The sequence below is a fragment of the Lacrimispora sp. genome (assembly GCF_047605665.1).
In the GTDB taxonomy this organism is placed as follows: domain Bacteria; phylum Bacillota; class Clostridia; order Lachnospirales; family Lachnospiraceae; genus Lacrimispora.
Genome location: NZ_JASGFH010000023.1, coordinates 1 through 55,173, shown reverse-complemented (window position 1 = coordinate 55,173; position 55,173 = coordinate 1). Strand labels below are relative to the sequence as shown.

Annotated in this window: 71 protein-coding genes (1 of these 71 only partly in view); 3 read left to right on the top strand and 68 right to left on the bottom strand. The window is 45.6% G+C overall.

Annotated elements, in window-relative coordinates:
• The 14 genes from QM657_RS17005 to rbsK form a co-directional block, all read right to left on the bottom strand.
• On the bottom strand, positions 1-565 hold the 5' portion of the coding sequence (locus QM657_RS17005) for a PTS system mannose/fructose/sorbose family transporter subunit IID (protein WP_415067888.1). Its footprint begins 245 nt before the window's first position; only the first 565 of its 810 coding nucleotides appear in the window; its start codon is at positions 563-565; its stop codon lies beyond the left edge, outside the window.
• Positions 565-1,353 carry a PTS mannose/fructose/sorbose/N-acetylgalactosamine transporter subunit IIC gene (locus tag QM657_RS17000; RefSeq protein WP_415067887.1) on the bottom strand — a complete coding sequence of 263 codons (789 nt, stop codon included), beginning with the start codon at positions 1,351-1,353 and terminating at the stop codon, positions 565-567. Before QM657_RS17000 ends, QM657_RS17005 begins: the two co-directional genes overlap by 1 nt.
• Before the next feature lies 1 nt (position 1,354).
• Positions 1,355-1,822: a PTS system mannose/fructose/N-acetylgalactosamine-transporter subunit IIB gene (locus QM657_RS16995; RefSeq protein WP_415067886.1), complete on the bottom strand. Its 468-nt coding sequence runs from the start codon at positions 1,820-1,822 to the stop codon at positions 1,355-1,357.
• Complete coding sequence (locus QM657_RS16990; protein WP_415067885.1) at positions 1,806-2,237, bottom strand: PTS sugar transporter subunit IIA; 432 nt, start codon at positions 2,235-2,237, stop codon at positions 1,806-1,808. The genes QM657_RS16995 and QM657_RS16990 overlap by 17 nt, the downstream gene beginning before the upstream one ends.
• Positions 2,238-2,407: 170 nt before the next feature.
• A complete protein-coding gene (locus tag QM657_RS16985) occupies positions 2,408-2,872 on the bottom strand; it encodes a GNAT family N-acetyltransferase (RefSeq protein ID WP_415067884.1) in 465 nt (154 codons plus the stop codon).
• Positions 2,873-3,071: 199 nt separating this feature from the next.
• A complete protein-coding gene (locus QM657_RS16980; RefSeq protein WP_415067883.1) occupies positions 3,072-3,803 on the bottom strand; it encodes a C40 family peptidase in 732 nt (243 codons plus the stop codon).
• 123 nt (positions 3,804-3,926) lie between these two features.
• Complete coding sequence (locus tag QM657_RS16975) at positions 3,927-4,616, bottom strand: C40 family peptidase (RefSeq protein WP_415067882.1); 690 nt, start codon at positions 4,614-4,616, stop codon at positions 3,927-3,929.
• A gap of 255 nt (positions 4,617-4,871) precedes the next feature.
• Positions 4,872-5,348 carry a DUF1700 domain-containing protein gene (locus QM657_RS16970; RefSeq protein ID WP_415067881.1) on the bottom strand — a complete coding sequence of 159 codons (477 nt, stop codon included), beginning with the start codon at positions 5,346-5,348 and terminating at the stop codon, positions 4,872-4,874.
• Positions 5,349-5,457: 109 nt separating this feature from the next.
• A complete protein-coding gene (locus tag QM657_RS16965; RefSeq protein ID WP_415067880.1) occupies positions 5,458-7,395 on the bottom strand; it encodes a fructose-1,6-bisphosphatase in 1,938 nt (645 codons plus the stop codon).
• A 245-nt stretch (positions 7,396-7,640) separates the two neighbouring features.
• On the bottom strand, positions 7,641-8,555 hold the full coding sequence (locus tag QM657_RS16960; RefSeq protein WP_415067879.1) for a D-ribose ABC transporter substrate-binding protein: 915 nt from the start codon (positions 8,553-8,555) through the stop codon (positions 7,641-7,643).
• Positions 8,556-8,578: 23 nt separating this feature from the next.
• Positions 8,579-9,520, bottom strand: a complete 942-nt coding sequence (locus QM657_RS16955) for an ABC transporter permease (protein ID WP_415067878.1) — start codon at positions 9,518-9,520, stop codon at positions 8,579-8,581.
• Entirely contained in the window at positions 9,520-11,007 is a 1,488-nt protein-coding gene (locus QM657_RS16950; RefSeq protein WP_415067877.1) for a sugar ABC transporter ATP-binding protein, read from the bottom strand. The genes QM657_RS16955 and QM657_RS16950 overlap by 1 nt, the downstream gene beginning before the upstream one ends.
• A 17-nt stretch (positions 11,008-11,024) precedes the next feature.
• The gene (gene rbsD, locus QM657_RS16945) at positions 11,025-11,444 is read right to left on the bottom strand and encodes a D-ribose pyranase (protein ID WP_415067876.1); all 420 of its coding nucleotides are present in this window, start codon (positions 11,442-11,444) and stop codon (positions 11,025-11,027) included.
• Between the two features lie 2 nt (positions 11,445-11,446).
• Entirely contained in the window at positions 11,447-12,379 is a 933-nt protein-coding gene (gene rbsK / locus QM657_RS16940; protein ID WP_415067875.1) for a ribokinase, read from the bottom strand.
• A 219-nt stretch (positions 12,380-12,598) separates the two neighbouring features.
• Between rbsK and QM657_RS16935 the strand changes: the two genes are divergently transcribed.
• Together QM657_RS16935 and QM657_RS16930 are read left to right on the top strand one after the other, a co-directional pair.
• Positions 12,599-13,600, top strand: a complete 1,002-nt coding sequence (locus tag QM657_RS16935; protein ID WP_415067874.1) for a LacI family DNA-binding transcriptional regulator — start codon at positions 12,599-12,601, stop codon at positions 13,598-13,600.
• Between the two features lie 501 nt (positions 13,601-14,101).
• On the top strand, positions 14,102-14,398 hold the full coding sequence (locus QM657_RS16930) for a hypothetical protein (RefSeq protein WP_415067873.1): 297 nt from the start codon (positions 14,102-14,104) through the stop codon (positions 14,396-14,398).
• Positions 14,399-14,486: 88 nt separating this feature from the next.
• Here QM657_RS16930 and QM657_RS16925 read toward each other — a convergent pair whose 3' ends face one another.
• The gene (locus QM657_RS16925; RefSeq protein ID WP_415067872.1) at positions 14,487-15,674 is read right to left on the bottom strand and encodes an iron-containing alcohol dehydrogenase; all 1,188 of its coding nucleotides are present in this window, start codon (positions 15,672-15,674) and stop codon (positions 14,487-14,489) included.
• Between the two features lie 160 nt (positions 15,675-15,834).
• Between QM657_RS16925 and QM657_RS16920 the strand changes: the two genes are divergently transcribed.
• The gene (locus QM657_RS16920; RefSeq protein ID WP_415067871.1) at positions 15,835-17,004 is read left to right on the top strand and encodes a M23 family metallopeptidase; all 1,170 of its coding nucleotides are present in this window, start codon (positions 15,835-15,837) and stop codon (positions 17,002-17,004) included.
• Between the two features lie 150 nt (positions 17,005-17,154).
• On the opposite strand, the gene QM657_RS16915 is transcribed toward QM657_RS16920, so the two are convergent.
• The 53 genes from QM657_RS16915 to QM657_RS16655 form a co-directional block, all read right to left on the bottom strand.
• Positions 17,155-17,415: a Txe/YoeB family addiction module toxin gene (locus QM657_RS16915; RefSeq protein WP_415067870.1), complete on the bottom strand. Its 261-nt coding sequence runs from the start codon at positions 17,413-17,415 to the stop codon at positions 17,155-17,157.
• The gene (locus QM657_RS16910) at positions 17,415-17,678 is read right to left on the bottom strand and encodes a type II toxin-antitoxin system RelB/DinJ family antitoxin (RefSeq protein WP_415067869.1); all 264 of its coding nucleotides are present in this window, start codon (positions 17,676-17,678) and stop codon (positions 17,415-17,417) included. The genes QM657_RS16915 and QM657_RS16910 overlap by 1 nt, the downstream gene beginning before the upstream one ends.
• Before the next feature lie 224 nt (positions 17,679-17,902).
• On the bottom strand, positions 17,903-19,138 hold the full coding sequence (locus tag QM657_RS16905; protein WP_415067868.1) for a DUF1015 domain-containing protein: 1,236 nt from the start codon (positions 19,136-19,138) through the stop codon (positions 17,903-17,905).
• Between the two features lie 10 nt (positions 19,139-19,148).
• Complete coding sequence (locus QM657_RS16900; RefSeq protein ID WP_415067867.1) at positions 19,149-20,312, bottom strand: phosphoglycerate dehydrogenase; 1,164 nt, start codon at positions 20,310-20,312, stop codon at positions 19,149-19,151.
• Positions 20,313-20,390: 78 nt separating this feature from the next.
• Positions 20,391-21,476, bottom strand: coding sequence for a 3-phosphoserine/phosphohydroxythreonine transaminase (serC, locus tag QM657_RS16895; RefSeq protein WP_415067866.1), 1,086 nt, complete (start codon positions 21,474-21,476; stop codon positions 20,391-20,393).
• A gap of 39 nt (positions 21,477-21,515) precedes the next feature.
• Positions 21,516-23,201: a biosynthetic-type acetolactate synthase large subunit gene (gene ilvB, locus QM657_RS16890; RefSeq protein ID WP_415067865.1), complete on the bottom strand. Its 1,686-nt coding sequence runs from the start codon at positions 23,199-23,201 to the stop codon at positions 21,516-21,518.
• A 20-nt stretch (positions 23,202-23,221) separates the two neighbouring features.
• Positions 23,222-24,883: a dihydroxy-acid dehydratase gene (ilvD, locus tag QM657_RS16885; protein WP_415067864.1), complete on the bottom strand. Its 1,662-nt coding sequence runs from the start codon at positions 24,881-24,883 to the stop codon at positions 23,222-23,224.
• A 22-nt stretch (positions 24,884-24,905) separates the two neighbouring features.
• A complete protein-coding gene (gene leuB / locus QM657_RS16880; RefSeq protein ID WP_415067863.1) occupies positions 24,906-25,991 on the bottom strand; it encodes a 3-isopropylmalate dehydrogenase in 1,086 nt (361 codons plus the stop codon).
• A 414-nt stretch (positions 25,992-26,405) separates the two neighbouring features.
• On the bottom strand, positions 26,406-27,272 hold the full coding sequence (locus QM657_RS16875; RefSeq protein WP_415067862.1) for a DNA glycosylase: 867 nt from the start codon (positions 27,270-27,272) through the stop codon (positions 26,406-26,408).
• Between the two features lie 28 nt (positions 27,273-27,300).
• A complete protein-coding gene (locus QM657_RS16870) occupies positions 27,301-27,927 on the bottom strand; it encodes an HAD family hydrolase (RefSeq protein WP_415067861.1) in 627 nt (208 codons plus the stop codon).
• A 1-nt stretch (position 27,928) separates the two neighbouring features.
• Positions 27,929-29,266, bottom strand: a complete 1,338-nt coding sequence (locus QM657_RS16865) for an MATE family efflux transporter (RefSeq protein ID WP_415067860.1) — start codon at positions 29,264-29,266, stop codon at positions 27,929-27,931.
• Positions 29,267-29,291: 25 nt separating this feature from the next.
• Positions 29,292-29,795, bottom strand: coding sequence for a GreA/GreB family elongation factor (locus QM657_RS16860; RefSeq protein WP_415067859.1), 504 nt, complete (start codon positions 29,793-29,795; stop codon positions 29,292-29,294).
• A gap of 25 nt (positions 29,796-29,820) precedes the next feature.
• Positions 29,821-31,062, bottom strand: a complete 1,242-nt coding sequence (locus QM657_RS16855; RefSeq protein ID WP_415067858.1) for a [Fe-Fe] hydrogenase large subunit C-terminal domain-containing protein — start codon at positions 31,060-31,062, stop codon at positions 29,821-29,823.
• A 354-nt stretch (positions 31,063-31,416) separates the two neighbouring features.
• Positions 31,417-31,809: a 30S ribosomal protein S9 gene (rpsI, locus tag QM657_RS16850; RefSeq protein ID WP_415067857.1), complete on the bottom strand. Its 393-nt coding sequence runs from the start codon at positions 31,807-31,809 to the stop codon at positions 31,417-31,419.
• Positions 31,810-31,837: 28 nt separating this feature from the next.
• Entirely contained in the window at positions 31,838-32,272 is a 435-nt protein-coding gene (rplM, locus tag QM657_RS16845) for a 50S ribosomal protein L13 (protein WP_415067856.1), read from the bottom strand.
• Between the two features lie 178 nt (positions 32,273-32,450).
• Positions 32,451-33,476: a tRNA pseudouridine(38-40) synthase TruA gene (gene truA, locus QM657_RS16840; RefSeq protein WP_415067855.1), complete on the bottom strand. Its 1,026-nt coding sequence runs from the start codon at positions 33,474-33,476 to the stop codon at positions 32,451-32,453.
• Between the two features lie 23 nt (positions 33,477-33,499).
• Positions 33,500-34,300 (bottom strand): energy-coupling factor transporter transmembrane component T family protein, encoded by an 801-nt coding sequence (locus QM657_RS16835; protein WP_415067854.1) that lies wholly within the window; start codon positions 34,298-34,300, stop codon positions 33,500-33,502.
• 49 nt (positions 34,301-34,349) lie between these two features.
• A complete protein-coding gene (locus tag QM657_RS16830; protein WP_415067853.1) occupies positions 34,350-35,204 on the bottom strand; it encodes an energy-coupling factor transporter ATPase in 855 nt (284 codons plus the stop codon).
• Entirely contained in the window at positions 35,194-36,099 is a 906-nt protein-coding gene (locus QM657_RS16825; protein ID WP_415067852.1) for an energy-coupling factor transporter ATPase, read from the bottom strand. Before QM657_RS16825 ends, QM657_RS16830 begins: the two co-directional genes overlap by 11 nt.
• A 153-nt stretch (positions 36,100-36,252) precedes the next feature.
• On the bottom strand, positions 36,253-37,266 hold the full coding sequence (locus QM657_RS16820; RefSeq protein WP_415067851.1) for an N-acetylmuramoyl-L-alanine amidase family protein: 1,014 nt from the start codon (positions 37,264-37,266) through the stop codon (positions 36,253-36,255).
• A 23-nt stretch (positions 37,267-37,289) separates the two neighbouring features.
• The gene (locus QM657_RS16815) at positions 37,290-38,516 is read right to left on the bottom strand and encodes an N-acetylmuramoyl-L-alanine amidase family protein (protein ID WP_415067850.1); all 1,227 of its coding nucleotides are present in this window, start codon (positions 38,514-38,516) and stop codon (positions 37,290-37,292) included.
• Positions 38,517-38,953: 437 nt separating this feature from the next.
• A complete protein-coding gene (locus tag QM657_RS16810; protein WP_415067849.1) occupies positions 38,954-39,490 on the bottom strand; it encodes a bL17 family ribosomal protein in 537 nt (178 codons plus the stop codon).
• An 87-nt stretch (positions 39,491-39,577) separates the two neighbouring features.
• Entirely contained in the window at positions 39,578-40,546 is a 969-nt protein-coding gene (locus tag QM657_RS16805) for a DNA-directed RNA polymerase subunit alpha (protein WP_333645613.1), read from the bottom strand.
• Between the two features lie 104 nt (positions 40,547-40,650).
• Positions 40,651-41,244 (bottom strand): 30S ribosomal protein S4, encoded by a 594-nt coding sequence (gene rpsD, locus QM657_RS16800; RefSeq protein WP_415067848.1) that lies wholly within the window; start codon positions 41,242-41,244, stop codon positions 40,651-40,653.
• Between the two features lie 17 nt (positions 41,245-41,261).
• Positions 41,262-41,663, bottom strand: coding sequence for a 30S ribosomal protein S11 (gene rpsK / locus QM657_RS16795; RefSeq protein ID WP_024834894.1), 402 nt, complete (start codon positions 41,661-41,663; stop codon positions 41,262-41,264).
• Between the two features lie 86 nt (positions 41,664-41,749).
• Positions 41,750-42,118 carry a 30S ribosomal protein S13 gene (gene rpsM / locus QM657_RS16790; RefSeq protein ID WP_415067847.1) on the bottom strand — a complete coding sequence of 123 codons (369 nt, stop codon included), beginning with the start codon at positions 42,116-42,118 and terminating at the stop codon, positions 41,750-41,752.
• 28 nt (positions 42,119-42,146) lie between these two features.
• Positions 42,147-42,260, bottom strand: coding sequence for a 50S ribosomal protein L36 (rpmJ, locus tag QM657_RS16785; protein ID WP_158377639.1), 114 nt, complete (start codon positions 42,258-42,260; stop codon positions 42,147-42,149).
• A 210-nt stretch (positions 42,261-42,470) separates the two neighbouring features.
• Entirely contained in the window at positions 42,471-42,689 is a 219-nt protein-coding gene (gene infA, locus QM657_RS16780; RefSeq protein WP_013274317.1) for a translation initiation factor IF-1, read from the bottom strand.
• A 5-nt stretch (positions 42,690-42,694) separates the two neighbouring features.
• Positions 42,695-42,976: a hypothetical protein gene (locus QM657_RS16775; protein ID WP_415067846.1), complete on the bottom strand. Its 282-nt coding sequence runs from the start codon at positions 42,974-42,976 to the stop codon at positions 42,695-42,697.
• 8 nt (positions 42,977-42,984) lie between these two features.
• Positions 42,985-43,749: a type I methionyl aminopeptidase gene (gene map, locus QM657_RS16770; RefSeq protein ID WP_415067845.1), complete on the bottom strand. Its 765-nt coding sequence runs from the start codon at positions 43,747-43,749 to the stop codon at positions 42,985-42,987.
• 3 nt (positions 43,750-43,752) lie between these two features.
• A complete protein-coding gene (locus QM657_RS16765) occupies positions 43,753-44,397 on the bottom strand; it encodes an adenylate kinase (RefSeq protein ID WP_415067844.1) in 645 nt (214 codons plus the stop codon).
• 80 nt (positions 44,398-44,477) lie between these two features.
• The gene (gene secY, locus QM657_RS16760) at positions 44,478-45,800 is read right to left on the bottom strand and encodes a preprotein translocase subunit SecY (protein WP_415067843.1); all 1,323 of its coding nucleotides are present in this window, start codon (positions 45,798-45,800) and stop codon (positions 44,478-44,480) included.
• Position 45,801: 1 nt separating this feature from the next.
• Complete coding sequence (gene rplO / locus QM657_RS16755; protein WP_415067842.1) at positions 45,802-46,242, bottom strand: 50S ribosomal protein L15; 441 nt, start codon at positions 46,240-46,242, stop codon at positions 45,802-45,804.
• 26 nt (positions 46,243-46,268) lie between these two features.
• Positions 46,269-46,451 carry a 50S ribosomal protein L30 gene (gene rpmD / locus QM657_RS16750; RefSeq protein ID WP_415067841.1) on the bottom strand — a complete coding sequence of 61 codons (183 nt, stop codon included), beginning with the start codon at positions 46,449-46,451 and terminating at the stop codon, positions 46,269-46,271.
• A 13-nt stretch (positions 46,452-46,464) separates the two neighbouring features.
• Positions 46,465-46,974, bottom strand: a complete 510-nt coding sequence (rpsE, locus tag QM657_RS16745; protein WP_415067840.1) for a 30S ribosomal protein S5 — start codon at positions 46,972-46,974, stop codon at positions 46,465-46,467.
• Positions 46,975-46,993: 19 nt separating this feature from the next.
• Complete coding sequence (gene rplR / locus QM657_RS16740) at positions 46,994-47,362, bottom strand: 50S ribosomal protein L18 (protein WP_415067839.1); 369 nt, start codon at positions 47,360-47,362, stop codon at positions 46,994-46,996.
• Between the two features lie 17 nt (positions 47,363-47,379).
• Positions 47,380-47,922 carry a 50S ribosomal protein L6 gene (rplF, locus tag QM657_RS16735; protein WP_415067838.1) on the bottom strand — a complete coding sequence of 181 codons (543 nt, stop codon included), beginning with the start codon at positions 47,920-47,922 and terminating at the stop codon, positions 47,380-47,382.
• Between the two features lie 73 nt (positions 47,923-47,995).
• A complete protein-coding gene (gene rpsH, locus QM657_RS16730; protein ID WP_333645600.1) occupies positions 47,996-48,397 on the bottom strand; it encodes a 30S ribosomal protein S8 in 402 nt (133 codons plus the stop codon).
• Positions 48,398-48,421: 24 nt separating this feature from the next.
• A complete protein-coding gene (locus QM657_RS16725) occupies positions 48,422-48,607 on the bottom strand; it encodes a type Z 30S ribosomal protein S14 (RefSeq protein ID WP_002566501.1) in 186 nt (61 codons plus the stop codon).
• 15 nt (positions 48,608-48,622) lie between these two features.
• Positions 48,623-49,162 carry a 50S ribosomal protein L5 gene (gene rplE / locus QM657_RS16720; protein ID WP_415067837.1) on the bottom strand — a complete coding sequence of 180 codons (540 nt, stop codon included), beginning with the start codon at positions 49,160-49,162 and terminating at the stop codon, positions 48,623-48,625.
• Positions 49,163-49,183: 21 nt separating this feature from the next.
• A complete protein-coding gene (gene rplX / locus QM657_RS16715) occupies positions 49,184-49,489 on the bottom strand; it encodes a 50S ribosomal protein L24 (protein WP_415067836.1) in 306 nt (101 codons plus the stop codon).
• A 14-nt stretch (positions 49,490-49,503) separates the two neighbouring features.
• The gene (rplN, locus tag QM657_RS16710) at positions 49,504-49,872 is read right to left on the bottom strand and encodes a 50S ribosomal protein L14 (protein ID WP_333645597.1); all 369 of its coding nucleotides are present in this window, start codon (positions 49,870-49,872) and stop codon (positions 49,504-49,506) included.
• A 26-nt stretch (positions 49,873-49,898) separates the two neighbouring features.
• A complete protein-coding gene (gene rpsQ / locus QM657_RS16705; RefSeq protein WP_415067835.1) occupies positions 49,899-50,153 on the bottom strand; it encodes a 30S ribosomal protein S17 in 255 nt (84 codons plus the stop codon).
• Between the two features lie 95 nt (positions 50,154-50,248).
• The gene (gene rpmC, locus QM657_RS16700) at positions 50,249-50,455 is read right to left on the bottom strand and encodes a 50S ribosomal protein L29 (protein ID WP_415067902.1); all 207 of its coding nucleotides are present in this window, start codon (positions 50,453-50,455) and stop codon (positions 50,249-50,251) included.
• Between the two features lie 2 nt (positions 50,456-50,457).
• Positions 50,458-50,883, bottom strand: coding sequence for a 50S ribosomal protein L16 (gene rplP / locus QM657_RS16695; protein ID WP_415067834.1), 426 nt, complete (start codon positions 50,881-50,883; stop codon positions 50,458-50,460).
• Positions 50,883-51,539 carry a 30S ribosomal protein S3 gene (gene rpsC / locus QM657_RS16690; RefSeq protein WP_415067833.1) on the bottom strand — a complete coding sequence of 219 codons (657 nt, stop codon included), beginning with the start codon at positions 51,537-51,539 and terminating at the stop codon, positions 50,883-50,885. Before rpsC ends, rplP begins: the two co-directional genes overlap by 1 nt.
• Before the next feature lie 11 nt (positions 51,540-51,550).
• The gene (gene rplV / locus QM657_RS16685; RefSeq protein WP_333645593.1) at positions 51,551-51,937 is read right to left on the bottom strand and encodes a 50S ribosomal protein L22; all 387 of its coding nucleotides are present in this window, start codon (positions 51,935-51,937) and stop codon (positions 51,551-51,553) included.
• 72 nt (positions 51,938-52,009) lie between these two features.
• Positions 52,010-52,291, bottom strand: coding sequence for a 30S ribosomal protein S19 (gene rpsS, locus QM657_RS16680; RefSeq protein WP_024834874.1), 282 nt, complete (start codon positions 52,289-52,291; stop codon positions 52,010-52,012).
• A gap of 19 nt (positions 52,292-52,310) precedes the next feature.
• Complete coding sequence (gene rplB, locus QM657_RS16675; RefSeq protein ID WP_415067901.1) at positions 52,311-53,159, bottom strand: 50S ribosomal protein L2; 849 nt, start codon at positions 53,157-53,159, stop codon at positions 52,311-52,313.
• A 74-nt stretch (positions 53,160-53,233) separates the two neighbouring features.
• Positions 53,234-53,533: a 50S ribosomal protein L23 gene (gene rplW, locus QM657_RS16670; protein WP_415067832.1), complete on the bottom strand. Its 300-nt coding sequence runs from the start codon at positions 53,531-53,533 to the stop codon at positions 53,234-53,236.
• Positions 53,533-54,153, bottom strand: a complete 621-nt coding sequence (rplD, locus tag QM657_RS16665; RefSeq protein WP_415067831.1) for a 50S ribosomal protein L4 — start codon at positions 54,151-54,153, stop codon at positions 53,533-53,535. The genes rplW and rplD overlap by 1 nt, the downstream gene beginning before the upstream one ends.
• A 29-nt stretch (positions 54,154-54,182) precedes the next feature.
• The gene (rplC, locus tag QM657_RS16660) at positions 54,183-54,818 is read right to left on the bottom strand and encodes a 50S ribosomal protein L3 (protein WP_415067830.1); all 636 of its coding nucleotides are present in this window, start codon (positions 54,816-54,818) and stop codon (positions 54,183-54,185) included.
• A 221-nt stretch (positions 54,819-55,039) separates the two neighbouring features.
• Positions 55,040-55,173, bottom strand: a 134-nt coding sequence (locus QM657_RS16655; protein WP_415067900.1) for a 30S ribosomal protein S10, incomplete at its 5' end; no start/stop codon positions are given.

Sequence of the window (55,173 nt, the reverse complement as noted above, 5' to 3'; positions counted from 1 at the left end):
TAAGGCCCACCACATTGGCGATGTTTGCCATTCGCTGCAGCACATTGGTTCCTGAGCCTGTGACCATCTCAAAGCCCTTTTGATATCCCCAATGGATTCCATAATATTTCGTAGCCACATTCACAACATTGTATAACAGGAACATCAGAATCGGCCCGATCACGCTGCCGTTTAATGCCAGAGCCGCACCGATGCTGCCGCAGATGGGAAGCCAGGTAAATTTCAGCACACTGTCTCCGATTCCTGCCAGAGGTCCCATAAGGCCTGTCTTAATAGCGACTACCGTATCCTTTTCTTCCTCTGTGGTGCTTTCCTCCACCGCCGCAGTCACGCCTAAAATCAGGGCATCAGAATTTACATGGCTGTTGAAGAACTTCAAGTGCCTGTTCATGGCCTCTACCCGCTCCTCCTTGGGTTTGTTGTGGTAAAGGCGTTTTAAAATGGGCGCAAAGCTTGTGAGAAAGCCGATTGCCTGCATGGATTCAAAGTTATTGGTCAGGTTTAAAAACTGCATATTAAAAAGCATTTTGTTCAAATCGGATTTTTTGATCTTATTATCTTCCATTATAAATCATATCCCCCTTCTTCCGTATTATCTGGCCCTGGAGCCGCTACCGCTGCTGACTTAGATACCTCCTTAGCCTGAGCGGCCATATCATAAAGGATTGCCATTGGCAGAGAAATCAAAGTGATTGCCAGTACGGATAAATCCATGTAAACAGCAAACGCGAACCCGCAGATCAAAAATGCCCAAAGCTCTGCTTTCTTAATCATCATCTGCATCAGCAGACCGATTCCCACTGCAGGAATGATCTTTCCTGCGGCATTTAATCCGTTTACCACTACCGCCGGCAGGGCATTAACCACCTGGTCTATGACTGCCGCTCCCAAAGAGATGGCTAAAAATGTAGGAACCGCACGAATCAGGAATACGATCACCATAGGAAGATAATTAATGCGGAATAATTTGTCGAAATCACCCTCAGCCGCCATGCGCTTTGCAATTGGGTTTAAAGCGATGATACCGGACCTGTACAGGACCAAAAGCTGCTGGGCCAGCAAAGAGGTGGGCACTGCCAGAGCCACTGCCGTTGCCACTCCGCCTGAGGAAATTCCAAGAGCGGTTCCGATGGCTGTTCCGGTTATCATATCAGGAGCAGAATAAGCTCCTACATTTCCAATTCCCATCCACATGACCTCCAGGGTTGCGCCGATCATAAGCCCTGTGGTCAAGTCTCCCATGATCAGGCCCACCACGGTGGCGATCAAGAGCGGTCTTCTTATCATTTGTGTTGCCATATCGTCAATGCTGCACAATCCAGCCCATACAGCAACGGCTAATGCTGCTCCCATATTAGATTACCCCCTCTAAATTAATTTTTTCATCATTGGGCACCATCTGAATCTCGATCTTCATTCCGGCTGCCAGCATTTCCTTAAATGCCGCCCGCTCCTCAGGGGTCACGGAAAGAGTTTTGGTGAGCTGTTCCCTTCCCTCCTGATAGCGCATGCCTCCGATGTTCAGCTCCTTAATTTCCACGCCGTCCTTTACCAGCTCATTTACGTCCATGCTGTTTGTAAACAGAAGCATGGTTCTTCTCTTGATGGGGTTGGTCTTTGTGATGTCCGCAAACTGCTTCACCCCAAAGGCGTGTACCTTGATTCCCTGAGGAGCCGCCATGGTCAGGATGTTTTTCTGTATGGCATCTCCTGCAACCTTGTCATTTACAACAATAATCTGTTCTACCTGATACTTATTCACCCATGTTGTTACCACCTGTCCATGGATCAGACGGTCATCAATTCTACAAAAGCAGATCATCTTCCTCTTCCTCCTTTAACTTGCCGTTGGTAAACAGTGACATTCCATTGCTGTAAGCATTTTCGATCACTCCTCTTATTTCTGAGAAGTCCCTTCCCCTGTTTAATGAAAATTCCAGGAGTACCGGCAGATTAAAACCGGAGCAGAGAATCACATTTTCCCGGCTTAACAGATTGCCTGCCAGATTCATGGGCGTTCCTCCCACAATATCCGCAAACACGACCAGCCCGTTTTCTGTGTCCAGCCTGTCCACCTTTTCAAAAAGCTCTGCCTTTAAAGCCTCCACGTTGTCCACAAGCTGAATCGCCATTGTATCGTAGTTATTCTGCTTTCCAATAACCAACTCCAGGCTCTCCATAGCCGCCTTTGCAAAAAGGCCGTGGCTCATGACCATCAGTGCAATTTCACCATTCATATTCCTTCTCCTTTCCCCATTGAACCGTTCATGAATTGTTCTATATGAGGATTCTATCTGTTTTTGCCTTTAACCTCCAGTTTTTATTTTTCACCTTTATTAGTGAACCGGGGAAAATAAAAAACCTGACATTGATATTTGTCAGGTCTTCATGATCAAAAATGCCCCGGTCACCCCGGCAGTTCCATCTCATCATTCATTTTTATAAATCCATACTTTTCGTATAGTGGACGTCCCATCCTCGTTGCTTCAAGAGATATGGCAGAAATACCTTTCTCTTTTGCTTCCGAAACAAGAAAATCTAATATTTTATAAGCAATACCCTTTCTTCTGTAATCAGGCTGTGTATACATATTCATGATATACGCCTTAGTGCCGGTTGGATTATGGAAGGTAGGCATCACGCGGAAGAAACTGATGCCTCCGGCTCCGGCAAATACATTTTCATCAAAGACCAGATAAGCGATATGGGTTTCATCGGACAATGCCTTTTTATAATAATCATAAGATTGTTTTTTTACTTCTGTCATGTCAACAGAGCCATCCAGGTTATTGGCAGCTCTTAAAACCTCTATTCTCGTTTCTGTTAACATCTCTAAATCATCCAGTGTTGCCCTTTTATATGATAATGCCATATTGTTTACCTCCTCACAAGCTGCAGAGATGAATGCCCATTTCATATATCTGAGTAAAATCCCCTGGTATAAGCCCTATTCTTTCAAAAATTATACTACACTTCTTATGATACTTCCACACAATTACTCAAAAGCCCCCCGGCAATCCCATGCCGGGGGGCTTATATCCTTTTTCAAAATCCGGTTGTCCGCTAATTCATTAATCGCCAATTACATTGACAATTTTTACAGGTCCCCTGTAGTTCCAGGGTGAAGTTTTAATTCCTGTGCTGTAGGTGGAAGCATGTACCACCTGGCCGTTGCCGATGTACATTGCCACGTGATTGATGGACCTTGCGCTTCCGTAAAAAATCAAATCGCCGGGACGCATCTGGTCTGCGCCGATCGCTCTTCCCTGGGTAGCCTGTCCTGAGGAAGAACGGTTTAAACTGATTCCGGCTCCGTGAAGCATCACGTATCTGACAAATCCAGAACAATCCGCTCCTGTATTAGGGTCATTTCCCCCGGCGGCATAACGTCCGCCTACAAACTGTAAAGCATAATTAACAATACTCTGTCTGAAATCGGCTGCTGCATCTTCCTGAGTCTTTACGTCTAAGGCAGCTAAGGTGGCTTCGTCGGTGGAAGAAACTGTTGCATTGCCCTCTACCGGAATGTAGCCATATGTATCACTCACTTTAACCTTTATGAATCCGTCACCCATATCCTCCACAACTTCAAAGGAAGTTCCCTTGGAGGCGGTCATCAAAGCTTCCTGACCTTCTTCATCCTTACTGACCGTAACACTGTCTGCATCAACTGTCACCATGTAGTTCCCATAACCAAGACCCGGACCTGATATTTCATCTGCTCTCACATCAGAAGGGGCTGCAAGTACCATTACTCCGCAAAAAGCCATAAGACCTAATGTCTTCCATGTATTGTTTATCATCGGGAATTTACTCCTATTTTCGCTTTCTGAAATATTACGTAAATGTTAAAATCATTACAGTTATTATACATTTATTTTATCTTTTCGTCAAGTATTATTTAAAATCACACCAATCGCCACGAATCAATTTAAAACGCTGACAAATTTCACCGGCTTGCGGTACATGACGTTGGTTACGATAATTCCTGTCTTTTCTGTGGAAGCGTGAACGACCCGGCCTTCTCCCATGTAAAGGGCCACATGATTGATGGAACCGTTTCTTCCATAAAATACCAGATCTCCCGGACGGGCCTGCTCATAGCTTACGGTCCGACCCTCTCCTGACTGGGCTCTGGAGCTGTGGCTTAAGCTGATGCCTGCAGATTTCAGCACGTATCTGGTGAATCCGGAACAGTCCACTCCTGTTTTGGGATTCACACCGCCGTATACGTAGCGGCCTCCCACAAACTGAAGGGCGTAATCCACGATCTCCCTGCGCTGCTTCACTGACTGGTCCACCTTTTCCTGGGTCTTTTCAATAAGGGTTGCACTGCTGCTTTGTATGTATCCTTCTCCCTGAGAAGTTCTGATCTTTAACCAGCCATCTTTTGAAGTCTCTGCCACTTCATAAGACTGGCCTTCCGTCACCTGAGTCAAAACCTGTCCCCCTGCAAGAGGTATGTCCCTGACAGACGCTGAAGAATCGATTCTGGCGTAAAGGGTTGTACTGGTTTCCACTGCAATTTCCGCAGCCCTTGTCTCCGCCGGAATTCCCAGAGTCAGACATGTGCAAATCCCCAGGACTCCCATGGCCTTCCACACTTTATTTATCATTATAAAAATCTCCTATTTTTACGTTTCTCTGTCAAATCTGTAAACATTTATTTCAAATGTTACATAAGTATTACATTTCAGAGTATACACTCTTTCCTTGGCTTTGTCAAGAAAGTTCCACATGTTTTTCTCTCAAAATGGCTGATTTACTGCGTTCACCGCGTATTTACCGTGTTTCAAAAGGAAATTTCAGGCACAGAAAAAAGGCAGTTATGGCTTTTTTCTGCCATAACTGCCTTTACAATTTTGTAATATTTACCGTTTCATTCCCCGTATGAACCAAAAGATGAGCAGCACCAGGAATATGGGTCCCATGAGCGGCATCAAAAGGCTGAAAATTCCGGTCACAATGCTGGCGACCAGAAAGAAGAAGAGGATAAACACCGCCACTCCCAGCACCTTCCAATACCATTTGTTCAAGTCAATATAATGGACACCGCGGTGGCGGGAGCTGTCAGGCTCCTCATAAACGTTCTCGCTCTGTCCGGAATAAGAATCGTAATAAGATTCCTTATCCGCACTGCTGCCGGCATTTCCTCCCACCTCTATGATCGTCTTGGCAATGAGCCTGGGGTCTCCGATGGAGGCGATTACCTCTTCCTCACCGGAGCCCAGCCTCACCTCCGTGCTGATATATTCATCATAATATCTGATATTTTCCTCGACCACGCTGCCAGACACTTCCCCTGTCAAAGCTGCCCTCAGCCGCTGTAAAAATTCCTGTCTGCTCATCCGAGCCTCCTTCAATTAAGTAAATAACTTTCATCATTGTACCATCCGGCAGGGACACGGTAAAGAAACCTTCTCTGAAAAAACTCTTAAAATTTCATAATGTGACAGACTACTCCACCTTTTCCTTTAAAATTCCTTCCCGGTAAGCTGTCACCAGCTCCTTTAAGTCCTCGATATGCACAGCCAGCTCTACTCCCTTGTCGGTATCAGCCACCATGATCCGTTTTTTCATATTTTCAACGACGGAAACACGGGGGGTGCTCTCCTTATTGGGATCAAAGGGTTTATGCTCTGCAAGGGCCAGATGATTGGAGTTGTAAATCAGGGTATAGCCTGCAATTCCTGTCTTTGCCTGGTAAGCCTTTGATAATCCTCCGTCAATGATAAACAGCTTACCCCCTGACTTGACCGGAGACTCCCCTTCCTTGATCTTAACGGGAACGTGGCCGTTAATAATGTGAGAGCCTTCTTTTGGAAGTCCGAATTCCTCCAGAATCTTATCGCAGTATTCTTCCTTCACGCTCAGCTTGTAATAAGGATTCATGGGCTCTTTGTGAGCCGCAGGGCTTTCTATGAAATAATGCTCAAAGGTGGTCATCTTTCCTTTTCCAAAGACCGGAGACTTGGCTCCGCACCATAAGTACCACATAAAGTCAATGGCTTCCTGCTTCTCCCTGGAACTCTCCGGCAGGAAATATGCATTTTGAACCATCTGGTCCACATAGTCCATAAGGGCCCTTCCGGAATAAGACTTGCTGCCCACCTGAATTTCGTCAAAGGAACCATCCTCTTTCATGGGAATGCAGCCATGGTAAAGGAGGTTGGAATTGTAGCATTTGTACATGCCGCCGTGAGAATAGAGGAAACGGACATGCTTATGGAGCAGTTCATTGTGCTTAAAGGAAAGCTGCAGGATATGAAGAAGCTCTTCCTCCTCCGGATTCAGCTTTAAAGGATCAGCCGGATCGACTGTGGGAAGGAACATATCAAGCATGGGATACTCCTTGCCCTCTGCCATTACCGTGCCCTTCTTAAAGTCAATGGATTCCATGAGAATCCTGTCATCCATCTCGTATTCCGGACGGCGTTTGATGATCTGTCCTTCCACCTTGAACTGGATGACGGCAATGGCCTTGTGCATCTTGGCAGCCAGTCCGGGGTCAACGGCATCGTAAATGTTCTCATCGAGAATCTTTGGAGAAAAACGGGTACAGGGGTCATCCCGGTAAACCCTGGCTGCAAACATGGACAGGGGCCGTAAATTGATGCCGTAGCCCTCTTCCAGCACATCAAAGCTGTTGTAGCTGATGGCGATCCGGAGCACATTGCAGATGCAGGCTAAATTTCCCGTGGCAGCGCCCATCCAGGATATGTCATGGTTGCCCCATTGGATGTCCACGTCATGAAATTGAAGCAGCTCATTCATGATGATATCCGCCCTGGGGCCTCTGTCAAAGATATCGCCGATGATGTGCAGGTTGTCAATAGTCAGATTCTGGATCAGCTCACATAAAGCGATGATGAACTTATCTCCAACCCGGATGTCGATGATGGACCGGATGATTTCACTATAGTATATACGCTTATTGTCATCATTATAATCCACATGAAGAAGCTCGTCGATGATGTAGGCAAATTCCTTGGGCATTTTCTTCCTCACCTTGGACCGGGTGTACTTGGAAGACACCACCTTGCAGATCTGCACCAGGCGGTAAATGGTCACCCTCTGCCAGTCATCGTCTGCCTGGCCGTCCATTCCCAACTGATTCATGACCCGCTCCGGGTAGTAGATTAAATTGGCTAATTCTACCTCTTCTTTCTCTGGTATGATGTGGCTGAATGTTTCTGTAATCTTCTCCCGGATAATACCGGAAGCGCTCTTCAAAAGATGTACAAATGCTTCGTATTCGCCATGCAGGTCACTGAAAAAATACTCCGTTCCCTTTGGAAGCCCCTGAATAGCGGTCAGATTGATAATTTCGCTGGAAGCAGCCTTAATAGTAGGATACTCTCTGGCCAGCAATTTCAGATATGACAGTTCTCTCATGATGAAACCCTCCCACTTCATGAAACACAATGATATATAGTAAGAATATCATAACATAAAACATACCAGTTTGAAACATATTGTCCTTGATTTAGAACAAAATTTTCCGGGGAGGCCTGATTACGGGATAGATTAAAATAAATACAGTGCATTCCATTTACATAAACTGATTTCTTTGGGAATCTTTTAATACAAAAAAATCCAGTCAGATATCTTATTCAGATAACCTGACTGGATTTAAATTATTATTTCTTAACCAGTGTAACTTCTACCGGTATGGACTTCTCAACAGTTTTGCCTTCCATGATTGTTGCAGCAGTTTCAATAGCTGTCTTTCCCATGAGTTCCGGCTGCTGTGCGACTGTCGCTGCCATTGTGCCGTCTTCTACTGCTTTTCTGGCATCATCTGTAGCGTCAAAGCCAACTACTATGATATCTTTTCCGGCTGATGCAATCGCTTCAATAGCACCTAATGCCATCTCATCATTGTGTGCAAACACGCCTTTTATATCACCATCAGCCTGAAGGATGTTTTCCATAACGGATAAGCCTTCTGCTCTGTTAAAATTGGCTGTCTGGCTGGAAACCACATTTAAATCCTTGTCTGCCACTTCGTGGAAGCCCTGTCCTCTGTCAATCGCAGCAGATGCTCCGGGAACGCCTTCCAGTTCAGCAACTTTTGCTCCGCTGCCAACCAGCTCTTTTAAATATTCTGCTGCCATTCTTGCACCGGCCACATTATCAGATGCAATCTGGCACTCTACTTCGGCTCCATTTACCGCGCGGTCAACTGCTATAACTTTAATGCCCTTTTTCGTAGCTGATTCTACAGCAGAAGCTACCGCATCAGAATCCACCGGATTGACAATCAGAACTTTGATATTTTTTGAAATTAAATCTTCGATATCGCTGATCTGCTTTGCGCTGTCATCTCCTGCATCTACGACTGTGAGTTCAATACCTTTCTCTTTGGCAGCAGCTTTTGCTCCGTCTGATAATGTCACAAAAAATGGGTTGTTAAGGGTTGAAACAGAAAATCCAACCGCCTGGCCGCCGCCTGCTTCTTTCTTCTCACCGCCGCCTGCGCCGCATCCAACTAACGCACTCACTCCTAAAGCCATAACCATTGCCAATGATGCTACCTTTTTGATTTTTTTCATTTTATATTTCCTCCTTTTAATTATTACCGTTTTCTGTCTGACAGAACAGCTGTCAGAATCACCAATCCCTTAATCACATCCTGGTAATACGAAGATACGCCAAGTATGTTGAGACTGTTGTTTAATACTGCTATTATGAGCACTCCGATAAATGTTCCATATATCTTTCCCCGGCCGCCGCTCATACTGGTTCCACCGAGAGCGACAGCCGCAATGGCATCCAGCTCATAACCGGAACCCAGCGTAGGCTGAGCGGAATTAAGACGGGATAAAAGAATAAGTCCTGACAATGCGGCCATTACACCGGATATAACGTAAGCTGTAACCTTTGTTTTACGGATGTTAACACCAGCCAGTTCGGCTGCTTTCCAGTTGCTTCCGGTTGCATAGATATAGCGTCCAAAGGTTGTTTTTGTAAGCAGGAACCAGAAGAGCAGGAACATAAGTATCAATAGTATAACCGGTATCGGAATTCCTAAAACATCGCCTTTTCCAATTGATTTTAAAAGAACGCTGTCACCAAGCCTGGATATGGGCTTTCCATTGGTGTAAATCATCGTCAGCCCCCGGTAAGACGTCATTGTGATCAGCGTAGCGATAAAGGGCTGTAATCTTCCTTTGGTCACCAGCATACCGCTTATGAGTCCAAGAAATGCTCCGATCAGCAGGGAAGCCAGCATGGCAACTCCTGCCGGGACTCCTGAAGTTATCATTCCCGCACAAAGCGCGGTAGACAACGCCAGAACAGAACCGACTGATAAATCGATGGCACCTGTAAGTATAACAAAGGTCATACCAAAAGCGATAAAGCCATTGATGGAAGACTGTCTCAAAAGTGAGAGAAAGTTACCGGACGTACGAAACTCCGGACTTATGATACTGATCAGCGCCACAATAAGAACCAGAGAAATCAGTGCGCCATAATCTCCCATATAATTGAACCATTTCTGTTTCTTTTCTTTCATCACAGTGTTCCTCCTGTTGCAAGAGTCATGATCTTTTCCTGATTCGCTTCTTCCTTATTAAGAATACCGCGGACCGTACCTTCCCTGATTATCATAATCCGGTCACTCATTCCCAGAATTTCCGGAAGTTCGGAAGAAACCATAATGATTGCGACTCCTTTTGCTGCCAGATCATTGATAATGTTATAAATCTCTTTCTTTGCGCCTACATCAACTCCTCTCGTCGGTTCATCAAGGATCAATATTCTGGGATTTGTATATACCCATTTGGCGAACACTACCTTCTGCTGGTTTCCACCGCTTAATTTTCCGCATTCCTGAGTCTGATGGAAGCAGCGTATTTTCAACTCATTGATTGCATTTTCGGCAAAATTGTTTTCTTTTCTATTATTGATTACACGGTAGCGGTCCGATATAGAGGCCAGGTTTGTCAGGGAAATGTTGTTTCTTATGCTCTCTTCCAGCATAAGCCCCTCGGTTTTTCTGTCTTCCGTAATAAAACCGATTCCGTATTTTATGGCTGCTGCCGGATTGTCTATGGTACATTTTGTGCCGTCAATGAAGATGTCGCCTTCATCATACTGCATATTTCCAAATATGGACCTCATGATTTCTGTGCGCCCTGCCCCCATAAGGCCGGACACGCCCAGCACTTCGCCTTCTTTTACTGAAAAACTGACGTTTTCATATATTCCGTGTTTTGTAAGACCCGATACCTTTAATATCTCTTTTCCAATAGAACTTTTTCTTTCCGGGTACCGTTCCCCGATTTCACGTCCTATCATCATTTTTACAATATCTTTTTCACTGGTATCTTTTATTTCTTTTGTACCCACATACTGCCCGTCCCGCAAAACCGTAATCCTGTCACACAGCTCAAATATTTCTTCCATGCGATGGGAAATATAAATGATGGAAACTCCCTCTTTTTTCAATTTTTTTATTACTTCAAAAAGAATTTCCGTTTCACTGGCCGTGAGCGCCGCCGTAGGCTCATCCATAATGATCACTTTTGCCTCGCACATAAGCGCCCTGCAGATCTCTATCATCTGCTGCTGCCCTACAGCCAGCTCTGCCATCCCTTTATTCACCGGTATTTTAACTCCCAGTTTATCCAGAATCGCTTCTGCCTGTTTTTGCATTTCTTTTTTATTGCAGATTCCTCCGCGGGCCGTTATTTCTTTCCCAAGAAAGAGATTTTCTTCTACTGTCAGGTCAAAAAGTACATTCAGTTCCTGATGGATCAGGATAATTCCTGCTTTTTCCGCTTCTTTCGGAGTTTTGTATACAACTTCTTCTCCATCGATCAAAACCGTTCCGGAATCCTTCTCATAAATACCTGTCAATATCTTCATGAGAGTGGATTTTCCAGCCCCGTTTTCTCCCATCAGCGCGTGGACCTCTCCGCTTTCCAGGCTGAAACCGGCATCAGTCAGTACTGCATGATCACTGAAAGACTTACAGATTCCTTTCATCTGAATTTGCATAACTCTTCTCCCTCCCCTTAATCCTGGGTTGCAAAAATGCAGGCTGAAACCAATATAATGTTTGAATACGCAGTTATTTCGCCGGTCCTTATGACTGCCTTGCACGTTTTTGTCTGCACTTTCAGGTTTTCATGGGAGGTGAAGCATTCTACTGCACCCGGAAATTTTTTATTCATCATGGTTCGTATGTTTTCCATCATTTCCGGATTCTGGTCTTTTATTTCCTCTGCCAGAATATAAGCTTCCACTGCCATATCATCAGTAACCGCATCTAAGGTTTCCAGGAATGAAGGGATATTAAAGCGCAAAGCCAGATCAATCCGTTTTGTCTCATCCGGTATGGGAAGCCCGCAATCTCCGATGCAAATCAAATCCGTATGCCCCATGGAAGAAAGCACGCTTGAAATGCTGCTGTTTAAAATTCCATTTCTCTTCATGGTTATCCTCCAATCCGGTGACTGTCACCTGTCTCGCAGCCGTCAAACCGGTCTCCCAGCTCTCTGGTCACATCTTCAAGTTTCGGCATACCGCCTTGAGCACCGAACTTCTCCACCGACAAACCGGAAGCCAGGACTGCAAACGTCAGGGCCTTTTCCATGTTATCGTATAATCCAAGTGCTACGGCAAATGCGCCGTTAAACGTATCCCCTGCTCCCGTAGTATCGACCACATTCGATTTTCTTGCCGGCAAAGTTACTGCCCGTTTTTCATGATCCATGTAAATGACGCCTTTTTCCCCCTGGGTGATAATGAGTTTTTCCGGATACTGTTTCAGTAAAGACTCCGTATCAGCCGTCTCTCCAAATATGATCCTGGCTTCATGTTCATTGGGGGTAATATAATCCAATAATTCTATCAGTTCTCTTTTCAGCTCTCTGGCCGGCGCCGGGTTTAACATGACCTTTACTTCGTGACCTGCACATAAGCCAATGACATATTCCACGGTTTCCTGTAAAATCTCCTGCTGCAATAATACGATGTCGCACGTTAACAGTTTTTCCTTGATGCCATTAATGTACTCAATATCTACCGTATTATTTGCTCCTGCTAAAACTATAATACAGTTATCGCTTTCCGCTACCGTTATCACAGCCAGCCCTGTCACCTGATTTTCACGCACTTTTATATATTCTGTATGAATCCCTTCATTTTTCAGGTTTTCAATCAGGGCTTTTCCATGGTCATCGTTTCCCACACAGCCAAACATCGTTACATCCGCACCTAATCTGGCAGCCGCAACTGCCTGATTTGCACCTTTTCCTCCTGGAATATAAGCAATGGCATCGCCTGTAATCGTTTCGCCTTTTCCCGGAATCCGATGTGCTGTAACAGTCATATCCATATTGATACTGCCTACAACTCCGATTCTCATTTCTGCCCCACCTTTCCCAAACTCAAAATCATTCCGTTTGTAACACAGGTCTATTGTTGATAAAACGTTTTATCTAATTTGTAAATCCATATTATCACTGTTTTCGATTCGTGTCAAGACAAAAAATATAATTGATAAATCGTTTTATCTCATATGAGTTGCATTTTTATGTAAAATACGGTATTATTGTTCATATCAATACATCAGAGGTCAAATACTATGTCCATAACAATAAAAGAAATAGCCAGATTAGCGGGAGTTTCTCCAAGCAGCGTATCCCTGGTTCTAAACAACAGACCAAATAGAATTTCTGAAAAAAAGAAAAATCTTATCCTGCAGATTGCTGATGACCATCAATACGTTCCAAACGCGGCTGCGCGCAGTCTGGTAACCAGGAAAAACAATACATTCGGGCTTCTGATCCCTGATATAGAAAACCCCTTCTTTTCCAAACTGTCAAAAACTTTAGAGCTGCAGCTTCGGGCGGAAGGATATTCATTGATTATCGTCAACTCCAACGATACATTTGAAGGAGACATGATTTTAATTGACCTTCTGGCGGCAAAAGGAATCGACGGAATATTTGTGGTGATTTCCAATGAATCCTATCTTCATCAGCATATTATTGAACAGAAATTATTACAGCTCAACCTTCCATTTGTAATGGTTGACCGCATATTTGATTCATTTTCATGTAATAAAATATATTTTGACAATGTAGAGGGCTCCTATATTGCAACAAAGCATCTTCTGGAGAAAGGCCATAGAAAGATTGCCTGTATCTGCAATACTTTCATTTCCCACAACTCCCTTTCCCGTATACACGGATACCAGAATGCCATGACGGAATACGGAATCAAGGTGCCCAAAGAGTATATCATTCCTGCAAATTACCGGATAGAAGGCGGATATGAGGCTGCAAAGCAAGTCCTTGACACGGACTGCACCGCCATATTTGTGTGCAATGACATGATGACCCTGGGTATTTTAAGACACTTTTCAGAGCAGGGCATCCGTGTGCCCGAAGATTATGCCATAGTAAGCTACGACAATCTGCTGTCTGATTATTTATTTGGAATAAAAGTATCAAGTGTGAATCAGGACGTGGAAGAGCTTGGAATAAGGGCCTGGAACATTATGAAAGAAGCAGTCAGACAGGATAAGAAAAAAGAGATAAAACAAAAGGAAATATGCTTGATGCCCACACTGGTCATTCATTGAGGACTTAGCTCGGTTTTGGTTTGCGCCAGATCAAAGGAACATGACCGGTTTTGATTTGCCTGATATTTTCATGCCCGCTTTCAGCGGGCCTTTTTATGTTCGTGGGTTCTCCGCAGAAGGACTTTCCGGTTACATCAAAAAGCGGGCCCGGAATACCGGAAACCCGCATATTTTCATTTATTCACATCCACATTCATCCTCACTGCGGCCATCCCGCCCACAGGGAGCATTTCTGCAGCCATCTTTAAAACCGGCGCAATAAGCGTCTTTTAATTCCTGTTCTCTGCGTTTGCGCTCACACTCATCATTGCCGCAATTATTTCCGCAGTTATTTACGCAATTACATCTGCAATTCCAACTCATCGATTTCTCATCCTTTCACCCCTTATTATACTATATTCTATGGATGATACAGACAAGATGTGAATTGAGGGAAAGGACTCACGCTCGTCCCCGCAGATGCATATCATATAACAATAGAAAAATAAAGGAGTCCCTGATATGTGCTGCCCAGGCAAATTTTGTCCCTACCGGGATGTGAACTGCAAGGATCTGGCCATTTTTCATGAAGCTACCAAGGATCTGCGCGGCACTACGTATAAACCCTATCTGGTATCCATTTGCGAGTCCAGGGGAATCCACTTCCGTTTCGTCTGCAATTCCACTATTATGACCCGGCCTCCCCAAAACGCCATAACCAGGGTCTCCATTTTCAAGCCTTTATGCAAGGATAAGGAAAAGGAAAAATCCAGGGCCGTTGTGACCGCCATCTGCCGGATGGAGTGCTTTAGGGATTAAGGCTTATGCACAATAAAATGAGCAGGCTGCCAGCCGTTTACAGGGGCAGCCTGCTTTTACTCGCAATCCGCTTTGCTGCTCGCTTCGCTTAAAATGCCTTTTTGTAGACTTCCATCATTTCTGCTTTCCCCAGAGGTTTCATTCCGGGCAGGATTCTCGTATTGCCTGCAGAGCATTTCTCCGCCATCTTTTCAAAATCCTCTTCTTTTATTCCCGCTTCCAGCTCCCTTAAGGTGACAGGCATTCCCAGGCTCTTAAAGTATTTCTCAAGGCTGTCGATTCCCTTTCGGGCAGTTCTTAAGGGGTCTTCAAAGTTCATCTCTTCCTTTAACACCCTGACTGCGAGCTGGGCAAATCTCATGGGGTCTTCTTCGCACACATATCTGGCCCAGGAGCAAAACAGGGCTGACAGGCCGGCGCCATGGGCAACGGAAGGATACGCGCCTGATAACTCATGCTCCAGTTGATGAACCTGCATCATGTATTCTCTTCCAAGGCCTGTTAAGTCATTGTGAGAAAGGCTTCCTGCCCACATAAGGGCTGCCCTGGCTTCGTAATCCTCCGGGTTCTTATCGGCAACAGCCCCTGCTTCCATAACAGAAATCAGAATGCTCTCTGCCAGGCGGTCTGTCAGATCCGTATTCCTGGTCTTTCCGCCCAGATACCGTTCCAGTGTGTGCATCATAATGTCCACAGTTCCGCATCCGGTCTGGAATTTATTGACCGTAAAGGTCAGCTCCGGATTGCAGATGGCAAATAATGGGCGGTGGGTTGGGCTGTTAAAGCCGCGCTTTAAGCCGGAGTCTTCATTGGTGATGACGCAGGAGGCGCTGCTTTCGCTTCCTGAAGCGGACAGGGTGAGAATGCAGCCGTGAGGAAGGGCTTTCTGAGGGAGCGCTTCCTTCATAAAAAATTTCCATGGGTCGATTTCCGGGTTCATGGCTCCATCGGCGATGCACTTGGCTGAGTCAATGGCGCTTCCCCCTCCTACCGCCAGGATGAAGTCCACCTGTTCTTTGATACAAAGCTCGATCCCCTCTTTTGCCAGGGCCAGGGTGGGATTGGGCTGGGCGCCTCCGAACAGGATATAGCCGATTCCCTGTTCCTTTAAGGAGTCTGTCACCTGATCGAGAAGGCCGGTCTTCTTTACACTTCCTCCGCCATAGTGGATCATGACCTTTTTAAATCCATACTCCCGGATTATGGACCCTGTCTGTTTTTGGGTATCGCGGCCAAACAGCATCCTTGTAGGCACATAATATTCAAAGTTATTCATTTTCGCATCTCCTTCCGATGATTGTGGTTCTGCTGCAGCGTTCTGCCATATTGGAATTATATCATATTCTCCGTTTTTTTTGCATATCTTATAAAGTAAAGCCTTAAAAACCTGCTTTCTTTTGGTGTGTATATTTACAGGAACGGCAAGGAGAACGCTTATGAACCTATTTAAAAAAGATACACAACTTTCCCAGACCTCCAGGCATCATTACATCATTTACATAGAAGTCATCATTCTGACCTTTCTTCTGGTCTCTCTTTTTTTTCTGCCCACCGGCGGAAGGTTCTCATTTCCGGTCATCAGCCAAAATGAAAATGCCAGTTCCTCAGAAGCAAAAAAATTTATTAAATGGGTGGATTTTGACGTGACCGCCAAGGCCATGAAGGAAGCCTTCCGGTATGATATGGATACGTGCCAGTCAGAGATTCATTTGAACTGGGTGGATTTGCTGGCTTTTCTGGGGACTAAATATGGCGGAGATTTCTCCAAATATTCCACCAAGGATTTAGACAGTCTGGCAGAACAGCTCCTTTCGGGCAAAACCATGGAAGAACTGACTGCTAAAATGAAGTATTATTCTTATTACAGGGATGCTTACGGCGCTGTGCTCGACGGGCTTACAGGCCAGTATGAAATACAGATTCCCGCTGAAAATGCACCTTTATACGCGGCTCCTGCCCGCCTTCCTGACGGCAGCATTGACCCGGATAAGGTCTGGGTCACAAAATATGGACTCAAAGGATTTTCTCCCATTGCAAAAGGATTTCCTTATAATGAATTCGATGATTTCGGCGTATCCCGGTCCTACGGCTATAAACGCCAGCATTTAGGCCACGATATGATGGGTCAGGTGGGAACCCCTGTGATTGCGGTGGAAAGCGGTTATGTGGAAGCGATCGGGTGGAACCAGTACGGCGGATGGCGGCTGGGGATACGGAGTTTTGACGGGAAGAGGTATTATTATTATGCTCATTTGAGGAAGAACTACCCTTACCATAAGTCTTTGGAGCAGGGAAGCATCGTCACTGCGGGAGATGTGATCGGTTATTTAGGGCGCACCGGATACAGCAGGACGGAAAACACCAATAATATCAATCAGCCTCATCTTCACTTCGGGCTTCAGCTTATTTTTGATGAATCCCAAAAGGAAGGGAATAATGAAATCTGGGTCAACTGCTATGAACTGATAAAATTCCTTGCCATGAACCGGTCTGAGACTTTAAAGGACCAGGAGACAAAGGAATATGACCGGATTTATGATATGAAAGACCCGGCAATTCCGGAGAATTTTATACCTCCGGAGCCGGTTGAGACGGTTAATTATTAATGGGATGACAGGAAAGAGGCATTGGCCGGGGATTCGGTCAAATGCCTCTTTGTTTGATTTTTCTTAAATTCCTCATTCATAAATACGATTCATTTATCAACATCGAAAGTGCTGCTTCACTTCGGTGAATGAACAGGCAGCCCGATCTTTTTATTCTTCATAATGTCCCCGGCAAGAGGCGATAATAACAGCTCCATCTTTTTCACAATAAACAATCCTATGCTCCTCATCAATGCGCCGGCTCCACCAGCCACTTAAATTTCCCCTTAGCGGCTCTGGCTTGCCAATCCCCTCATATGTACTGCGCTGTATATCCTTTATCAGCGCATTTATTCGTTTCAGCGTTTTCTTATCCTGCGTCTGCCAATAGCAATATTCTTGCCATGCTCCTTCTTCCCACAGTAACCGCATCAATCCACCTCAATAATATCATGTTCAGCAATTTTCGCCGTTCCTGCTTCAATTCCTGACACAACTTTTTCAAGGTGTCTTATATTGCTTTCACTATAAAAAGGGTCTGCAGAAACTTCAAAAGGTATGCGCCTCTCTCTGGCAACCGTTTTCGCAAAAATAGTGAACGCCGTCGTCATGCTTAATCCCATATCAGCGCAGACCTGCTCCATATTCTTTTTTAAATCTTCATCCATGCGAAAATTAACCATAGTTTGTGCCATATTCACCACTCCTTTCTGATATTTTCAATGTAACACATTGTAAAGCAAAAGTCAACATATCGCTTTACAATATAATATTCCTTTTTCAGTCATTTGATACAGATAAATTTCATATTTAAAATTCCTTTTATTACTTTTCTTAATTGCAAAAAATAAGTGTAAGAGTTTAAGCATCAAAAACACTTAAATCCCTTACACTTAAATGATACCAAAAAGCTTCAGCCTTATTTCAACAAATGAATAAACAACCCGCTTCTCAGCTTCGGCTCAAACCAGGTAGATTTAGGAGGCATCAGAAGTCCTGCATCAGCCACATTCAGCAACTCCTCAATAGAAGTGGGATACATGGAAAATGCCGCTTTCATATCTTCCTTACACCTCTTCTCCAATTCCCCAAGCCCTCTGATCCCGCCGATAAAGTCAACCCGCTTATCGGTTCTGGGGTCCTGGATTCCAAGAATTGGGCCTAAAACATGATCCTGAAGAATGGACACATCAAGTGCCTTCACCGGGTCTTCTGAATGGAGAAAATCTCTCGCCTTTAAACAGTACCAGGTTCCCCCAAGGTACATTCCAAAGCTTCCTTTTTCCTCCGGAGCATAAGCCTCTTCCCCCACCTTGGAAACCTCAAAAGCTTCCTCTATTTTTCCAAGAAATTCATCCGGAGTAAGACCATTTAAATCCTTCACAACCCGGTTATAAGGCAGAATCATCAACTGGTCGTCAGGAAACAGCACCGAAAGAAAGTAATTAAACGGTTCCTCTCCCGTATACCCCGGATTCTCCTCCCGCCTTTTAAGCCCTACCTTGACAGCAGAAGCCGCCCTATGGTGCCCGTCCGCTATATAGGTAGCAGGAATGCTCTGAAATGCCTCTTCAATGGACTTAATCATATCACCGTCAATCCGCCACACCTTATGGCTGATCCCATCATCCGAAACAAAATCATAGACAGGGGCATCTGAGGTTTTCGTTTTCACAATCTCATTGACAGCCTCACTGGAACGGTATGCCAGGAAAATAGGCCCTGTCTGGGCATTGGTTGTGTCCACATGGCGTATCCGGTCCACTTCCTTTTCTTCCCTGGTATTCTCATGCTTCTTAATCACCCCGGCCACATAATCATCGATGGAGGAGCAGGCCACAATTCCGGTCTGGCTCCGCCCGTCCATGATCAGCTCATAGATATAATAAGCTTCCCTGCTGTCTTCCTGAAATGTCCCGTCTGCCATCCAGCTTTTCAACATTTCCCCGGCCTTTTCATAGACCCTGTCATCGTAAATATCCACATCGTCAGAAAACTGCGTCTCCGGCCTGTCAATATTTAAAAATGATTTCGGATTTGCCGCTGTGATCTGGCAGGCTTCCCTGCGGTTGTATACGTCGTAAGGAAGAGCCGCCACCAGATGAGCACACTGCTCATCCGGGCGGACGCATTTAAATGGTTTAACAATAGCCATACTTTCTCCTTTATCTGATCACCCGCACACGGAGCGCGCCTTTGATGTCTTTTAATTTCTGTACGCATTCCGCATCTGCCGGGCTTTCTAAGTCAAGCAGGGTATAAGCGTATTTTTCACGGCTCTTATTGGTCATGTCGGAAATGTTCACATTGCCTGCTGCCAAAGCGCCTGTAATCTGTCCGATCATGTTTGGAATGTTTAAATGAAGCACGGCAATACGGCTGACCGCCTTGCACTCTCCCATGTCGCAGGAAGGGAAGTTCACAGAATTGCGGATGTTTCCGTTGTCTATGTAGTCCATGATTTCCTCTACGGCCATCTTTGCGCAGTTATCCTCAGACTCTTCCGTAGAAGCGCCCAAGTGAGGGATAACAATGGCATTTTCCATATTCACGGATTTGGGATTGGGGAAATCTGTCACATATCTTCTCACCTTGCCGGATTTTAAAGCCTCGGCCATGTCGTCCTCATTGACCAGAATATCCCTGGAAAAGTTTAAAATCACCACGCCGTCTTTCATGGCGTCAATGGCTTCCTTTTTGATCATTCCCTTTGTGGAGTCAATCAGCGGAACATGAAGGGTGATGTAATCGCATTCCTGGTAAATGGTGTCCACAGAAGTGATATGCTTTACATTTCTGGAAAGGCCCCAGGCAGAATTTATGGAAATAAAAGGATCATATCCATAGACTTCCATCCCCAGGTAGGAACATGCATTGGCAACCTCCGCGCCAATAGCGCCAAGGCCGATCACGCCCAGCTTCTTTCCTTTGATCTCGCATCCGGCAAATGCTTTTTTCTCTTTCTCTGCATTTTTAGCGATATCCGCGTCATCCCGGTTGGCCTGACACCACTGCACTCCTCCAATGATGTCTCTGGAAGCCAGCATCAGTCCAGCAAGAACCAGCTCTTTCACGCCGTTGGCATTAGCTCCCGGTGTGTTAAATACCACAATTCCTTTTTCCGCACATCCGTCTAAGGGAATGTTATTGACCCCTGCCCCAGCTCTTCCCACAGCAAGAAGTCCCTCCGGCAGCTCCATATCATGCATGGAGGCGCTTCGCACCAGCACTCCGTCTGCTTCCTTCATATTGTCTGTTAACGTATACTCTTCTGTCAGCAATGCGGTTCCGCAATCAGCAATCGCATTAAGGCAATGAATTTTTTTCATGGTTCCAATCCTTTCCTGCACACCTGTCTGCATGTACATTCAGCCATGCAGAAGTATTTGCATGGCTGAACCATTGATTTATTTTGTATTTTTTGCTTCAAATTCCTTCATAAATGCCACCAGGGCTTCCACACCTTCTATAGGCATGGCATTGTAAATGCTGGCTCTCATGCCGCCTACGCTTCTGTGGCCTTTTAAGTTCTCAAAGCCTGCTGCCTTAGCCTCTTTTACAAACAGGGCATCCAGCTCATCATTTCCCGTCACAAAAGGAACGTTCATAAGGGAACGGTCCTCCTTTACCACTGTGCCGGAAAACATCTGGCTCTGGTCCAGGAAATCGTAAAGAATGGCTGCTTTCTTCTCATTGTATTCCTTCATGGCAGAAAGCCCGCCACGCTTTTTCAGCCATTTAAACACCTTACCGCACACGTAGATGCCGTAAGCAGGAGGCGTATTATAAAGGGACTCCGCCTCATCATGAATCTTGTAGCGGAGCATGGTGGGTGTTCCGGGAAGCACGTCTTCTGTGATGAGGTCCTCCCGGATGATGACGATGACCACTCCGGCAGGGCCTACATTTTTCTGCGCTCCGGCAAAAATCAGGCCGTATTTGGAAACATCAACAGGTTCGGACAAAAAACAGGAAGAGAGGTCTGCCACCAGGGTCTTTCCCTTGGTATTGGGCAGATTTTTAAACTTGGTACCGTATATGGTATTGTTTTCGCAAATATAGACATAGTCCGCATCGTCTGAAATGGGCAAGTCTGAAACGTCAGGAATGTAGCTGAAGGTCTTATCCGCACTGGAAGCCACAGCATTCGCTGTTCCGTAAAGCTTCGCTTCCTGATACGCCTTCTTGGCCCACTGTCCTGTAACGATGTAATCTCCCACCCGGTTCTTAAATAAGTTCATGGGAACCATGGCAAACTGCTGGGAGGCTCCGCCCTGCAAAAACAGCACCTTATAATTGTCCGGAATCTCCAAAAGCTCCCGAAGGTCTGCTTCCGCTTCCTTGATGATGGTCTCATAAGTCTTGGACCTGTGGCTCATCTCCATAACGGACATACCGCAGCCCTTATAATCCATCATCTCTTCGGCAGCTTCCCTTAAAACCTCTTCCGGAAGCACGGCCGGACCTGCGGAAAAATTGTATACTCTGCTCATATCTCTTCCTCCTCTTATCAGGGGGGGCTCCCCCGATTACTAGCGTTTAATCTTCAAATCGTCTGCGTCAAAAGCATCTGCAATGGGCGCTCCCGGTGAAACCATGGGGAATACCTTGTCATCGCAGTGAATCTGGCAGTCAATGACTACAGGAGCATTGAGGGCAATGGCCTCTTTCAGAACAGACTCAAATTCCTCTTTTCTGGTTACACGGTAAGCAGCGGCACCCAGTCCTTCTGCTACTTTTACAAAATCTACCTTGTCATTAAGCAGTGTATGTGAATAACGTTTTCCATAGAACAGCGTCTGCCACTGGCGCACCATACCCAGCACGTGATTGTTGACAACCACCTGAACAATGGGGATGTTATAGCGGACTGCCGTGGCGATCTCATTCATGTTCATACGGAAACAGCCGTCGCCTGCCACATTGATGACCAGCTTATCGGGACATCCCATCTTGGCTCCCAGGGAAGCTCCCAGGCCATAGCCCATGGTTCCCAGACCTCCGGAAGTGATAAAGCTTCTGGGCTTATTGTATTTGAAATACTGGGCTGCCCACATCTGATGCTGTCCTACCTCTGTGGTTATGATGGCATCTCCCCCTGTCACCTCGTAAATCTTTTCGATGATATAGGGGCCGCTTAAAATGCTCTTGTCATAGCGCAGCGGATGCATCTGGCTCTTGCGGTCAATGTGTGCCAGCCACTCGTCGTGATTGATGGGGTCCAAGCGGGCATTTAACTTCTTTAAAATCACCTTTACATCACCGATGACGCTGGCATGGGCCTTTACATTTTTGCTGATCTCAGCCGGGTCTACGTCAAACTGAAGAATCTTGGCCTTTCTGGCAAATTTAGAAGCATTTCCCGTCACCCTGTCGCTGAATCTGGCTCCGGCCACGATCAAAAGATCGCATTCCGTGATTCCCAGGTTAGAGGTCTTGGTTCCGTGCATTCCCACCATTCCGGTATAGAGCTCATCATTTCCGTCAATGGCGCCCTTTCCCATGAGGCTGTCTGCTACCGGAGCCTGGATTCTGTGGGCAAAGGCGCGAAGCTCTTCTGCCGCACCAGAGGCAATGACACCGCCGCCTGCGAAGATGTATGGCTTTTCTGCCTTCCTGATCATCTGCAGAGCGGTTTCCAAATCTTCTTCTGTGATGGTGTTCACCTGGCGTTCAATGGGCGCCGGGGCCTTGTATTCATAATCATACGTATTGCTTGTTACATCTTTGGTAATGTCCACCAGCACCGGACCAGGCCTTCCGGTCTGTGCGATGGTAAACGCACGGCGGATGGTGTCCGCCAACTTTGTTATATCCTTAACAATAAAACTGTATTTCGTAATAGGCATGGTCACTCCGGCAATGTCGATTTCCTGGAAGCTGTCACGCCCAAGCAGACTGACTCCCACATTGCAGGTAATGGCTACCACAGGAATGGAGTCCATAAAGGCAGTTGCAATTCCTGTTACCAGGTTGGTGGCTCCCGGACCTGAGGTTGCCAGACAGACACCGACTTTTCCTGTTGCCCTTGCATATCCGTCAGCCGCATGGGATGCACCCTGCTCATGGGATGTGAGGATGTGATTGATCTCATCCTGATGCTTGTAAAGGGCATCGTATATATTGAGGATCGTGCCGCCCGGATATCCGAAAACAGTGTCCACTCCCTGTTCCTTCAGGCATTCAATTACAATTTCTGCTCCTGATAATGTTTTCATAAATCTGCTTTCCCCTTTCTTTATATCTCCAGAATAGCTCCCTTGCTGGCCGGAGCTGCCATGGCCGCATAACGGGCCAGATATCCGGAGGTTACCTGCGGCTTTCTGGGCTGCCACTGAGCCTTTCTTTCCGCCATTTCTTCATCTGATACCTTTATGTCTAACCGGCAGTTGTCTATATCAATGGAAATAATATCGCCTTCTTTTACCAGGGCAATGGGACCTCCCACTGCTGCTTCCGGGCAGACATGGCCGATGGAAGCGCCTCTGGAAGCGCCGCTGAAGCGTCCGTCCGTGATGAGGGCTACGGTAGAGCCAAGTCCCATGCCTGCAATGGCTGAAGTGGGATTTAACATCTCTCTCATGCCAGGGCCTCCCTTGGGGCCTTCATAGCGGATGACCACCACGTCGCCTGCCACGATCTTGCCGCCCTTGATTGCGTCAATGGCATCCTCTTCACAGTCAAACACCCTTGCCGGTCCTTCATGCTTTAACATCTCAGCATCGACTGCAGAACGTTTCACTACGGAACAGTCCGGCGCTAAATTTCCCGTTAAGACTGCGATACCGCCGGTGCTGCTGTAAGGATTTTCTGCAGGGCGGATGACAGAGTGATCTTTGTTCAGATGGCCCTTTATATTTTCTCCTACGGTCTTTCCTGTCACTGTCATGCAGTCCAGCTCTAAAAGTCCCAGCTTGCTGACCTCATTCATAACAGCGTAAATACCGCCGGCTTCATTTAAATCTTCCATATAAGTATGGCCTGCCGGAGCTAAGTGACAGAGGTTTGGAGTCCTGGAGCTGATCTCATTGGCGATTTTCAGATTTAAGTCCACTCCTGCCTCATGGGCGATGGCCGGAAGGTGAAGCATGCTGTTGGTGCTGCATCCCAAAGCCATATCCATGGTGAGAGCGTTGCGAAATGCCTTTTCGGTCATAATGTCACGGGGACAGATATTCTTTTTCAGCATATCCATAACTGCCATTCCCGCATGCTTTGCAAGCTTTAAACGCTCGGAGTAAACAGCCGGTATGGTTCCATTTCCGCGAAGGCCCATTCCCAATACCTCGGTTAAACAGTTCATGCTGTTGGCCGTATACATACCGGAACAGGAGCCGCAGGTAGGACATGCTTTTTCTTCATATTCTCTTACGTCTTCTTCTGTCATGGTTTCAGCCGCATAAGCGCCTACTGCCTCGAATACGCTGGATAAGCTGGTTTTCTGTCCTTTCACACGGCCTGCCATCATAGGGCCGCCGCTGACGAATACGGTGGGCACATTGACACGGGCTGCTGCCATCAAAAGTCCTGGTACGTTTTTATCACAGTTTGGCACCATGACCAATGCGTCAAAAGCGTGAGCTCTTGCCAGACATTCGGTGGAGTCCGCAACCAGATCCCTGGTTACCAGAGAATACTTCATTCCGATGTGTCCCATGGCAATTCCATCGCAGACTGCAATGGCCGGAACCATGACCGGTGTGCCGCCTGCCATGGCAACTCCCATTTTAACGGCATCGACGATTTTATCCAGGTTGGTATGACCTGGCACGATCTCATTATAAGAGCTGACAATTCCGACCAGAGGTCTTTCCATCTCTTCCTCAGTCATTCCCAGCGCATTAAATAAGGAACGGTGAGGTGCCTGCTGCATTCCTTTTTTTACTGAATCACTCTTCATATGCTGTACTCTCCTTTTCTTTTTATGAAATTTTCCCTGCAATCAAATCTCCCATCTCAGTGGTGGAGACCTGTTTGCAGCCGGAAGACATGATGTCTCCGGTCCGGTAGCCTTCTGACAACACCTTTTCCACTGCAGCTTCCACTGCATCTGCTTCTTTATCCAAATCAAAGGAGTAGCGCAGCATCATAGCTGCGGAAAGGATGGTGGCTATGGGGTTTGCAATGTTCTTTCCTGCAATGTCAGGTGCAGAGCCGTGGCTCGGCTCATACATTCCGAATTTGCTTTCATTCATGCTGGCCGAAGACAGCATTCCGATGGAACCTGTGATCATGCTGGCCTCGTCGGATAAGATATCTCCGAACATGTTTTCCGTCAGGATCACATCAAACTGGCCCGGATTCATGACAAGCTGCATGGCGCAGTTGTCAACCAGCATGTGAGTTAAAGTAACTTCAGGATAATCCTTTGCCACTTCTTCCACTACATTTCTCCAGAGTCTGGAGGAATCCAGCACATTTGCCTTATCCACGCTGATCACCTGTTTCCTGCGCTTCATGGCAATATCGAAAGCCTTAATGGCGATTCTTCTGATTTCATTTTCATTATAAGTGAGGGTGTCAACGGCAGTTCTGACGCCGTCTATTTCCCTGGTATAACGGTCTCCGAAGTAAAGGCCGCCTGTCAGCTCCCTCATAATGACCATGTCAAAGCCATCTCCGATGATCTCTTTCTTTAAGGGGCAGGCTTCAGACAATTCTTTATATAAATAGGCCGGGCGGATATTCGCAAATAAATTAAGGCCCTTGCGGATTGCCAAAAGCCCTGCTTCAGGTCTTAAATGAGGGGCCACATCGTACCATCTGGAATTTCCCACATCTCCGCCCACTGCTCCAAGGAGAACAGAATCACTGTTTTTTGCGGTTTCCAGGGCTTCCTCTGTTAAGGGAACGCCATGGGCATCAATGGAAACACCGCCCATTAAAACCTCTGTATATAAAAACTCATGACCGAATACATTTCCCACTTGATCAAGGATCTTTCTCGCCTCTCCAATGATTTCAGGTCCGATCCCATCACCGGGGATAACTGCAATGCTGTAATTCATCTTTCATTCTCCCTCTATATGAGTTACAGCCCAGTTATGCAAAAGCTTTGGAGGCATAACCTGACTGTAGCCTATGATATGTTACTGTGTTAAAGTATTTGCTCTCATAATATAACTTATGAGAAGCTTTTTTTAGCTTCTCATAAAAGGCGCTGTTCTTTGCGCCGTCCATCCGATTACATCGTGCCCTCTGGGTATGAAAACTTGTTTTCATAATATACTTATGAGAAGCTGGTTTTCAGCTTCTCATAAAAGACACTTCCTTTAGCGCCAACTCTCCGATTATGAAAACTTGTTTTCATAATAGAACATTTATCGGGATTTTTCAACTAAAATCATATAAATTTGATGGAAAACAGTATATAAGATTGGAATCGAAACTATAAGCTCCGGTTATGAAAGAACTTTCGGTGATCACTTTAATGCCAGTTTATTTACTTTATAATAGAACATATACTGCTGGAGAATCCCTGCATACCCCTGGTATTTCTTAAGGGGAAAGCCCTGAGGATAATGCTGTTCCAATATCTGTTTTACGTGGGTATCCACCGGAAAAGCCCCGATGTGATGAAGTCCGAACAGGCAGATGCAGTCTGCCACCTTCTTTCCTATTCCATATTGTTCCGTCAGCATGGAATGGGCCTTTTCATAGCCCTGCCTCTTTAAATCGCAAAGCCACACGTTTCCAGGCTCCCCGCTGCATTTTTCAGCCATGGACCATATGTATTTATCACGGTATCCTAGACCCAGGCCCGAAAGTCCCAAAGGCCCTGCTTCTTTAATGGCTTCAGGCTCAGGAAAGGTATAATAGCTTCTTTCCTCCTCTTTCCAGGTCCCATCTCCGGAAACCGTCAGCCCGGTTCCCGTTTTCTTGACTCCGAACCGGCTGCACAAGGCCTCAACACTCCCTGTAATCCGGGTAATGTTGTTGTTTTGTGAAATCAGAAAGGTCACGATCATTTCCCAAAGGTCCTGATTCAAAATCCGCACACCCCAGCCCAGCTTCACAGCCTCCCTAAGGTAAGCGTCCTCCGGCTCCACATTCTTTTTATACCCGCTGTAATCCGTCTGCAAGTCAAAGTAACCGGACCATATTTCCAGAAACTCCTCTTCCCCGCAGGAAAAGAGAAAACAGTCCTCTTCCATCACCGCCTCCACATAATTCCCGGCTGCGGCAATGGACCAGACTCCATTATTTTCCTCTCTCTTTCTGATTCGGAAGCATTGGCCTGATCTGGCAATCTGCTCTAAATCCATATCCTCTATTGAAATCCGGTACATGACAACCATCTCTCCATTCTATCAACCATTACAAAGCCGGCTGGCTTTCATTTAAACGTAATAATACTTCCCTAAGCTTCGTTACATCTCCGTCTGCAAAACAGTATCCGTCCATTCCGCAGTCTCTGGCTCCCTCAATATTCATGAGAACGTCATCGATAAAAAAGCATTCTTCCGGATTTAAACCGAACCGGCCAAACAGATGGCCGTACATTTCCTTCTGAGGTTTTATATACTTCACTTCCGCGGAAAATAGAGTTCCGTCAAAATATTCGATACCGGGAATCATATGGCTGCATTCCAAAAGGCGCAGGGAGGCATTGGAGCACAAATAAATTCCATAGCCCTTTTCCTTAAGCTCTGCCACCAGCTCCTTCATTCCTTCGATGGGCCATAAGTTGTACTCATGCCAGTGCTTCATGCACAGGGCAGCCATTTCCTTTGCGTGGTCTGTTTCCAGGCGGGCCTGCATTTTCTTAAGGGCAGTCTCTTCCGGAATCAGCCCCATATCCAGGAAAATCCACTCCGGAGAATCAAACACCGCGGCAGACACTGCCTTTCTCTCCGCCTCATCCTCGATAAAATGGTGGCACACCTTATTTCCTTCGTAATTTACCAATACTTTTCCCATATCAAATACAATGTTTTTAATCATTTCATTTCTCCTGTAATAGTTGATGTTTTTTCTTAAACCAAAAATAATAAGGAACTTCTGCAAGCAGCATACAGGCCCAGCCGATCAAACTGGCAAAGGCCACTCCCTTCATTCCCATAACCGGAACCAGAAGGTAAACAAAGACCACACGGACCGATATTTGAATCAATGTGGAGATCAGAGTAATGGACATGTTCCCCATTCCTCTGAAAAAGCCCTGTATTCCATTGGTAAATCCAGGCATCACATAGAAAAATGCCATAAGGCTTAAATACTCCACCCCCACTGCCACCATGCCTTTATCTCCCTCTGAGACAAACAGCTTCATGGCAGGCTCTTTTATAAGCAGAATCAGCCCGCAGATCAAAACCCAGTAACAGGTTTCCAGAATAAGCCCTGTCCGAAAGCCCTTCTTCACCCTCTTCCCGTCTCCTGCTCCCCGGTTCTGAGCCACAAAGGTCATCATTCCGGCTGCAATGCTCTGTTCCGGGATAAATGCGAAGTCATCCACCCGGTTTACCGCATGAAAGGCCGCAATGGTGCTGACTCCCAGAGGATTGATAAAGCCCTGGATCAAAAGCTTCCCGATTGGCTGGCAGGACTGCTGCAATGCCGTAATGGAGCCATGGCGTAAGGTCAGGCCTAACAGGTTCCGGTCCATGCGAAATTCTTCTCTGGTGAGCTGGAGAAAGGGAACCTTCCTATATATGTATCCCACACACAGGATTACAGAAACAGCCGCCGCAATATTGGTGGAGAGAGCCGCTCCAAAGACTCCCATATGAAACTGGGATACGAAGATCACATCCAAAATCCCGTTGAGCACGGAAGCTGCCGCCAGAAAACGGACCGGAGTTTTGGAATCTCCAACGCTCCTTAACGCCGAGGCCACTGCATTGTAAAAAAAGGTAAAGGGCATTCCTAAAAATATGACCCGCAGATACAGAGTCCCGTCTTCTATAATCTCCTCCGGAACCCGCAGAAGCCGCAGGATATTGGGAGAAAAAACTGCCCCTAAAACTGCAATAGCGAGGGAGAAATAGATTCCGAATATCAGAACCGTGGCTGCTTCCCGTTTTACCCTCTCATAATCCCCTGCCCCAAAGAATTCGCTCATCAGCACCGATGCTCCGATACAGATTCCGGAAATCCCCAGAATCACAATGGTCATGACCGGACCGGCCGTTCCCACTGCCGCCAGGGCCTGTTCCCCGGCAAAACGTCCTACCACAATGGAATCCACCGCGTTATAGGTAAGCTGAAATAAATTTCCCAAAATCAGCGGAATGGAAAATCCGATCAGATGGGAGGGAATGTTTCCCTTTGTCATATCCTTCATCGTTTAAACCAACCCTTCCGAAAGATCAGTAGCTTCTCAGCCTGTCGCTTCCGTCATCCTTTGTATTTTCCAGCCGTTTTACCACCACATAGTAACCGGCTTTGTCGCTGATTTTTACATAAATTCTGTCTCCTGTTTTGCGGCCCATGATGGCCCTTCCAAGAGGAGACTCCGGGGTGATTAAACCCTTCATGGAATTTCCCCGGACTGTGGTGACCAGTTTATAGGTTTCTGTTTCATCATCCTCTTCAAAGTATAAATCAACCGTATTGTAAAGGCCGATTTCATCTTCTTTGGAATCATCGGATACGATCTGGGCTGTCCGGATCATCTTCTCCAAATACCGGATTCTGCTTTCATTCTGGTTCTTGTCCTTTTTAGCAGCATGGTATTCAAAGTTTTCGCTTAGGTCCCCGTGGGCCCTGGCCTCCTTGACGGCTTCCAGAGCCTCTTTGCGGACCACCAGCTTTCTGTGGTCGATTTCTTCCTGCATTTTCTTAATATCATTTTCTGTCAATTTGTCAAACACGATTTGAGCCAGCCTTTCCTTTTTCTTATATTGTTCTGCTGAAAAAGTCTGCTTCCTCTAACAGGCTTTCAATGGTGTCCATTCCCAGGCGGTGCAGCAGCTCAATGACATATGGATTTTCAGCCGGGTGCTGATACGTTGCCTTCTCTCCGTATTCATTGACCAGCTCAGTTCCCTGCTCCGTTCCTAAAATGGACCTGGGGCCTCCTACACAGCCGCCTACGCAGCCCATCCCTTCATAAAAATTGGCTTCAATTTTTCCATTTGTGATATCCTGGATCATCTTTCTGCATGCGGGGACTCCGTCGGCATGTTTGGTGCGGATTTTTGTTTTTTTGTTGGGGTTGATGGCCATTACGGTGTTTTCTACCGCTTCGCTGACTCCGCCTTTTCTGGCGTAAATTCTGCCGGCTTTGGAGGAATGGTCTTTTTCGCTCTCTTCCATTGTAGCGGGGTCGATTCCCAAGGCGTCGAAGATGTTTTTTGTTTCCTGGAAGGTGAGTACAAAGTTGACGTCTCCTGCTAAGTCTTTTTCTCTGGCTTCTGCTTTTTTTGCAAGGCATGGGCCGATGAAGACGGTCATGGCGTCGGGATGGAGCGCTTTTACCACTCTTGCGCAGGCGACCATGGGGGAAACAGAACCGGGGACGTGGGGGAGGAGCTGGTTGTAAACCTTGCGGATCATGCCGATCCACATGGGGCAGCAGCAGCTTGTTAACTGGAAGTCGTTGATGCCGTTGATGTTTTTGTCAAATTCCAGGGCTTCTTTTAGGGTGAGGATGTCTGCGAATAAGGCGACTTCCAGCATTCCGTCGAATCCGACTTTTTTTAGTGCGTTTCTCAGCTTGCCCGGTGTGACTTCGCTGGAGAACTGGCCTAGAAATGCGGGGGCGATCATGGCGTAAACCAGGCTTTTGGAGCTTTTGATGGCTTTTAGGGCTGGGATGATGTCTGTGGTGGCGGTTAGTTTTTCGCTGGCGCAGCCTTTGATGCAGTTTTCGCAGCCCAGGCAGAGTTCAGGGTCTATCTCTACGCCATCGGGGCCCATGGTTAAGGCATCGAAGGGGCAGCGGTTTAGGCATTCTTCGCTTTCTTCCTTGGAACAGTTGCAGGTTCCGGTGCGAAATACGATGGGGTGCTTCTTGGGGTTTAAGAGGCAGTCTAGGTGGGTGGGGTCGTAGGAGAGCTCATCTTGCGGCACCAAATTTTCTTTGTTGTCCAGAGCTGCTTTGACTGTGCTTTCGTATAGTTCTTTAAAGGTTTGCATAAAACACCTCCGAATATGGGCTTTGGTTTTGGTGGGGTTATTAAGATAGGTGTTTATCGGATTGTGTTGTAACTACCATTATAATACCTTTTCTTCATCCTTGCTATACCGAAAAATGGAATTTAATCTTACGGTTTGTTTTAATGTTATGGGGATGGGTTTGGGGCTGGTTGGCGGTGTTCTGGTTCTTGGCGGTTTCCGTTATCTGCGAATGCAAGAAATAACCTCGATTCCGCTTCGCTCCATCTCGGTCATTTCTTGCATTCCAATGAACAAAAACGCATATAAAAAAGTCCCTTTGAATGCAAGCATTCAGGGACTTTTTTATATGCGTTTTTGTTCGCAGATAACTGCTTATCGTTTTGAAAACTGTGGAGCCCGACGGGCTGATTTTAAGCCGTATTTCTTTCTTTCTTTTGCTCTTGGGTCTCTTGTTAAATAGCCGGCTTTCTTGAGAACTGGACGATAGTCCAGATCTGCCTGAAGCAGAGCTCTTGAGATACCGTGTCTGATTGCACCGGCCTGTCCGGTGAATCCGCCGCCGTGAACGTTTACTAAAACGTCAAACTTATCAGCAGTTTCTGTAGCAACCAGCGGCTGACGAACTACAACCTTTAATGTTTCAAGACCTAAATACTGGTCGATGTCTCTCTTATTGATGGTGATTTTACCTGTACCCGGTACTAAATATACTCTGGCGATAGATTTTTTTCTTCTGCCTGTTCCGTAAAATTTTGCATTAGCCATGATAACTTCCTCCTTTCAGCACCTCTGATTAAAATTTGATTTCTAAAACTTCTGGCTTCTGAGCTGCATTGTTATGCTCTGGGCCTGCGTATACGTGAAGTTTTGTAATCATGCTTCTTCCTAAAGGTCCCTTTGGAAGCATACCCTTAACTGCCAGTTCCATTACTCTTTCGGGCTTTTTAGCCATCATTTCTCTTAATGTAGTTTCTTTCATACCGCCCACATAATCAGAGTGATGATAGTAAATCTTCTGGTCCAGCTTCTTGCCGGTTACAGAAATCTTGTCTGCGTTAACAACGATCACATAATCGCCGCAATCCATATGCGGGGTGTAGATCGGTTTATTTTTTCCTCTTAATACTTTAGCTACTTCTGAAGCCAAACGTCCTAATGTAAGTCCTGCAGCATCAACTACATACCATTTTCTATCAATCGTTGTTGGACTAGCCATAAAAGTCTTCATGGGATAACCTCCTGTAAATTCTGGTTTTATTCATCATAACTCAATTTAAGTTATATTCAAAACGTTCACTCCGGGGCATTGGCTTGAACATTTTTGCCTAACGTCACAGTTATACATTATATTACACTCGCCCGGCTGTGTCAACCTCTTTTCCTTTAAAAAATAAAGGTTTTCAAGCCTATTTCTGCGTCACATGCCAGCCCTGTTCCTCCTCAGAGGGAGAAAAGACATAAAACCCATAAGATTTTCCGGAAATGATTCTTCCCGCCTTCTCCTCGTCCTTTACGTAAACGGTCTGGGCTCCGTTTCGCACCGCCTGATGGACTACCCGGACCAGAAGCCGTTCAAAATCCTCTTCCCTGCACCGGTGAATGGTAAGGCGGGCTTTTCCCTTGGAAACAACTTCCTCCTGGGAGAGAGTATAGCTCCATTCCTTGTTTTCTCCCCTGATTTCCTGTTCCAGTTCTTTTTCGTATTCCAGGCTCACCAGAGTGAGACCTTTAGCCGCTGCCTTGGGGCCAGCTTCATTCCGGTCCCTGGCATCGAGGATTTTTTCCACATGCTCAGGAGGATAAACGCCCATTCCCACCTTCATCAAGGTTCCTGCAATGATTCTCACCATGTTATATAAAAATCCGCTTCCCTTGATTCGAAGGGTGATTAAATCCCCTGACTTTTCCACGTCCAGGCTGTAAATGGTTCTCACCGTTTCCTCTGCCTGTCCCTTGGCGGTGCAGAAGCTTTTAAAGTCATGCTCTCCCACCAGATAAGCAGCTCCCTTTTTCATCAATTCCATGTCTAGGGGGAAATAACAAAAGTAGCTGTACAGTCTCATGGTGGGAACTTCGATCTTACGGTTCATGATCTTATATTCATACGTTTTTACACAATTTTGTTTTCTGGGATGGTAGTCAGGGCTCACCTCTTCCGATTGCAGGACCCTGATATCGTCCGGCAGCCTCTGGTTTAAGGCAAAACAGATTTTATCTGCCGGCATCCGGTTTTCCGTATCAAAGACGGCCACATTTCCCTCGGAGTGAACTCCTGAATCCGTTCTGCTGGCTCCGGTGACCGCCACCGGCTCTTTCAGTAAATCCGTCAGGGCCTTATTTAAAACTTCTTCAATGGTGACTCCGTTATTTTGAAGCTGCCATCCGCAGTAATTGGTGCCGTCATAGGCCACAATCATTTTAACCCGTTTCATATACTCTCCTTTTTACGGCTTTCCTATGCCTTTATCCGAAGTACCGCAATGACAACCAGATAGATCAGACAGAGCGCGTAAGCCGCCCCGTCACGCCGTCCGTACCGGAGAGGCTTCATCTTGGTCCTGCCTTCTCCGCCCCGGTAGCATCTGGCTTCCATAGCCATCGCTAAATCCGTGGCGCGGCGGAATGCGGAAATGAATAAAGGAACCAAAAGGGGAATCATGTTCTTTGCCTTCTGAATTAAATTTCCTGTTTCAAAATCAGCTCCCCTGGCCATCTGAGCCTTCATGATCTTGTCCGTTTCCTCCACCAGAATGGGGATAAAACGAAGGGCAATGGACATCATCATGGACAGCTCATGAACCGGAACCTTGATCTTCTTTAAAAATCCAAGGCTTTTTTCCAGCCCATCCGTCAACTGGTTCGGTGTGGTGGTGAGGGTCATAATAGAAGAGCCTACCACCAGATAGATGAGGCGGATTCCCATAAAGGCCGCAATCCGGATTCCTTCTTTCGTTATTTTTAAAAATCCCAACTGGAATATGGCTTCTCCCGGAGTCAGAAACAGGTTAAAGCTGACGCTGATTAAAAGCAGGAACACAATGGCTTTTAATCCCTGCACCATAAACCGGAAGGGAACACGGCTCAGCCGGATGGACCCGGCCAGGAAAACGGTTGCAGCCAGATAGGCCCATATGTTATCCGCAATAAAAAGGGATATGATGTAAATCATAGTCCCAAACAGCTTTGTCCGGGGGTCCAGCCTGTGAAGGATGGAATCCACCGGATAATATTGTCCTAAAGTGATATCTTTCAGCATAATATCTCCGATCCTGTTTTTAAGAAGACCCGCCCTGCTCTAAGGCAGGTCATCGGTCATCTCTCAGAAGCCTCAGTATCCCGTCTCTGGCCTCTTCTACAGTAGTAATGTTATCATCAATGGGAACTCCGTGTTCCCGCAGGGTATGGACGATGTAGGTTATCTTTGGCGCGGCCAGGCCCATGGCCTCCAGCTCCTTATAATGCTTGAACACTTCCTTTGGCGCATCGTCAAATACCTTTTCCCCGTGATTCATGACCAGAATCCGGTCCACGTACCTGGCAATGTCCTCCATGCTGTGAGAAACGAGAATAATGGTCATGTTTCTCTCTTTATGAAGCCTCTCAATCTGATCCAGAATCTCATCCCGCCCCTTAGGGTCCAGCCCTGCCGTAGGTTCATCTAAGATCAAAACCTCAGGATTCATGGCAAGTACCCCTGCAATGGCGACACGGCGCTTCTGGCCGCCGGAAAGCTCAAAGGGAGAACGCTTGTAGAAGCTTTCATCAAGCCCTGTCATAAAAAGCGCTTCCCTGGCCCTGGCTTCCACCTCTTCCCTGGAAAGCCCCTGATTTTTCGGGCCAAAACACACGTCGGAAAACACATCAATTTCAAAAAGCTGATGCTCCGGATACTGAAATACAAGTCCTACACGGCTTCTCAAGGCCCGAAGATTATACCCGTCTTCGTAAATGTTCTTTCCATTATAATAGATGGCTCCGCTGGTCGCCTTTAAAAGCCCGTTTAAATGCTGGATCAGGGTAGACTTTCCGGAACCTGTATGGCCGATTAAGCCCACAAATTCCCCGTCTTTGATGTCCAGATTCACATCCTTTAAGGCATGCTGTTCAAAGGCCGTACCCTGGCCGTAAATATAATTTAAATGCTCCGCTTTAATCGCCATTGTCTACTCCATTTCCCAGAGTCACCTTCCCAGGAAAACGCTCTGCAAACATGGGGAGCAGCTTTTCCATCAGTTCCTCTAATGTCAATATGCCGTCAGGCAAATCCACTCCGTTTTTCTGAAGCTCATAAGCCAGCTCCGTCACTTGTGGGACGTCTAAACGGTAGGATTTTAATTCCTCCACTCTGGAGAATATTTCTCTGGGAGTTCCATCCATGACTATTTTTCCTTCATCCATGACAATGACCCGGTCCGCATGGATGACCTCTTCCATATAGTGAGTGATGAGGATTACGGTAATGCCTTCTTTTTTATTCAGCTCCCGGACCGTCCGCACCACCTCTGCCCTTCCGTTAGGGTCCAGCATGGCTGTAGGCTCGTCTAAGACAATGCACTGAGGCCGCATAGCCATGACCCCGGCAATGGCAACTCTCTGCTTCTGGCCTCCGGAAAGCTTGTTAGGGGACTTTAGGCGGTAAGCCGCCATTCCCACTCCTTTTAAGCTCTCTTCCACCCGTTTCCATATCTCTTCCGTTGGAACGCCCAGATTTTCCGGGCCGAATCCCACGTCCTCTTCCACCACATTTCCGATGATCTGGTTGTCCGGATTCTGGAATACCATTCCCGTTCTCTTTCGCACCTCCCATAAATTCTCTTCTTTGGAGGTGTCTAAATCCTGAATCCACACGGTCCCTTCTGTGGGAAGCAGGATGGCATCTAAATGCTTTGCAAAGGTGGACTTGCCGGAACCATTGTGCCCTAAAATGGCCACAAATTTCCCTGCTTCAATATCTACGCTGACTCCGTCAATGGCCCGCTTTATTTCTTCAATATTTTCTTCTTCATCTTTTCTGATGTAATCGAATATCAGCTTAGACGTTTTAATGATTCCCATGGCATGCCTTTCTGTAGTAAACTCAAACGTTTATATGTCACATAATTTTAGATGAATATTCCATAACAGTCAAGCATCGTCACAAATCTTTTATAATTTCCCATAAAAAAATGGCACAGACCGTGTTATCTGTGCCATTCTGCTTTCATTATTTTATTGTACCCAGAGTCCCAGGCTGTTAATCCGGTAGGTTCCTTCCACCTTGGTGTCGGAAGCCATGCTTCCGTCCTCGTAGAAATAGTACCATTCTCCCGGCTGCATCTGCCTCCAGCCAATGGCCATGGCGCCGTCAGGCTTCAGATAATACCACTTTCCGTTTATCTGCTGCCATCCGGTCATCATACGGCCGTCTTCTCCCATGTAATACCACTTACCGTCGGAATACTGCCAGCCAACCGATGCGTAGCCTTCTTCGTTAAAGCAGTACCACTCTCCGCGGATCATCTGCCATCTGCCGGTCACCCAGCTTCCGTCAGACATGCGGTATTTTTTTCCCTTCTCCAGTTCTTCCCAGGCTCCGAATCTGTCGTCCTGGTCATGAAGGATGGAGCTGCCGGAGGTGACGGGATCGCCTTCCACTAAATAGTCTTCCTCGGAAGAATCCATTAAAATGGCCTTCACTGTATAATAATGCCGGTCATTTCCTTCCATGTGAGGCAGAAGGTCTATGGAAACGGAGGAGGTGGTCAGGCTCTTGACCCAGGTTCCGTCCAGCTTATACAGCATCACCTGATATCTGGAAGCATAGGGGACTTTTCTCCATACGGCTTTTGTCCTGGAAGAATCGCTCCAGCCTGCTTCCGCTGTTTTGCCCAGCTTCGCGACGGGGGTGTAGGAAACCTTGATGACGGTCTCGCCGGACTCCGCTTTTACAGAGACGAGGCGGCCGCCGTATACGGTACAGTCTGTTTCGGAATAGGCGCCCGGAAGGCGGAGGGTTCCTGTTACCTTTTTCCCCGGCTCCCATTCTTCGATGGGTTTGCTCCATTTGGGGATTTCCTCTGAGTAATTAACGGTGACGGCAGGAATCTGAATTTCTTCTGCCCAACTGCTTTTGCCGCCTTGATCCAGACGGATCTTTACGCTTCCCAAAGCAGAAGCTGTCATCCCTGTTCCAAGAGTCATGACTGCACAAAATAGAATCAGCCATTTTCCTTTTCCCTTCATCCTGCCTTCTCCTTTCAGTCTGATTACTTACGCCATATTCCGTTGCCGTCTACCTGGAATCCGCTGATGGTGGTATTCACCGCCTTAGAGCCTTCACCCGGATAGAAGTAAAACCAGTTTCCGTCTACCTGCTTCCAGCCTTCCTGCATAACGCCGTTGGCATCGGTATAGTACTGTTTATTGTTATAATTGATCCAGCCTGTTATCATAGAGCCTTCCACTCCGACTGTGGTGGATTGGTTTAAATAATACCATTTGTTATTGGAAAGGACCCATCCGGTTACCATGGTTCCGTCGTTATTTAAATAGTACCACAAGCTGCCTCTCTGGTTCCAGCCGGTCATCATGGCACCGTTGTTGTCGAATAAATACCACTTGTTGTTGATCTTTGCCCAGTTATTTTTATGGTAGCTTCCGTCTGGATAACGGTAATACCAGGTGCTTCCGTTTTTAATCCAGCCAACTTCTCCGCTGGCGGGTACTCCGTCGTCCTGGCCTCTTCCGTCTGATACTTTTTCTTCTGGAAGGTATGTTTCTTCAGATTCGGTCCAGTCGCTTCTCTTGGCGTATTTCTGCTCGGTTTCTGTATAGGGTACGGTGCGTACTCTGAAACTGTAAGTGCCTGCTTTTGTCATGTAGGGGTAGAAGTTGTAGCTGGTTGCTTTTAAGCCTTCTACTTTCTTCACAACGGTGCTGCCGCGGTATAAATAGATATCATAGGCATCGGAGCTGTTGTCTACAGAGCTCCATCTTGCATTGCCGAAACCGGAATCTCTCCAGTAGGCCTCTTCCGGGGCCTCGTATGTGCCTTTTATGGGTTTGAATGTGAATGTGACGTACAGGGTTTCTGATCCTGAACGGCTGGCGGAAACGTAGCTTCCACCTTTGACGGTGATGTTGCTGGACTGGTAGCCGCCTTTGAATGCGTATTCTTCTGAGTCAACAGCTTTTAAGGTGGCTTTCATCTTGGGTTCAGAACCGATCTTCATCTCTTTACTGTCTGATGTGATCCATTCCAAGTCGTCTACCACGTATCTGTCTGTGTTGGAAGTGTAAACGTAGTTGCCGCTGGTTTCTCCTATGAGTGATGTTGCATCGGGAAGTGTGTCCCCGGTGTTGAGGTTATCCAGTCCCACGTTAATGGTCACTGATGATATGGTCTTTGTGGCTGCCAAAGCCTCCAGGGAAAAACTCATTCCTAACATGGTTACCATGGATGATAAGGCTGCCAATCGTTTTAATAGCTTCATAGTATCCCTCCGTTCTCCTTTTATAAATCCAATTTTTTTGCAAAGCAACAGTGCAGGTTTGGGCATCTGCTGGGCAGATGTGAAAATCTTTGGTGTAAGCTTGGGGGCTCCCTGTGTAAATTTAAGAAAAGATTGTTTGTGCGGGAGTCTGGGCCGCTGTGCGAGCCTGGAAACCCGGAGGGTTTCCAGGCTCACGGGCTTCGCCCTATGAAACAGGTCGTAAATAAATTTTCTTATGTGCAAGCACAACGAAAATTTATTTAAGCCCCGTTTCGCACTGCTCATTGCTTATATGGATATTATATCCTCTCCCCCAACCGCCAGTCAACTTACGATATTCTTTCTTTATTCTTGCTTTTCCCATCCAGTAATAGGGAAAAGCAAAAAAAAATCCCAGTAGGGAAACATTTTTCCATACTGGGAATTTCAAATTCAGTTTATACTAATTCAAGTAAAACAGCCATAGCGCCGTCACCCTTACGCTGGCCGATCTTTACGATACGTGTGTAACCACCGTTGCGGGATACGTACTTTGGTGCTACGTCTTCGAACAGCTTCTTAGGAAGATCAACAGACTTTGTGTTTTTCTTTCTTCCGGCTGCCTCTGCAGGAACCTCTGTTACATCGTAAAGAACCTTTAACATCTGTCTTCTGGCGTGAAGTCTGGAAGGAAGATCTTTCTTGATCTCTTTCTCCACTTCGTCATAAACGGTAACTTTCTTGCCATTTACAACTTCTTTCACTCTCTTGCCGTCTTTGTCCTTGCGGGCAACCTTAGCAGTTACCTTAACAGTCTCAAAGTTGTCTTTTTCTTTTACTGCCAGAGCGATCAGGCCTTCAGCTACTTTGCGGATTTCCTTTGCTCTTGCTTCTGTTGTAACGATCTTTCCATTGTGTAACAGTGCTGTTACCTGGCTTCTGATTAATGCTTTTCTCTGACTGGAAGTTTTTCCCAGTTTTCTATATCCTGCCATTTCAATATTCCTCCATCTGTGGAACACGGATACACGCTTCTTCGGTCTTACTGTACCAGTGCTTTAATCTCCATACATCGTTTGCAATTATGCATTTGCATCATCGCTGGGGTTAAGCTGTAAGCCTAACTCCTTTAATTTTGCCAGTACCTCTTCGAGAGACTTGCGGCCTAAGTTACGAACCTTCATCATATCTTCTGAAGTCCGGTTGCACAGCTCTTCTACGGTATTGATACCGGCTCTCTTAAGACAATTATAGGAACGGACGGAAAGCTCCAGTTCGTCAATATTCATCTCCAGAACCTTTTCCTTCTCATTATCCTCTTTTTCCACCATGACTTCAGCAGTCTTGGCATTTTCAGATAAATCGATAAATAAGTTCAAGTGCTCACTTAACACCTTTGCAGCGAGACTGACTGTCTCGTCCGGTGCCAATGTGCCGTTTGTAAATACATCTAATGTCAGCTTATCGTAATCCGTAACCTGACCTACACGGGTGTTTTCTACCGTCATGTTAACGCGTTCTACCGGTGTGTAAATGGAATCAACGGCAATAACGCCAATGGGTAAATCTTCACTCTTGTTCTTATCTGCACTTACATAGCCGCGGCCTCTTGTGATAGTGAGTTCCATGTAGAACTTGCTATCAGTGCCGCCGCTGAGCGTAGCGATAGGCTGATCCGGGTTCATGATCTCGATGTCGGGATCTGCCTGGATGTCAGCAGCAGTTACAACACCTTCGCCTTCAAACTCGATGTATGCAACCTTTGCTTCGTTGGTATCGCTGTTATTCTTAATAGATAAGCTCTTGATGTTCATAATAATCTCAGTCACATCTTCTTTAACGCCTGGGATGGAACTGAATTCATGCAAAACGCCGTCGATTTTTACCTGACTGACTGCAGCGCCCGGTAAGGAAGAAAGCATGATTCGTCTTAAGGAATTACCTAAAGTCGTGCCATAACCTCTTTCAAGCGGTTCAACTACAAATTTGCCATATTTTTTGTCTTCTGAGATTTCAGCAATCTCAATGTTTGGTTTTTCAAAATCGAACACTAATAGCCCCTCCTTTTGGGTATTTTGTATCGAGGGTCTTATACTCAAATCTTGCCCGGAGGCAGATGCCCCCGGGCGAAAGCGGCCAATCAGCCAGCCTTCAATTATTTGGAGTACAACTCGACGATAAGCATTTCATTCACTGGAACATCAATCTCATCTCTTGTTGGTAACTCTTTTACAGTACCACGTAAATTCTCATGGTCAACATCAAGCCAGGCCGGAACCATACGTCCTGCTGTCATTTCCTGAACACCTTTGAATCTTGCATTAGCTTTGGATTTCTCTTTTACTTCGATCACATCGCCTGCCTTAATTAAATAGGAAGGAATGTTTACGCATTTGCCGTTTACAAGGATGCTCTTATGGTCAACCATCTGTCTGGTCTCTCTTCTTGTTCTTCCGAATCCCATACGGAATACTACATTGTCAAGTCTTCTCTCCAGAAGGATCATCAGGTTTTCACCTACCATACCTTTCATTCTGGAAGCCTTTGCATAGTAGTTACGGAAAGGTTTCTCAAGAACGCCGTAGATGAATTTAGCTTTCTGCTTTTCTCTAAGCTGAACGCCGTACTCACTCATCTTTCTGTTCGCTCTTTTTAATTCTCTGTTGGATTTTTTATCTATTCCTAAATAGATCGGATCAAGACCAAGGGATCTACATCTTTTAAGAACAGGAACTCTATCAACTGCCACTGTAATTACCTCCTAAATTAAACTCTTCTACGTTTTGGTGGACGACAACCGTTATGTGGAACCGGAGTTACGTCTTTAATACTGGTTACTTCTAATCCGCATGCCTGAAGTGCACGAATAGCTGCCTCACGGCCGGAACCAGGACCTTTGACCATAACATCTACTGATTTTAAACCATGTATAAGAGCTGCCTTAGTAGCAGTTTCTGCCGCCATCTGAGCTGCATATGGAGTAGATTTCCTTGAACCTCTAAAGCCAAGACCACCAGCACTTGCCCAGGATAATGCATTACCCTGTGTATCTGTTAATGTCACGATTGTGTTATTAAAAGAAGACTGGATATGTGCTTGTCCGCGTTCAACGTTTTTCTTTACACGCTTTTTTGTCACTTTTTTAGTAGTGGACACTTTTTTAGCCATTTTAAACTAACCTACTTTCTTTTTACTTGCACCTGAATCCTGTTATTCCTGTTTTTAAAACATGTAACGTGATTCGCTGTTAATTGTTATTTCTTCTTATTTGCTACAGTCTTTCTTGGACCCTTACGAGTTCTAGCATTGGTCTTTGTCTTCTGACCGCGAACCGGAAGGCTCTTTCTATGACGAATTCCGCGATAGCATCCGATTTCCTGAAGTCTCTTGATGTTCATAGCGATTTCTCTTCTTAAATCACCTTCAACAGTCTGAGATTCTGTAATCACTGCTGCGATTCTTTTTACTTCGTCATCTGTTAAGTCCTTAACACGAGTGTCAGGATTAACGCCAGCATCTGTAAGAATGCGGTTTGCACTCACTCTACCAATACCGTAGATGTAAGTTAAGCCGATCTCAACACGTTTTTCTCTTGGTAAATCAACACCTGAAATACGAGCCATTTGTGTAGTACACCTCCATTAATAATTTTTAACCTTGTTTTTGCTTATGCTTAGGATTTTCACAGATTACTCTGATACTGCCTTTTCTCTTGATGATTTTGCACTTTTCGCAAATCGGTTTGACTGATGATCTAACCTTCACAGCAATTCTCCTTTCCGTTATGCGCCCTTTCCATCTGAACGCCCGGCATCTGTCTTCCAGACGCTTCCATGAGAAAGAGCTTGCTGAGTATACCCGCAGTGTGTTTTATAATAAAACCAGTGCCGTCCCTGTGGACATAACACAGCGTATTTCAACAAAGTCGCCACAACATTATAACACTGATTGGATATAAATGCAAGCGCTTTTTCTTTATTTATCTCTCCAGATAATTCTTCCCTTGCTTAAATCGTAAGGGGACATTTCAATGGTAACTTTATCGCCCGGTAAAATACGAATGTAATTCATACGGAGCTTTCCGCTGATATGGGCCAGCACCTGATGACCATTTTCCAGTTCTACCTGAAACATGGCATTGGGGAGCTTCTCCACAACGGTTCCTTCAATTTCAATAACATCTGCTTTTGACATATAGCTTACCTCCTAACAACCTGTTCTTCTCTTTTGAAACATCTGATGAAATATTTGATCTCTTCATCGGTGACTTTTTTATTTTCCCGGATTTTGTCTCCAGGGGAATGTTTCTCCCATAAAAGGGGTTCTACATGCTTTTTCTTTTTCTTCTTAGGGCAGTCCAGACGCCTGTATTTTCCGTCCACCAGATATATATATTCGCCATCCTCTTTTAATATGAAGAAATAGCTGCCTTTATCGTGCCCGGCCGCTGATTTTACCAGGGCTCCTGCTTCTGCTCTCATGGTCCGCCTCAGTTTTCATTGGAAACCAGGCTTAAGAGCTCAGGCTCCCCTTCTGTAATCAGCACTGTATTTTCATAGTGGGCAGAAAGGCTTCCGTCCTCCGTCACCACGGTCCAGTCGTCGTCAAGCCAGACAACCTCAGGACTTCCCCCATTGATCATAGGTTCAATGGCAAGGGTCATTCCCGGCCTCAGCTTGATTCCCCGTCTTTTCCTGGCGAAGTTGGGCACCTCAGGCTCCTCGTGAAGATGGGAACCGATTCCGTGGCCTACTAAATCCCGGACCACTCCGTAGCCGAATTTTTCTGCATACTTCTGGATAGCAGCGGATATATCACCTAAATGATTGCCAGATTTTGCAAATTTAATCCCTTCAAAGAAACATTGTCTTGTCACTTCTATGAGCTGTCCCGCCTCAGGAGTGATTTCCCCGATTCCATAAGTCCTCGCGGCGTCGGAATGATAGCCCTTGTAAATCACGCCGGCATCCAGACTCACAATATCGCCTTCCTGTAAAAAACGCTTCTTATCCGGTATCCCGTGAACCACCTCATCATTGACTGAAACGCAGATGGAGGCTGGATATCCGTTATAATTTAAGAAAGAAGGCGTGCAGCCGTAGCTTCTTATGATTTCTTCTCCCAGATGGTCAATATCCCAGGTTGTCATACCCGGTTTTAAGGCTTTGGAGAGTTCTTCATGGGTCCTGCAAAGAATCCTCCCCGCCTCTCTCATAAGTTCTATCTCTCTTGCAGATTTAATGGTAACTGACATAAACTATGCTCCTAAAATGCCGGTAATATCCGTGAACACTTTATTTAAATCCTGTGTTCCGTCAACACTCACCAGCACGCCGGTTTTTCCGTAGTACTCAATTAAAGGTTTTGTCTGATCATGGTAGACCAACAGGCGCTTCTGAACGGTTTCCGGCTTATCATCATCTCTTAAAATCAGCTCTGCACCGCATACATCGCATATTCCCGGAACCTTGCTTGGATTAAATACCAGGTGATACGTAGCACCGCAGGAAACGCAGGCACGGCGGCCGGCCATTCTGTTTATGATGTTCTCATCTGCCACATCTACGTTGATGGCAAAATCAATCTTCTGTCCTCTTTCGGAAAGTGCTTCCTTCAAGCTCTCTGCCTGGGGAATGGTTCTTGGGAATCCATCCAGCACATATCCGTTTTTGCAGTCTTCATTCTGAATTCGGTCCATCAGCATACCGATAGTCAACGCATCCGGCACCAAAGCTCCCTGATCTATGTATTCCTTGGCTTTCCTTCCCAGTTCTGTTCCTTCCTTAATGTTGGAACGGAAGATGTCTCCGGTGGAAATGTGGGGAATTCCATATTTTTCAGCGATCTTTTTGGCCTGAGTACCTTTCCCGGCTCCTGGGGCACCTAACATGATAATCTTCATAAACAGTCCCTCCCTCAATTGGATTAAATAGTATAAATCCCAAGAAAAACACGCATGGCGTGTTTCCCTTGGTTTTTCCTCTAATCGTTTAAAAAGCCTTTGTAATAACGCACAAGCATTTGAGATTCAACCGCCTTAATTGTCTCAAGGACAACGCTGACGATGATGATTAAGGATGTACCGCCGAATGAAAGACGGCTTACATTAAACAGGCCTGATACCATAATGGGGATAACACAGACAATCGTCAAACTGCATGCACCAATAAACACGATATAGTTCAAAATAGAATTGAGATAATCGCTGGTGGGTTTTCCCGGACGGATACCCGGAATAAAACCGCCGGACTTCTTCATGTTATTCGCAACCTCAAGGGGGTTAAAGGTGATTGAGGTGTAAAAATAAGCGAACACAATGATAAGAGCCACGTAGAGGATCAGGCCGATGGAATAGGCCGGTCTGTCCAGCTTGAACCAGCTTGAAGAATTAAGTCCTGTTAAAATGTGGCCTCCAATGCTGCTGTAATCGATCTTATCCCCAAAGAACTGGGCAATCACGACTGGGAACGACATGAGGGAGGAAGCGAAGATAACCGGAATAACGCCGGCTGTATTCACCTTTAACGGAATGTTGGTAGCCTGTCCGCCTACCATCTTCCGTCCCTGCATCTTTTTGGAATACTGGACTGGAATCCTTCTTTCACCGTCCTGAAGGACGATGACAAATACAATGATGGCTAAAATAACAGCTATGATGATAATGGCTGCGATAGCTGCTACTGCAACCGATTTTCCTGACATGAACCGGTTGTATAAAGTGGATACGTCAGATGGGAAGCTGGAAATAATATTCACCAGCAGCACGATAGAAATACCGTTTCCCACGCCTTTTTCCGTGATCCGCTCACCAATCCACATGAGAAGAGCACTACCCGCTGTCATGGTAACAACAGCGATCATGATGCTCAATGCGTTGAATTCTTTTAACAGACCCTGGCCGCCGAATCCGATTGCCATAGCAACGGACTCGATTAACGCCAGACCTACTGTTACGTAACGGGTGTATTCTGCAATCTTCTTTCTTCCGTCTTCACCGTCTTTTTGCATTTCCTCCAGCTTCGGGATTGCAATGGTCAAAAGCTGCATGATGATGGAAGATGTGATATAAGGGCTGATGCTTAAAGCGAACACTGACATGTTGGAAAAGGAGCTTCCGGTCATGGCATTGAAAAATCCCATGGCGTCGTTGTTCTGCTGAGCAAAAAACTCTTTGAAAAACTCTGTATTAACTCCTGGAATCGGCAATTGAGAACCGATTCTGATAACCACCAGCATCATGAAAGTATAGATCAGTTTTGTTCTTACTTCCTTGACCTTGAATGCATTACGGAGTGTTTTAAACATATTAGATCACCTCGCAGGTTCCACCTAAAGCCTCAATTTTGGTTTTTGCGCCTTCACTGAAAGCATCTACCTTTACTACAAGCTTTTTGGTTAATTCTCCATTTCCAAGGATCTTAACACCGTCGCGCGGATTCTTAACAATGCCGCTCTCTAATAAAGTCTCAACCGTAACAACTGTACCGTTGTCAAATGCTTCCAAAGCGCCTACATTGATTCCGATGATGGTCTTAGAGTTTCTATTTGTAAAACCTCTCTTAGGAATACGTCTGTATAAAGGCATCTGACCGCCTTCAAAGCCTGGTCTTGTAGCACCGGAACGGGCTTTCTGTCCTTTATGGCCTTTGCCTGCAGTCTTGCCGTTTCCTGAACCGTGACCGCGTCCTCTTCTGAAGTTATCGCTCTGTTTGGAACCTAATGCAGGCTGTAAATTTGATAAATCCATCCCTTGCACCTCCTTACTGTTTTCTTTTAGATCTCTTCAACTTTTACTAAATGACGCACACTGGCAATCATACCTCTGACTGCACCGTTATCCGGCATTTCAACTGTCTTGTTAAGCTTCTTTAAGCCTAATGCTTCAACGGTTGCTTTATGCTTCGGAATAGCACCGATCGGGGATTTCACCAATGTGATTTTTAACTTATCTGCCATCTTCCTATCCTCCTTAGCCTAAAATCTCTTCTACAGATTTACCGCGAAGTCTTGCAACTTCCTCAGGAGTTTTCAAATTAGTCAATCCATTGATTGTAGCCATAACTACGTTAGTCTTGTTGTTGGAACCTAAAGACTTGGAATGGATGTTCTTAATTCCTGCAAGCTCTAAAACCGCACGAGCAGGGCCTCCTGCAATAACTCCAGTACCTTCGCTCGCTTTCTTAAGAAGTACGGAAGCGCTTCCGAACTTTCCGATTAAGTCATGAGGAATACTGTTATTCTCATCAACTGGAACAGAAACCATATTCTTAACAGCAGCCTCTTTTCCTTTACGGATTGCTTCTGGAACTTCACCAGCTTTGCCAAGACCAGCACCTACGTGGCCATTGCCGTCGCCTACGACTACTAAAGCAGAGAATCTCATGGTGCGTCCGCCCTTAACGGTCTTGGAAACACGCTTGATGGCAACTACTCTATCGTTTAACTCTGTCTGATTTGCATCAATAATTGTACGTTTCACCTGTGTCTTCTCCTCTCTACTAGAATTCCAGACCAGCTTCTCTGGCTGCGTCTGCTAATGCCTGAACCTTACCGTGATATATAAAACCGCCTCTGTCAAAGACAACTTCTTTAATTCCCTTTTCAAGTGCCCTTTTGGCAACTACGGTACCTACGTATGCTGCAGCGTCAACGTTGTCAGTTTTCTCTAATTCTGCTTTTACTTCTTTTTCTACTGTAGAAGCAGCGACTAAAGTTTTACCAACTGTATCGTCAATAATTTGAGCATACATATGATTATTACTTCTAAACACAGCTAAACGTGGTCTTTCTGCAGTGCCTGCAAAACGGTTACGTAATCTGTTGTGTTTTTTAACGCGAACTTCGCTTCTTGATTTCTTGCTAACCATCTTTACACTCTCCTTAATTATTTCTTACCAGTCTTACCAACTTTACGTCTGATCACTTCATCAGAATACTTGATTCCCTTGCCCTTATAAGGCTCTGGTCTTCTCTTATCTCTGATTTCAGCAGCGTACTGGCCAACTTTTTCTTTATCGATTCCTCTGACGAAGATGATGTTCTGTCCTTCCATGGTGGATTCGATGCCTTCCGGATCTTCCATCTCAACCGGGTGGGAGTAACCCAGGGAAAGAACCAGCTTCTTGCCCTGCTTCTGAGCTCTGTAACCAACACCGTTGATTTCCAGCTTCTTTTCATAACCGGCAGTTACGCCGACGATCATGTTGTTTACTAATGTTCTGGTAAGACCGTGTAAAGATTTCATTCTCTTTAAATCATTCGGTCTTGTAACGGAGATCTGACCATCTTCTTCTTTGATTGTCATTTCAGCCGGTAATACTCTCTCAAGAGTTCCCTTAGGACCTTTTACAGTCACTTTATTATTTTCTGCGATTGTGACAGTTACTTCTGCCGGAACCGCGATAGGCATTCTTCCTATACGTGACATGCCGTTTACCTCCTTAAATTTTCGGAGGGAATATGTGCACTCCCTCTGTTTTCAGACTTTCTGCAGTACAAAATTACCAAACAAACGCCAGTACTTCTCCGCCAACACCCTGTGTGCGGGCTTCCTTATCAGTGATAACACCCTGATTGGTAGAAATGATAGCTGTTCCTAAACCGCCAAGTACTTTTGGCAGCTCTTCCTTGTTTGCGTATACACGCAGACCTGGCTTGGAAATTCTCTTGATGCCTGTGATGATTTTTTCGTTCTTATCTTTGCCGTATTTTAAGGTGATCCGGATGGTCTGGAATGCACCGTCTTCTACGAGATCATATTTCTTAATGTATCCCTCTTTTACAAGGATATCAGCAATAGCTAATTTCATCTTAGATGAAGGTACATCTACTGTATCATGTTTTGCAGTATTTGCATTACGGATTCTTGTAAGCATATCTGCGATTGGATCGCTCATTGTCATTTTGAAATTGCCTCCTTCCTTATTTTACCAGCTTGCTTTTTTAACGCCTGGGATCTGACCCTTATATGCTAATTCACGGAAGCAGATTCTGCAGATTCCGTATTTTCTCAAATAAGCATGTGGACGACCGCAGATTCTGCAGCGGTTGTATTCTCTTGTGGAGAATTTTGCCGGTCTCTGCTGTTTGATCTTCATTGAAGTCTTAGCCATGAATGTTTCCTCCTACTATTTTGCAAATGGCATATTGAATAATGTCAAAAGTTCACGGGCTTCTTCGTCGGTCTTAGCGGTAGTAACAAAAATGATGTCCATACCTCTTACCTTGTCAACTTTATCGTACTCAATTTCAGGGAAAATAAGCTGCTCTTTGATGCCGAGAGCGAAGTTTCCTCTGCCATCAAATGCGTTAGGATTCACACCTCTAAAGTCACGTACACGGGGAAGTGCCAGGTTGATCAGACGATCAGCAAATTCGTACATTCTCTCGCCGCGAAGGGTAACTTTACAGCCGATAGCCATACCTTCTCTAAGCTTGAAGTTAGCAACTGATTTTTTAGCCTTGGTAAGAACTGCCTTCTGTCCGGAGATGATTTCCATATCTCTTACAGCAGAGTCTAAAATTTTGGCATTTTCCTTTGCTTCGCCAATACCCATATTGATGACGATTTTATCCAGCTTCGGTACTTCCATGATGTTCTTATATCCAAATTTCTTGGTCATCGCTTCTGCGATTTCTGTTTGGTATACTTCTCTTAATCTAGCCAATTTTTATTCCTCCTCTCCGAATTAGTCAATTACTTTACCGGTTGACTTGGCAACGCGGACTTTCTTGCCGTCTTTTACTTCAAAGCCAACTCTGGTTGCTTTTCCGTCTACAACGAGCATTACGTTGGAAATGTCAAGTGCAGCTTCCTTCTGTACGATGCCGCCCTGTGGATTTCCTGCGCCTGGCTTTACATGCTTTGTGATCATGTTAACGCCTTCTACGACAATTTTGTTGTTCTTGGTGTCTACCAGAAGAACCTTGCCCTGTTTATCTTTATCTTTTCCTGCGATGACCTTTACCAGGTCGTCTCTTTTAATTTTATGCACAGTCCGATACCTCCTTATAATACTTCCGGAGCTAAGGAAACAATCTTCATGAAGTGTTTCTCTCTTAACTCTCTGGCAACCGGTCCAAAGATACGAGTTCCTTTTGGAGTCTTGTCATCTTTGATAATTACGGCAGCATTCTCATCGAACTTGATATAAGAACCGTCTTTGCGGCGTGCGCCCTTAACAGTACGTACCACAACGGCCTTTACAACGTCGCCCTTCTTCACAACACCGCCAGGTGTTGCATCTTTTACGCTGGCAACGATAATATCACCAATATTAGCATATCTTCTTGTAGATCCGCCCATTACACGGATGCAAAGTAATTCTTTTGCACCGGTATTGTCAGCAACCTTTAATCTGGTTTCCTGCTGAATCATGCCTGTTACTCCTTCCTGGAAATAAATTATTTCGCTTTCTCGATAATCTCAACAAGTCTCCATCTCTTGTCTTTGGACAGCGGTCTTGTTTCCATTACTTTTACTGTGTCGCCCATATTGCAGTCGTTATTCTCATCATGAGCTTTTAATTTATACGTTCTCTTTACGATCTTGCCGTATAAAGGATGTTCTACATGGTCTTCAATAGCTACAACGATGGTCTTATCCATCTTGTTGCTCACAACCTTACCTGTACGGGTTTTTCTAAGATTTCTTTCCACGTTCGGTATTCTCCTTTCGATCTTATGGCCCGGACGGCCCTCTCTATAAGTTCACACACTGTCGTGTGTGTCATGCTTTTATAAAAAACTGCAGCTTAAGCCAGTTTAGCCTTCTCAGTTATAACAGTCTGAATTCTGGCAATGTTCTTGCGAACCTCTTTGATCCGGCTTGTGTTGTCAAGCTGGTTGGTTGCATTCTGGAATCTTAAGTTGAAAAGTTCTTTCTTTGCAGCTACTAATTCTGCGTTCAGCTCTGTAACTGACTTTCCTTTTAATTCTTCAACATATTTATTCATTTTCACTGTCATTCACCGCCTTCTAAATCCGCTTTAGCAGCAATCTTACACTTGCAGGGTAACTTATGCATAGCAAGACGTAAAGCTTCACGTGCTGTTTCTTCAGGTACTCCAGCGATTTCAAATAATACACGGCCTGGTTTTACTACTGCTACCCAGTATTCCAGAGCGCCCTTACCGGAACCCATTCGGGTTTCTGCTGGCTTTGCTGTTACAGGCTTATCCGGGAAAATCTTGATCCAGACTTTACCGCCACGCTTGATGTAACGAGTCATGGCAACACGGGCTGCCTCGATCTGGTTGGATCTGATCCAGCATGGCTCTGTAGAAACCAAACCGAATTCACCCTGGCTGATTGTATTGCCTCTTAAAGCCTTACCAGCCATGGATCCACGGAACTGTTTACGACGTTTAACTCTTTTAGGCATTAACATTATTTATCGCTCCCTTCCCTGTTTCCTTTAGTTGGAAGAACTTCGCCATTGTAGATCCATACCTTAACGCCAATTTTGCCGAAGGTTGTATCTGCCTCTGCGAAACCGTAGTCAATATCTGCTCTCAATGTCTGTAACGGAATGGTTCCTTCGCTGTAGAACTCGGTACGAGCCATATCAGCTCCGCCAAGACGGCCTGCAACTGCAGTTTTGATACCCTTTACGCCAGCCTTCATGGAACGTCCCATGGTGGACTTCATAGCACGACGGAAGGATACACGGTTCTCTAACTGCTGTGCAATGGATTCAGCTACTAACTGAGCGTCCTTGTCAGGTCTCTTGATTTCCTTGATATCAACAAATAACTTTTTATCTGTAAGCTTCTGAACTTCTGCTTTTAACTTCTCGATCTCAGCTCCGCCCTTGCCGATAACAACACCTGGCTTAGCTGTATGAATGATGATTTTAACGCGGTCAGATGCTCTTTCAATTTCGATGCCAGAAATACCGGCGCTGTATAATTTCTTCTTCAGAAATTTTCTGATCGCATAATCTTCTACTAAGTTGTCTGCGAAATCAGCTTCAGCATACCACTTTGAGTCCCAGTCTTTAATAACACCGACTCTTAAGCCGTGTGGATTAACTTTCTGTCCCATTATTTGCCTCCTTATCTTTCATTAAGCACGATGGTGATGTGGCTCATTCTCTTTTCGATTCTATAAGCGCGGCCCTGTGCTCTCGGTTTTACTCTTTTCATTGTCGGTCCCTTGTTTGCAAAACACTCTTCTACATAAAGCTTTGCAGGGTCCATACCGTTGTTATTCTCAGCGTTAGCAACTGCTGATTTTAATAACTTCTCTATTAAAGAAGAAGCATATCTGGGATTGTAAAGTACAATACCAAGTGCTGTCTGAACGTCTTTGCCTCTGATGGCATCTAATACGAAGCATGCCTTCTGAACGGAAACCCTAGCATAGGATAACTTTGCTGACGGTCTTGTGTCCTTCTGAGCATTTCTTTCTCTTTTAATCTGGCTTCTATGTCCCTTAGCCATTGGTGAATCCTCCTTTCAACTTTAACGCCCCAGGGAAATTCTTTAGAATACCCAAGGGAGTCTGTTTATCGATTACTTACGGCCTGACTTCTTCTCGTCTTTGCCGTGTCCTCTGTAAGTTCTGGTAGCAACGAATTCACCCAGTTTATGTCCAACCATATCTTCTGTCACATATACCGGAACGTGCTTTCTGCCATCATGAACTGCAATTGTATGTCCAACCATCTGCGGGAAGATAGTAGAACGGCGGGACCAGGTCTTAATTACCTGCTTCTGTCCTGCTGCGTTCATAGCATCTACTTTTTTCAGTAAATGAGCATCTGCAAATGGTCCTTTTTTAAGTGAGCGAGCCATAGATTCTAACCTCCTTCAATTATTTAACGGTCTTTCCATCTCTTCTTCTAACGATCAATCTGTTAGACTGCTTGTTTTTCTTTCTGGTCTTTAAGCCAAGCGCTGGTTTGCCCCATGGTGTACTTGGACCTGGACGTCCGATACCAGTCTTACCTTCACCACCACCGTGTGGATGGTCATTCGGGTTCATAACAGAACCGCGTACAGTTGGACGGAAGCCCATGTGACGCTTTCTTCCTGCTTTACCGATATTGATCAGGTTGTGATCGCCGTTTCCAACAACACCCATGGTTGCTCTGCAATTGATGGGAACCATTCTCATTTCACCGGAAGGTAAACGAAGGGTTGCATACTTGCCTTCTTTAGCCATTAACTGTGCGCCGTTTCCTGCGGAACGAACGAGCTGGCCGCCTTTTCCTGGGTAAAGCTCAATGTTATGAACCTGAGCACCAACCGGAATGTGGCTTAAAGGTAAGCAGTTTCCTACTTTTGCTTCTGCAGCCTCACCGCTCATAACTGTCATGCCGTCTGTTAAACCGGCTGGAGCGAGGATATAGGACTTTGTACCGTCTGCATAAGAAAGCAGTGCGATGTTGGCAGTTCTGTTAGGATCGTACTCGATACCGATAACAGTTGCAACAATACCGTCTTTGCTGTTTCTCTTGAAGTCGATGATTCTGTATTTTCTCTTAACGCCGCCGCCGCGATGTCTTACGGTAATCTTACCCTGGTTATTACGGCCGGCTGTTTTCTTAATAGTTTTGCTGATTAAGGACTTCTCAGGTGTTGACTTTGTGATCTCAGTGAAATCAGAACCGGTCATATGTCTCCTGGAAGGGGTATATGGGTTATACTTTTTAATTCCCATTGTTATAACTCCTTTCAACGCCTCCTGGCGTATCTTATTATCGTGATATAATGTTCATCACATAATTCGGGATCTTACAGTCCCTCGAAAATTTCGATTTCCTTGCTGTCTGCGGTTAACTGAACGATAGCTTTCTTAGTCTTGGAGGTCTTACCGTAGGTTGTTCCTCTTCTCTTTGTCTTGCCATCTAAGTTCATGGTGTTCACGCTGGCAACCTTTGTGCCTGGGAACATCTTCTCAACAGCTTCTTTGATCATAGTCTTGTTAGCATCTGGATGAACGGTAAATGTATACTTCTTGGTAGCCATAGCGTTCATGCTCTTCTCAGTTACTACAGGCTTCTGGATTACGTCGTAATACTTAATATCTGCCATTATGCGTACACCTCCTCGATTGCTGCAACAGCAGTCTTGGTAGCAACAACTGTGTTGTACTTTAAGATATCATATACGTTGATTGTGTTAACAAATGCAGTCTTTACGGAAGCGATGTTTCTTGCGCTCATCACTGCGTTTGTGCTGTCGTCGCCAACAACCACAAGAGCCTTGGATACCTTTAAGTTATTTAATACAGTCTGGAATTTCTTTGTCTTGATCTCATCAAACTTTAACTCATCAACAACGATGAACTTATTCTCATTAACTCTGCTGGTAAGAGCGGATTTAAGAGCAAGTCTTCTCTCCTTCTTGTTGAGCTTGATTGTGTAATCTCTTGGTGTTGGAGCGAATACAACTCCGCCGCCTGTCCACTGTGGAGATCTGGTTGAACCCTGTCTTGCATGACCGGTTCCCTTCTGCTTCCACGGTTTTCTTCCGCCGCCGGATACCTCAGCACGGGTCTTAGCCTTCTGTGTGCCCTGGCGCTTGTTTGCAAGCTGGCTTACGACTGCCAAGTGTACGAGATGCTCATTGACATCTACACCGAACACTGCATCGCTTAACTCTAATGTGCCAACTTCATTACCTTCCATATTGTAAACAGATACGTTTGCCATCTGTGTGATCCTCCTTTCTTATAAAAGCATTAGTTAGCTGCTTTTACTGTTTCCTTGATTGTTACTAAAGACTTCTTCGGTCCTGGTACAGCACCCTTAACCAGAAGCAGGTTGTTCTCTGCATCAACTCTTACGATTTCAAGGTTCTGGATTGTAACCTTCTTGTTACCCATCTGTCCAGGCATCTTCTTGCCCTTGAATACCTTGCTGGGATCAGAAGCAGCGCCGTTGGAACCTGCATGACGGTGGAACTTGGAACCGTGAGCCATAGGTCCTCTGGACTGTCCGTGTCTCTTAATAGCACCCTGGAAACCTTTACCTTTGGAGATTGCGGTTGCGTCGATCTTATCGCCTGCAGCGAAGATCTCTGCTTTAATTTCATCTTTTACAGAATACTCATTGGCATTCTCAAGCTTAAACTCTCTGACATATCTCTTGTAAGATACACCGGCCTTATCAAAATGGCCCTTAAGCGGCTTGCTGACAAGCTTTTCTCTCTTATCTACAAAACCCACCTGCACTGCACTGTAACCGTCGTTCTCAACAGTCTTGATCTGTGTTACTACACAGGGACCTGCCTGAAGAACTGTTACCGGAGTCAATACTCCATTTTCGTCGAAGATCTGTGTCATTCCGACTTTGGTAGCTAAAATACCCTTCTTCATGTTTTTACCTCCTGTTTGTTAATTCTACAGCGGATTGCTTTCGCAATCATCCTAGAACAGTCCAATATAAGTGGAACACTATAACCCCATTCGCCACTCGCCGAAAGTGTAAACACTTTCTTCTCGCTTTCGCTCATGGAGATGTTGATTCCTTACAGGAAACGTGTTGCTTCTATATTTAAACCCTTCAGGATATTACCTTGATTCATTGGTGATGAAGCTTATTTGTTCTTCATCTTGATATCGATGTATACACCTGCTGGCATTTCCAATCTGGATAATGCATCAACTGTCTTCTGACTTGGTGTAATGATATCAATGAGTCTCTTATGCGTTCTCTGCTCGAACTGCTCTC

Excerpts from the sequence above, each read along its gene's own strand:
- QM657_RS16775 (WP_415067846.1), bottom strand. The coding sequence starts at position 42,976 with ATGAGAGCAGAAGCAGGAGCCCTGGTAAAATCAGCGGCCGGGCACGAT.
- rbsD (WP_415067876.1), bottom strand. The coding sequence starts at position 11,444 with ATGAAGAGAAATGGAATTTTAAACAGCAGCATTTCAAGCGTGCTTTCT.
- QM657_RS16875 (WP_415067862.1), bottom strand. The coding sequence starts at position 27,272 with ATGTACCGGATTTCAATAGAGGATATGGATTTAGAGCAGATTGCCAGA.
- QM657_RS16955 (WP_415067878.1), bottom strand. The coding sequence starts at position 9,520 with ATGAAAGAAAAGAAACAGAAATGGTTCAATTATATGGGAGATTATGGC.
- rplM (WP_415067856.1), bottom strand. The coding sequence starts at position 32,272 with ATGAAGACTTTTATGGCTAGTCCAACAACGATTGATAGAAAATGGTAT.
- rpsC (WP_415067833.1), bottom strand. The coding sequence starts at position 51,539 with ATGGGACAGAAAGTTAATCCACACGGCTTAAGAGTCGGTGTTATTAAA.
- infA (WP_013274317.1), bottom strand. The coding sequence starts at position 42,689 with ATGTCAAAAGCAGATGTTATTGAAATTGAAGGAACCGTTGTGGAGAAG.
- rplW (WP_415067832.1), bottom strand. The coding sequence starts at position 53,533 with ATGGCAGATATTAAGTATTACGACGTAATCCAGAAGCCTGTAGTAACT.
- QM657_RS16995 (WP_415067886.1), bottom strand. The coding sequence starts at position 1,822 with ATGATCTGCTTTTGTAGAATTGATGACCGTCTGATCCATGGACAGGTG.
- QM657_RS17000 (WP_415067887.1), bottom strand. The coding sequence starts at position 1,353 with ATGGGAGCAGCATTAGCCGTTGCTGTATGGGCTGGATTGTGCAGCATT.
- QM657_RS16975 (WP_415067882.1), bottom strand. The coding sequence starts at position 4,616 with ATGATAAATAAAGTGTGGAAGGCCATGGGAGTCCTGGGGATTTGCACA.
- QM657_RS16980 (WP_415067883.1), bottom strand. The coding sequence starts at position 3,803 with ATGATAAACAATACATGGAAGACATTAGGTCTTATGGCTTTTTGCGGA.
- rplC (WP_415067830.1), bottom strand. The coding sequence starts at position 54,818 with ATGAAGAAGGGTATTTTAGCTACCAAAGTCGGAATGACACAGATCTTC.
- QM657_RS16900 (WP_415067867.1), bottom strand. The coding sequence starts at position 20,312 with ATGAAAAAAATTCATTGCCTTAATGCGATTGCTGATTGCGGAACCGCA.
- rplF (WP_415067838.1), bottom strand. The coding sequence starts at position 47,922 with ATGTCACGTATAGGAAGAATGCCTATCGCGGTTCCGGCAGAAGTAACT.
- rplV (WP_333645593.1), bottom strand. The coding sequence starts at position 51,937 with ATGGCTAAGGGACATAGAAGCCAGATTAAAAGAGAAAGAAATGCTCAG.
- QM657_RS16765 (WP_415067844.1), bottom strand. The coding sequence starts at position 44,397 with ATGAAGATTATCATGTTAGGTGCCCCAGGAGCCGGGAAAGGTACTCAG.
- QM657_RS16810 (WP_415067849.1), bottom strand. The coding sequence starts at position 39,490 with ATGGCAGGATATAGAAAACTGGGAAAAACTTCCAGTCAGAGAAAAGCA.
- QM657_RS16905 (WP_415067868.1), bottom strand. The coding sequence starts at position 19,138 with ATGGCTATTGTTAAACCATTTAAATGCGTCCGCCCGGATGAGCAGTGT.
- secY (WP_415067843.1), bottom strand. The coding sequence starts at position 45,800 with ATGTTTAAAACACTCCGTAATGCATTCAAGGTCAAGGAAGTAAGAACA.
- ilvD (WP_415067864.1), bottom strand. The coding sequence starts at position 24,883 with ATGAAGAGTGATTCAGTAAAAAAAGGAATGCAGCAGGCACCTCACCGT.
- map (WP_415067845.1), bottom strand. The coding sequence starts at position 43,749 with ATGTCAGTTACCATTAAATCTGCAAGAGAGATAGAACTTATGAGAGAG.
- rplR (WP_415067839.1), bottom strand. The coding sequence starts at position 47,362 with ATGGTTAGCAAGAAATCAAGAAGCGAAGTTCGCGTTAAAAAACACAAC.
- rbsK (WP_415067875.1), bottom strand. The coding sequence starts at position 12,379 with ATGAGAATCGGAGTTGTAGGCAGTATCAATATGGATATGACTGTTACA.
- QM657_RS16935 (WP_415067874.1), top strand. The coding sequence starts at position 12,599 with ATGTCCATAACAATAAAAGAAATAGCCAGATTAGCGGGAGTTTCTCCA.
- QM657_RS16855 (WP_415067858.1), bottom strand. The coding sequence starts at position 31,062 with ATGCAAACCTTTAAAGAACTATACGAAAGCACAGTCAAAGCAGCTCTG.
- rpsI (WP_415067857.1), bottom strand. The coding sequence starts at position 31,809 with ATGGCTAATGCAAAATTTTACGGAACAGGCAGAAGAAAAAAATCTATC.
- rpsM (WP_415067847.1), bottom strand. The coding sequence starts at position 42,118 with ATGGCTCGTATTTCAGGTGTTGATTTACCAAGAGAAAAACGTGTTGAG.
- QM657_RS16825 (WP_415067852.1), bottom strand. The coding sequence starts at position 36,099 with ATGGGAATCATTAAAACGTCTAAGCTGATATTCGATTACATCAGAAAA.
- QM657_RS16915 (WP_415067870.1), bottom strand. The coding sequence starts at position 17,415 with ATGCGGTTACTGTGGGAAGAAGGAGCATGGCAAGAATATTGCTATTGG.
- rplP (WP_415067834.1), bottom strand. The coding sequence starts at position 50,883 with ATGTTAATGCCTAAAAGAGTTAAACGTCGTAAACAGTTCCGTGGATCC.
- QM657_RS16820 (WP_415067851.1), bottom strand. The coding sequence starts at position 37,266 with ATGAAGGGAAAAGGAAAATGGCTGATTCTATTTTGTGCAGTCATGACT.
- QM657_RS16920 (WP_415067871.1), top strand. The coding sequence starts at position 15,835 with ATGAACCTATTTAAAAAAGATACACAACTTTCCCAGACCTCCAGGCAT.
- rpmD (WP_415067841.1), bottom strand. The coding sequence starts at position 46,451 with ATGGCAGATAAGTTAAAAATCACATTGGTGAAATCCCCGATCGGTGCT.
- QM657_RS16865 (WP_415067860.1), bottom strand. The coding sequence starts at position 29,266 with ATGAAGGATATGACAAAGGGAAACATTCCCTCCCATCTGATCGGATTT.
- QM657_RS16965 (WP_415067880.1), bottom strand. The coding sequence starts at position 7,395 with ATGAGAGAACTGTCATATCTGAAATTGCTGGCCAGAGAGTATCCTACT.
- truA (WP_415067855.1), bottom strand. The coding sequence starts at position 33,476 with ATGAAACGGGTTAAAATGATTGTGGCCTATGACGGCACCAATTACTGC.
- QM657_RS16815 (WP_415067850.1), bottom strand. The coding sequence starts at position 38,516 with ATGAAGCTATTAAAACGATTGGCAGCCTTATCATCCATGGTAACCATG.
- leuB (WP_415067863.1), bottom strand. The coding sequence starts at position 25,991 with ATGAATTACAGCATTGCAGTTATCCCCGGTGATGGGATCGGACCTGAA.
- ilvB (WP_415067865.1), bottom strand. The coding sequence starts at position 23,201 with ATGAAAACATTATCAGGAGCAGAAATTGTAATTGAATGCCTGAAGGAA.
- rplO (WP_415067842.1), bottom strand. The coding sequence starts at position 46,242 with ATGGATTTATCAAATTTACAGCCTGCATTAGGTTCCAAACAGAGCGAT.
- QM657_RS16985 (WP_415067884.1), bottom strand. The coding sequence starts at position 2,872 with ATGGCATTATCATATAAAAGGGCAACACTGGATGATTTAGAGATGTTA.
- rplB (WP_415067901.1), bottom strand. The coding sequence starts at position 53,159 with ATGGGAATTAAAAAGTATAACCCATATACCCCTTCCAGGAGACATATG.
- rpsK (WP_024834894.1), bottom strand. The coding sequence starts at position 41,663 with ATGGCTAAAAAAGTGTCCACTACTAAAAAAGTGACAAAAAAGCGTGTA.
- QM657_RS16990 (WP_415067885.1), bottom strand. The coding sequence starts at position 2,237 with ATGAATGGTGAAATTGCACTGATGGTCATGAGCCACGGCCTTTTTGCA.
- QM657_RS16970 (WP_415067881.1), bottom strand. The coding sequence starts at position 5,348 with ATGAGCAGACAGGAATTTTTACAGCGGCTGAGGGCAGCTTTGACAGGG.
- QM657_RS16870 (WP_415067861.1), bottom strand. The coding sequence starts at position 27,927 with ATGATTAAAAACATTGTATTTGATATGGGAAAAGTATTGGTAAATTAC.
- QM657_RS16725 (WP_002566501.1), bottom strand. The coding sequence starts at position 48,607 with ATGGCTAAGACTTCAATGAAGATCAAACAGCAGAGACCGGCAAAATTC.
- QM657_RS16835 (WP_415067854.1), bottom strand. The coding sequence starts at position 34,300 with ATGCTGAAAGATATCACTTTAGGACAATATTATCCGGTGGATTCCATC.
- QM657_RS16950 (WP_415067877.1), bottom strand. The coding sequence starts at position 11,007 with ATGCAAATTCAGATGAAAGGAATCTGTAAGTCTTTCAGTGATCATGCA.
- serC (WP_415067866.1), bottom strand. The coding sequence starts at position 21,476 with ATGAGCAGAGTATACAATTTTTCCGCAGGTCCGGCCGTGCTTCCGGAA.
- rpsH (WP_333645600.1), bottom strand. The coding sequence starts at position 48,397 with ATGACAATGAGCGATCCAATCGCAGATATGCTTACAAGAATCCGTAAT.
- QM657_RS16925 (WP_415067872.1), bottom strand. The coding sequence starts at position 15,674 with ATGAATAACTTTGAATATTATGTGCCTACAAGGATGCTGTTTGGCCGC.
- rplD (WP_415067831.1), bottom strand. The coding sequence starts at position 54,153 with ATGGCAAACGTATCTGTTTACAATATGGAAGGTAATGAAGTTGGCACA.
- rplN (WP_333645597.1), bottom strand. The coding sequence starts at position 49,872 with ATGATTCAGCAGGAAACCAGATTAAAGGTTGCTGACAATACCGGTGCA.
- rpsS (WP_024834874.1), bottom strand. The coding sequence starts at position 52,291 with ATGGCTCGCTCACTTAAAAAAGGACCATTTGCAGATGCTCATTTACTG.
- QM657_RS16960 (WP_415067879.1), bottom strand. The coding sequence starts at position 8,555 with ATGAAAAAAATCAAAAAGGTAGCATCATTGGCAATGGTTATGGCTTTA.
- QM657_RS16930 (WP_415067873.1), top strand. The coding sequence starts at position 14,102 with ATGTGCTGCCCAGGCAAATTTTGTCCCTACCGGGATGTGAACTGCAAG.
- QM657_RS16910 (WP_415067869.1), bottom strand. The coding sequence starts at position 17,678 with ATGGCACAAACTATGGTTAATTTTCGCATGGATGAAGATTTAAAAAAG.
- QM657_RS16830 (WP_415067853.1), bottom strand. The coding sequence starts at position 35,204 with ATGGCGATTAAAGCGGAGCATTTAAATTATATTTACGGCCAGGGTACG.